Origin of the sequence: Acinetobacter sp. ANC 4805, from assembly GCF_022549495.1 — a bacterium.
Taxonomy (GTDB): Bacteria; Pseudomonadota; Gammaproteobacteria; order Pseudomonadales; family Moraxellaceae; genus Acinetobacter.
On record NZ_JAKZGD010000010.1, the window covers coordinates 57,672 to 115,342 of the forward strand.

Annotated in this window: 52 protein-coding genes (1 of these 52 only partly in view); 13 read left to right on the forward strand and 39 right to left on the reverse strand. The window is 38.3% G+C overall.

The features are described from left to right. Positions 1-636 carry the 5' portion of an alanine racemase gene (gene alr, locus MMP60_RS13425; protein WP_241336877.1) on the reverse strand. 468 nt of this gene lie to the left of the window's left edge, so 636 of the gene's 1,104 nt are visible here — the first part of the coding sequence; its start codon is at positions 634-636; the stop codon falls past the left edge of the window. Positions 637-660: 24 nt separating this feature from the next. After that, the gene (locus MMP60_RS13430; protein WP_241336878.1) at positions 661-1,917 is read right to left on the reverse strand and encodes a D-amino acid dehydrogenase; all 1,257 of its coding nucleotides are present in this window, start codon (positions 1,915-1,917) and stop codon (positions 661-663) included. Between the two features lie 138 nt (positions 1,918-2,055). On the opposite strand from MMP60_RS13430, the gene MMP60_RS13435 reads away from it, so the two are divergent. Then, positions 2,056-2,523, forward strand: a complete 468-nt coding sequence (locus tag MMP60_RS13435) for an Lrp/AsnC ligand binding domain-containing protein (protein WP_018678394.1) — start codon at positions 2,056-2,058, stop codon at positions 2,521-2,523. Positions 2,524-2,568: 45 nt separating this feature from the next. Here MMP60_RS13435 and MMP60_RS13440 read toward each other — a convergent pair whose 3' ends face one another. Continuing rightward, the gene (locus tag MMP60_RS13440) at positions 2,569-3,717 is read right to left on the reverse strand and encodes a heparan-alpha-glucosaminide N-acetyltransferase domain-containing protein (RefSeq protein ID WP_241336879.1); all 1,149 of its coding nucleotides are present in this window, start codon (positions 3,715-3,717) and stop codon (positions 2,569-2,571) included. Positions 3,718-3,792: 75 nt separating this feature from the next. Here MMP60_RS13440 and MMP60_RS13445 point away from each other — a divergent pair, with 75 nt between their 5' ends. Continuing rightward, complete coding sequence (locus MMP60_RS13445) at positions 3,793-5,883, forward strand: TonB-dependent siderophore receptor (RefSeq protein ID WP_241336880.1); 2,091 nt, start codon at positions 3,793-3,795, stop codon at positions 5,881-5,883. Positions 5,884-5,934: 51 nt separating this feature from the next. Here MMP60_RS13445 and MMP60_RS13450 read toward each other — a convergent pair whose 3' ends face one another. From MMP60_RS13450 to MMP60_RS13475, 6 genes are all read right to left on the reverse strand, one after another. Beyond that, positions 5,935-6,303 (reverse strand): ribonuclease E inhibitor RraB, encoded by a 369-nt coding sequence (locus tag MMP60_RS13450; RefSeq protein WP_018678391.1) that lies wholly within the window; start codon positions 6,301-6,303, stop codon positions 5,935-5,937. Positions 6,304-6,388: 85 nt separating this feature from the next. Next, positions 6,389-7,138 carry a hypothetical protein gene (locus MMP60_RS13455; RefSeq protein WP_018678390.1) on the reverse strand — a complete coding sequence of 250 codons (750 nt, stop codon included), beginning with the start codon at positions 7,136-7,138 and terminating at the stop codon, positions 6,389-6,391. Positions 7,139-7,217: 79 nt separating this feature from the next. Next, positions 7,218-7,883: an RluA family pseudouridine synthase gene (locus tag MMP60_RS13460; protein WP_241336881.1), complete on the reverse strand. Its 666-nt coding sequence runs from the start codon at positions 7,881-7,883 to the stop codon at positions 7,218-7,220. A gap of 244 nt (positions 7,884-8,127) precedes the next feature. Next, positions 8,128-8,580 (reverse strand): hypothetical protein, encoded by a 453-nt coding sequence (locus MMP60_RS13465; RefSeq protein ID WP_241336882.1) that lies wholly within the window; start codon positions 8,578-8,580, stop codon positions 8,128-8,130. A gap of 570 nt (positions 8,581-9,150) precedes the next feature. Next, on the reverse strand, positions 9,151-10,038 hold the full coding sequence (locus tag MMP60_RS13470) for a DMT family transporter (RefSeq protein WP_241336883.1): 888 nt from the start codon (positions 10,036-10,038) through the stop codon (positions 9,151-9,153). Between the two features lie 119 nt (positions 10,039-10,157). Further along, positions 10,158-10,958: an AraC family transcriptional regulator gene (locus MMP60_RS13475; protein WP_241336884.1), complete on the reverse strand. Its 801-nt coding sequence runs from the start codon at positions 10,956-10,958 to the stop codon at positions 10,158-10,160. Positions 10,959-11,026: 68 nt separating this feature from the next. Here MMP60_RS13475 and MMP60_RS13480 point away from each other — a divergent pair, with 68 nt between their 5' ends. Continuing rightward, entirely contained in the window at positions 11,027-11,386 is a 360-nt protein-coding gene (locus MMP60_RS13480) for a DUF962 domain-containing protein (RefSeq protein WP_241336885.1), read from the forward strand. A gap of 65 nt (positions 11,387-11,451) precedes the next feature. Here MMP60_RS13480 and MMP60_RS13485 read toward each other — a convergent pair whose 3' ends face one another. After that, positions 11,452-12,030, reverse strand: coding sequence for a DUF4126 domain-containing protein (locus MMP60_RS13485; protein WP_241336886.1), 579 nt, complete (start codon positions 12,028-12,030; stop codon positions 11,452-11,454). A 126-nt stretch (positions 12,031-12,156) separates the two neighbouring features. Next, entirely contained in the window at positions 12,157-12,300 is a 144-nt protein-coding gene (locus tag MMP60_RS13490) for a hypothetical protein (protein WP_018678382.1), read from the reverse strand. Between the two features lie 499 nt (positions 12,301-12,799). Between MMP60_RS13490 and MMP60_RS13495 the strand changes: the two genes are divergently transcribed. Continuing rightward, positions 12,800-14,590 carry a retron Ec67 family RNA-directed DNA polymerase/endonuclease gene (locus MMP60_RS13495; RefSeq protein WP_241336887.1) on the forward strand — a complete coding sequence of 597 codons (1,791 nt, stop codon included), beginning with the start codon at positions 12,800-12,802 and terminating at the stop codon, positions 14,588-14,590. Positions 14,591-14,650: 60 nt separating this feature from the next. Here MMP60_RS13495 and acnD read toward each other — a convergent pair whose 3' ends face one another. From acnD to MMP60_RS13515, 4 genes are all read right to left on the reverse strand, one after another. After that, positions 14,651-17,272 (reverse strand): Fe/S-dependent 2-methylisocitrate dehydratase AcnD, encoded by a 2,622-nt coding sequence (gene acnD / locus MMP60_RS13500; RefSeq protein ID WP_241336888.1) that lies wholly within the window; start codon positions 17,270-17,272, stop codon positions 14,651-14,653. 1 nt (position 17,273) lies between these two features. Next, a complete protein-coding gene (gene prpC / locus MMP60_RS13505) occupies positions 17,274-18,431 on the reverse strand; it encodes a 2-methylcitrate synthase (RefSeq protein WP_241336889.1) in 1,158 nt (385 codons plus the stop codon). Between the two features lie 156 nt (positions 18,432-18,587). Beyond that, positions 18,588-19,469: a methylisocitrate lyase gene (gene prpB / locus MMP60_RS13510; protein WP_241336890.1), complete on the reverse strand. Its 882-nt coding sequence runs from the start codon at positions 19,467-19,469 to the stop codon at positions 18,588-18,590. Beyond that, positions 19,462-20,172 (reverse strand): GntR family transcriptional regulator, encoded by a 711-nt coding sequence (locus MMP60_RS13515; RefSeq protein ID WP_018678376.1) that lies wholly within the window; start codon positions 20,170-20,172, stop codon positions 19,462-19,464. The genes prpB and MMP60_RS13515 overlap by 8 nt, the downstream gene beginning before the upstream one ends. Before the next feature lie 426 nt (positions 20,173-20,598). Between MMP60_RS13515 and MMP60_RS13520 the strand changes: the two genes are divergently transcribed. Then, positions 20,599-21,804 carry an amino acid aminotransferase gene (locus MMP60_RS13520; RefSeq protein WP_241336891.1) on the forward strand — a complete coding sequence of 402 codons (1,206 nt, stop codon included), beginning with the start codon at positions 20,599-20,601 and terminating at the stop codon, positions 21,802-21,804. A gap of 236 nt (positions 21,805-22,040) precedes the next feature. Further along, positions 22,041-23,411 carry a phosphomannomutase CpsG gene (locus MMP60_RS13525; RefSeq protein ID WP_241336943.1) on the forward strand — a complete coding sequence of 457 codons (1,371 nt, stop codon included), beginning with the start codon at positions 22,041-22,043 and terminating at the stop codon, positions 23,409-23,411. Between the two features lie 55 nt (positions 23,412-23,466). On the opposite strand, the gene pgi is transcribed toward MMP60_RS13525, so the two are convergent. From pgi to tviB, 18 genes are all read right to left on the reverse strand, one after another. Beyond that, complete coding sequence (gene pgi, locus MMP60_RS13530) at positions 23,467-25,140, reverse strand: glucose-6-phosphate isomerase (RefSeq protein WP_241336892.1); 1,674 nt, start codon at positions 25,138-25,140, stop codon at positions 23,467-23,469. 2 nt (positions 25,141-25,142) lie between these two features. After that, the gene (locus tag MMP60_RS13535) at positions 25,143-26,399 is read right to left on the reverse strand and encodes a nucleotide sugar dehydrogenase (protein ID WP_241336893.1); all 1,257 of its coding nucleotides are present in this window, start codon (positions 26,397-26,399) and stop codon (positions 25,143-25,145) included. Positions 26,400-26,415: 16 nt separating this feature from the next. Continuing rightward, a complete protein-coding gene (galU, locus tag MMP60_RS13540; protein ID WP_241336894.1) occupies positions 26,416-27,291 on the reverse strand; it encodes a UTP--glucose-1-phosphate uridylyltransferase GalU in 876 nt (291 codons plus the stop codon). A 9-nt stretch (positions 27,292-27,300) separates the two neighbouring features. After that, complete coding sequence (locus MMP60_RS13545; RefSeq protein WP_241336895.1) at positions 27,301-29,175, reverse strand: nucleoside-diphosphate sugar epimerase/dehydratase; 1,875 nt, start codon at positions 29,173-29,175, stop codon at positions 27,301-27,303. Positions 29,176-29,324: 149 nt separating this feature from the next. Then, entirely contained in the window at positions 29,325-30,500 is a 1,176-nt protein-coding gene (locus tag MMP60_RS13550) for a DegT/DnrJ/EryC1/StrS aminotransferase family protein (RefSeq protein ID WP_241336896.1), read from the reverse strand. A gap of 31 nt (positions 30,501-30,531) precedes the next feature. Then, the gene (locus MMP60_RS13555) at positions 30,532-31,191 is read right to left on the reverse strand and encodes an acetyltransferase (RefSeq protein ID WP_241336897.1); all 660 of its coding nucleotides are present in this window, start codon (positions 31,189-31,191) and stop codon (positions 30,532-30,534) included. Then, a complete protein-coding gene (locus MMP60_RS13560) occupies positions 31,188-31,796 on the reverse strand; it encodes a sugar transferase (RefSeq protein ID WP_241336898.1) in 609 nt (202 codons plus the stop codon). Before MMP60_RS13560 ends, MMP60_RS13555 begins: the two co-directional genes overlap by 4 nt. Further along, positions 31,789-33,006 carry a glycosyltransferase family 4 protein gene (locus tag MMP60_RS13565; protein ID WP_241336899.1) on the reverse strand — a complete coding sequence of 406 codons (1,218 nt, stop codon included), beginning with the start codon at positions 33,004-33,006 and terminating at the stop codon, positions 31,789-31,791. The genes MMP60_RS13560 and MMP60_RS13565 overlap by 8 nt, the downstream gene beginning before the upstream one ends. A gap of 3 nt (positions 33,007-33,009) precedes the next feature. Beyond that, positions 33,010-34,140 (reverse strand): UDP-N-acetylglucosamine 2-epimerase (non-hydrolyzing), encoded by a 1,131-nt coding sequence (gene wecB / locus MMP60_RS13570; protein ID WP_241336900.1) that lies wholly within the window; start codon positions 34,138-34,140, stop codon positions 33,010-33,012. A gap of 13 nt (positions 34,141-34,153) precedes the next feature. Then, the gene (locus MMP60_RS13575; protein WP_241336901.1) at positions 34,154-35,266 is read right to left on the reverse strand and encodes an NAD-dependent epimerase/dehydratase family protein; all 1,113 of its coding nucleotides are present in this window, start codon (positions 35,264-35,266) and stop codon (positions 34,154-34,156) included. A gap of 9 nt (positions 35,267-35,275) precedes the next feature. Beyond that, a complete protein-coding gene (locus tag MMP60_RS13580; RefSeq protein ID WP_241336902.1) occupies positions 35,276-36,334 on the reverse strand; it encodes an acyltransferase in 1,059 nt (352 codons plus the stop codon). A gap of 4 nt (positions 36,335-36,338) precedes the next feature. Continuing rightward, complete coding sequence (locus MMP60_RS13585; protein ID WP_241336944.1) at positions 36,339-37,373, reverse strand: polysaccharide biosynthesis protein; 1,035 nt, start codon at positions 37,371-37,373, stop codon at positions 36,339-36,341. After that, the gene (locus MMP60_RS13590) at positions 37,373-38,470 is read right to left on the reverse strand and encodes a glycosyltransferase family 4 protein (protein WP_241336903.1); all 1,098 of its coding nucleotides are present in this window, start codon (positions 38,468-38,470) and stop codon (positions 37,373-37,375) included. The genes MMP60_RS13585 and MMP60_RS13590 overlap by 1 nt, the downstream gene beginning before the upstream one ends. Before the next feature lie 5 nt (positions 38,471-38,475). Continuing rightward, on the reverse strand, positions 38,476-39,624 hold the full coding sequence (locus MMP60_RS13595) for a glycosyltransferase (RefSeq protein ID WP_241336904.1): 1,149 nt from the start codon (positions 39,622-39,624) through the stop codon (positions 38,476-38,478). A 66-nt stretch (positions 39,625-39,690) separates the two neighbouring features. Continuing rightward, entirely contained in the window at positions 39,691-40,830 is a 1,140-nt protein-coding gene (locus tag MMP60_RS13600) for an O-antigen ligase family protein (RefSeq protein ID WP_241336905.1), read from the reverse strand. Next, entirely contained in the window at positions 40,823-42,013 is a 1,191-nt protein-coding gene (locus MMP60_RS13605) for an oligosaccharide flippase family protein (protein ID WP_241336906.1), read from the reverse strand. The genes MMP60_RS13600 and MMP60_RS13605 overlap by 8 nt, the downstream gene beginning before the upstream one ends. Then, the gene (locus tag MMP60_RS13610) at positions 42,006-43,034 is read right to left on the reverse strand and encodes an NAD-dependent epimerase/dehydratase family protein (RefSeq protein ID WP_241336907.1); all 1,029 of its coding nucleotides are present in this window, start codon (positions 43,032-43,034) and stop codon (positions 42,006-42,008) included. The genes MMP60_RS13605 and MMP60_RS13610 overlap by 8 nt, the downstream gene beginning before the upstream one ends. Before the next feature lie 18 nt (positions 43,035-43,052). Further along, positions 43,053-44,327 carry a Vi polysaccharide biosynthesis UDP-N-acetylglucosamine C-6 dehydrogenase TviB gene (gene tviB / locus MMP60_RS13615; RefSeq protein ID WP_241336908.1) on the reverse strand — a complete coding sequence of 425 codons (1,275 nt, stop codon included), beginning with the start codon at positions 44,325-44,327 and terminating at the stop codon, positions 43,053-43,055. Positions 44,328-44,676: 349 nt separating this feature from the next. Here tviB and MMP60_RS13620 point away from each other — a divergent pair, with 349 nt between their 5' ends. The 5 genes from MMP60_RS13620 (at position 44,677) to MMP60_RS13640 (ending at position 50,033) form a co-directional block, all read left to right on the forward strand. Further along, a complete protein-coding gene (locus tag MMP60_RS13620) occupies positions 44,677-45,777 on the forward strand; it encodes a polysaccharide biosynthesis/export family protein (protein ID WP_241336909.1) in 1,101 nt (366 codons plus the stop codon). A gap of 2 nt (positions 45,778-45,779) precedes the next feature. After that, positions 45,780-46,208, forward strand: coding sequence for a low molecular weight phosphotyrosine protein phosphatase (locus MMP60_RS13625; RefSeq protein ID WP_241336910.1), 429 nt, complete (start codon positions 45,780-45,782; stop codon positions 46,206-46,208). A gap of 16 nt (positions 46,209-46,224) precedes the next feature. Further along, complete coding sequence (locus MMP60_RS13630; protein WP_241336911.1) at positions 46,225-48,408, forward strand: polysaccharide biosynthesis tyrosine autokinase; 2,184 nt, start codon at positions 46,225-46,227, stop codon at positions 48,406-48,408. Positions 48,409-48,596: 188 nt separating this feature from the next. Continuing rightward, positions 48,597-49,304 carry an FKBP-type peptidyl-prolyl cis-trans isomerase gene (locus MMP60_RS13635; protein WP_241336912.1) on the forward strand — a complete coding sequence of 236 codons (708 nt, stop codon included), beginning with the start codon at positions 48,597-48,599 and terminating at the stop codon, positions 49,302-49,304. A gap of 45 nt (positions 49,305-49,349) precedes the next feature. Then, entirely contained in the window at positions 49,350-50,033 is a 684-nt protein-coding gene (locus tag MMP60_RS13640) for an FKBP-type peptidyl-prolyl cis-trans isomerase (RefSeq protein ID WP_241336913.1), read from the forward strand. Between the two features lie 240 nt (positions 50,034-50,273). Here MMP60_RS13640 and murJ read toward each other — a convergent pair whose 3' ends face one another. Together murJ and ampD are read right to left on the reverse strand one after the other, a co-directional pair. Then, the gene (gene murJ / locus MMP60_RS13645) at positions 50,274-51,824 is read right to left on the reverse strand and encodes a murein biosynthesis integral membrane protein MurJ (protein WP_241336914.1); all 1,551 of its coding nucleotides are present in this window, start codon (positions 51,822-51,824) and stop codon (positions 50,274-50,276) included. Positions 51,825-51,885: 61 nt separating this feature from the next. Beyond that, entirely contained in the window at positions 51,886-52,464 is a 579-nt protein-coding gene (gene ampD / locus MMP60_RS13650) for a 1,6-anhydro-N-acetylmuramyl-L-alanine amidase AmpD (RefSeq protein WP_241336915.1), read from the reverse strand. A gap of 146 nt (positions 52,465-52,610) precedes the next feature. Here ampD and nadC point away from each other — a divergent pair, with 146 nt between their 5' ends. Beyond that, complete coding sequence (gene nadC / locus MMP60_RS13655; protein WP_241336916.1) at positions 52,611-53,456, forward strand: carboxylating nicotinate-nucleotide diphosphorylase; 846 nt, start codon at positions 52,611-52,613, stop codon at positions 53,454-53,456. Here nadC and MMP60_RS13660 read toward each other — a convergent pair. Further along, on the reverse strand, positions 53,453-53,641 hold the full coding sequence (locus MMP60_RS13660) for a hypothetical protein (RefSeq protein WP_241336917.1): 189 nt from the start codon (positions 53,639-53,641) through the stop codon (positions 53,453-53,455). The two genes, nadC and MMP60_RS13660, sit on opposite strands and share 4 nt — an antisense overlap. 192 nt (positions 53,642-53,833) lie before the next feature. Between MMP60_RS13660 and MMP60_RS13665 the strand changes: the two genes are divergently transcribed. Continuing rightward, positions 53,834-54,262, forward strand: a complete 429-nt coding sequence (locus tag MMP60_RS13665; protein ID WP_241336918.1) for a bifunctional diaminohydroxyphosphoribosylaminopyrimidine deaminase/5-amino-6-(5-phosphoribosylamino)uracil reductase RibD — start codon at positions 53,834-53,836, stop codon at positions 54,260-54,262. 139 nt (positions 54,263-54,401) lie between these two features. Here MMP60_RS13665 and rph read toward each other — a convergent pair whose 3' ends face one another. From rph to MMP60_RS13680, 3 genes are all read right to left on the reverse strand, one after another. Beyond that, positions 54,402-55,118 (reverse strand): ribonuclease PH, encoded by a 717-nt coding sequence (rph, locus tag MMP60_RS13670; protein ID WP_004665354.1) that lies wholly within the window; start codon positions 55,116-55,118, stop codon positions 54,402-54,404. Positions 55,119-55,215: 97 nt separating this feature from the next. Then, positions 55,216-56,358 carry an acyl-CoA desaturase gene (locus tag MMP60_RS13675; RefSeq protein ID WP_241336945.1) on the reverse strand — a complete coding sequence of 381 codons (1,143 nt, stop codon included), beginning with the start codon at positions 56,356-56,358 and terminating at the stop codon, positions 55,216-55,218. A gap of 30 nt (positions 56,359-56,388) precedes the next feature. Continuing rightward, the gene (locus MMP60_RS13680; RefSeq protein WP_241336919.1) at positions 56,389-57,414 is read right to left on the reverse strand and encodes a ferredoxin reductase; all 1,026 of its coding nucleotides are present in this window, start codon (positions 57,412-57,414) and stop codon (positions 56,389-56,391) included. Positions 57,415-57,671 lie beyond the last annotated feature (257 nt).

The window sequence follows — 57,671 nt, forward strand, 5'->3', positions numbered from 1 at the left end:
TCGAACGACATCAGACTGGACATGGGCTTTGTAACGTAAAATAGCAGCACTATTACAAACAGATCTTTCACCTGCTAAGCCTTGAAGCATCACCTCAAATTCAGCGAGTTGATAATCAATACCTGTCTGCCCTAATCGGTCTCCATCCGCATCAGAGAAATGCATCATATGCGTTATTTTAGCGACCGAATTTAGACGGTTGAGATGTTGCCAAGTCTTAAAATACTGTTGTGGTTTGAAACCTAAGCGATTCATTCCACTATTCATTTTTAGAAAAATATCAAACTGTGCAGGGTAAATATGCTGCTGTACCCATTCCACTTGCTGTTCGTTATGAACGGTGAAACTGAGTTGGTACTGAACACAATCAAATAAATCTTGAGGAGAAAAAATCCCTTCAAGCAATAGAATTGGTCCAGTCCAACCTAACGCACGCAGTCGTTTTGCTTCTTCAATATCGAGTAACGCAAATCCATCTGCACTTTTAAATGATTCATACACACGTTCAATACCATGCCCATAGGCATTGGCTTTGACCACAGCAAAGACCTGACTTGTAGGCACTGATTTTCTCACCACCTCCAAGTTTTGGCGCAATGCCTGAGTATGAATAACGGCGGTAATAGGGCGAGGCATAATAAACTTCCTTGTACGCTGTAATTATGCTGCGTGTGAATAACGCTGAATGGACAAACCATCGGTACTAATATCTGGGCGATGATTCAGCACAAGATCGCTGATCAACTTTCCTGAACCACATGCCATCGTCCAACCTAAAGTGCCATGCCCAGTATTTAAAAATAGGTTCTTATACTGCGTTGCACCGATAATTGGAGTGCTGTCTGGTGTCATTGGGCGTAAACCTGTCCAGAACAAAGCCTGTTGTAAATCGCCACCAGGGAATAAGCCTTGTGTCACCATTTCTAAAGTGGCACGGCGGTCTTCATTCAAACCCAGATTAAAACCACTCAACTCCGCCATACCACCGACACGAATACGCTGATCAAAACGTGTAATCGCAACTTTGTAGGTTTCATCTAATACGGTGGATTGTGGTGCGAGCGCTGGATCAACAATTGGGATTGTTAATGAATAGCCTTTGACTGGATATACAGGTAAATTCAGTGCTAATGGTTTGAGAAAATCACGAGAATAACTACCAAAAGCCAGTACAAAACGGTCAGCGGTCAATACAGCACCATTGACCATGACCCCTTTGATTTCATCGCCTTCAACAATTAAGTTTTCAACATGCTGATCAAACTTAAACTCCACACCTAAATCTTGTGCGAGTTTTGCCAAAGCATTGGTGAATAGATAACAGTCGCCTGTCTCATCATTGGGTAAATGCAGACCACCAACCAACTGATCGGTGTGAGCTAAAGCAGGCTCTACACGCGCCAACTCTTGTGCATTGAGTAAATCGAAATCCACACCACATTCTTTAAGTACTTGAATATCTCGTTGCACCGCGTCAAGTTGGGCTTCATTACGGAAGACTTGCAGCGTACCGCTTGAACGATTTTCGTAGTTAATTCCTGTTTTTGTTCTTAAATCACGTAGACAGTCACGGCTATATTCCGCGACGCGCATCATACGTTCTTTATTTACAGCATAGCTTTGTGGATTACAGTTTTTCAGCATTTGAGCCATCCACTGTAACTGCCACATACTGCCGTCAATATTAATGGCGAGTGGTGCGTGATGTTGGAACATCCATTTGACCGCTTTAAAAGGAATGCCGGGTGCTGCCCATGGTGTCGAATACCCCGGAGAAATTTGCCCTGCATTGCCAAAGCTGGTTTCTTTAGCAGGCCCTGACTGACGATCAAGCACAGTCACTTGAGCCCCTTGTTGCGCAAGGTAATAAGCACTTGCCACACCAATCACACCACTTCCTAAGACGATGACGCGCATAATAGTCCCTCACGCACACACTAGTTTATTTAACTAGTATATTTTTGCATCAATAGTTTTTTTCACTATTTTTAGGCTTATAATCTAGGTAATTTCATGTTTTTGTCGTGAAAAAAGTGAAATAAAAGGAAATAATCTATGCGTAAATTAGACCGTATTGATCGCCTGATTTTAGACATTTTGCAGCGTGAGGGTCGCATCGCGATTAGCGAACTGGCTTTACGTGTCAATTTGTCCACCACGCCATGTTCAGAGCGCGTCAAACGCTTAGAGCGTGAAGGCATCATCATGGGTTATTACGCGCGCCTCAATCCTGCCTATGTTGATCGTAGCCTTTTAGTATTTTTAGAAATTAAGCTTTCAGCCAAATCTGGCGATGTTTTTGATCAGGTTGCACGTGATCTGGTTGATATTCCTGAAGTGCTAGAATGCCATCTGATCTCAGGTGAGTTTGATTATTTAGTCAAAGCCAGACTGAAAGAAATGAGTGCTTATCGACGTTTATTGGGTGATCTACTTAAAAAGCTGCCTGCTTCAGCCTCGTCACATAGCTATGTGGTGATGGAGGAAGTCAAAGAAGGCTTATACCTTGATGTCAGCAAATAAAGTACGCACGGTTCAGAGCGTACTTTAGAACTAAAGTCAGAAGAGCTAAAAATATTTTAAGATCGAAATCTGTTTATTTTGATGCTTAAAATTTGAGAACCATTGCACCGCAGGATAAAGTGCAAAAGACAGTGCAATACTCATCAGCCACATCATCCACACATGGTCGACAGAAAAATAGTGCCCATGATTGAGACCCCAGATATTCACTGCAAGCACATACAGCAGTTTCAAGACATATAAATGCAAGAGATAAAAGAACATTGGCACAGAACCAAATACAACCAGTGGTCTAAACCATCGTTGTTGCTGCCAACGCTCAAACAGCACCAAAATAATCAGCCCAACACCAACATTCCATAAAATAAAAAGCAATGACGGTGGGTATTTGGTCAAATTAAAAAAGCTCATGAGGCTTAGTGAAAATGCGTCAAAGTGCTGCCAAGGCTGATTGCCATAGATATTGATCAAACGTAGTACAATAAACAAACCGATACTGAACATAGCAATTGACACCAAGTAGGTATTTCTTTGTTTTACCGTATATTTTTGACTGAAAAAATGTCCCAAAGCAAAACCTAACAAAATCACGCCGATCCACGGTAAAACAGGATAAGAACTTCGCAATTTGATCCCAGCAAACTCCATCCAACCACGTTCATGTAAGATCAGCCAAAGTGTCTGCATCCAACTTCCTTCGGCAAAATGAACCGAGTCCAGTAAGTTATGCCCAAAAATAATTGCACATGCACTCAGCACAATTGTCGGTAAAGGCAGACTAATACATGCTGCCAAAGCCAACATGCTCACGCCAATTGCCCAAATGACTTGCAGATAGATGACCTCAGGTGGAAAAGTTGCAGTCCAAGCAAAATTAACCAACGTCAGCTCAAGCCCAATCAGAAATAAACCACGTTTGAATAAAAAAGTTCGTGTTTGCTGCACGCTTTGCGTCTTTGAATAAAACAAAAATGCTGAAATACCCGTTAGCAGCACAAAAACCGGCGCACAAAGATGTGCCAATAATCGACTTCCAAACAATGCAGGTTCGGTCATGACGATGTCCATCGGGTCACTGACCTGCTTATGCAGATAAAAGGTTTCCCTCACATGATCGAGCAACATAATCAGAATAACCAAACCACGTAATGCATCTATCGACTGTAAACGTTGCGTATTTTTTTCGACTCGCATAGTAAAAATAAACAAATTAATGTAATGTTATACTATTACATTAAATCTATTTTGTCTTTATTTGGCTGATCATTTATGCAATACAAATTCGGATTATGCTCATGTTTGGGGCTTGGTTTTATTTCCACTGCGGCGTGGGCAGAAGATAAAACCGCTGTACTCGCTACCATCCATATTCAAGCAGATGCGACACAACCCAGTCATGAAACAAGTCCTGCAACCACGAAGTTCTCTCATGATGTAGTCGACGTCCCCTTTAGCCGTTCATTCCTGTCAAAACAGCAACTCGAACAACAGGATGTACAACGGATTGATGATGCATTAACACTGGTCAGTGGGGTCTTTCACCAAAATAGCTTAGGTGGAGGTTTTTGGGATAACTACTCAATACGAGGATTTAGCACAGATCCCAATTGGGGAGCAGCCATGATCCGCAATGGTTTAAGTGTCAATCGTGGTATTAGCGCACCTAAAGATATGGTCAATATCGAATCCCTCGATTTCTTAAAAGGCCCAATGGCAGCTTTATACGGTCGTGGAGAAACAGGGGGATTACTCAATCTGAATAGTAAAAAACCACAATGGCAAAGCGAAAATGAAGTGAATTTACGTGCAAACAGCCTTGAAAAATACCGTGTCAGTGTCGAACACACCGCTCCCATCAATGATGAACTTGCTTACCGTTTGGCCATCGCCCATGAGGACAACCAAAGCTTCCGAGAAAATGTGAGTAGTGAACGCTGGTTTTTTTCACCCCAACTGACATGGAAAATTTCAGATCAAACTCAACTTGATTTTGATAGTGAATTTACTCAACAACTAGGTACTTTTGATCGTGGTGTCAGTACCTTTCAGAAAAAATTTGTGATGAACCCCAAAACATTCACAGGTGAACCAAATGATGGTGACATGCGAGTGAAAGATCATTTCTATCAATTTCGTCTAAGTCACACGTTCGATGATACGTGGGCACTAAACAGCGCACTCAGTTATAAAGATGCGCAACTGGTTGGCTTCTCTACCGAACCACGTCGTATGCAAGCCGATGGACAAACGTTAGAGCGTCAGCGTCGTTATCGTAATTATCAAAGTGAAGACCTACTGTTGCAAACTGAACTACTGGGCAAATTAGAACATTCATGGGCAAGGCATGAACTTTTAGTGTCCAGTGAAATTGGGCAACTGGATTATCGCCAGTACCAACAACGTCGCAATCACAGCACAAGCAATCCAAATACCATCAACATTTATCATCCGATTTATGCGCAATATCTTCCAAGTCTCGCCCCCTTTACGGATACAGATGAACGCCAACGCTATTTCGCCCTCAATCTGCAAGATCAGATCTTTTTCAATGATCAATGGAGTGTGTTGCTCGGTTCACGTTTCGATCAGGTTGAGCAGAATTTTGAAAATCATCGAACCCAAGCTCAGCATAGTCAAACCTTGCACCAAGCCAGTCCACGTGTTGGGATTAATTTCAAAGTATCAGATCAATGGGCATTTTATACAAACTATGGTCATTCATTTGCCATGAATAGTGGCATGAACCGTAATGGAGAAAATTTTGCCCCTGAAAAAGGACGAAGCTATGAGATCGGGAGTAAATATCAAATCGATGACCAGAGCTTAGCCAGTGTTGCATTATTTAAAATGCAAAAACAGAATGTCCTGACCACAGACCCAATTGATGCAAATTTTCAAACGGCTGCGGGAGAAGTGAGTAGCCAAGGCATCGAATTTGATTTTAATCGTCAGTTCAATGATCAATGGTCATTCAATGCCAATTATAGCTATACCGATGCCAAGATTGAAAAAGACCAAGACTTAGCCAAGGGTTCTCGACTCAGTAATATTCCTCAGCACCAAGCTTCAATGACGAGCAATTATGAATTTTTACAACAAGGCTCAACGAAAGCTGGTGTAGGCGCAAACATCAGCTATGTTGGACAACGCAGCGGACATAATTTAGATAATGGTTTTAATTTGCCGAGCTATACCTTGGTCAATTTAAATGCGTATTACGCCCCTTCAGATCGCTTACGCTATCAGTTCAATCTCAATAATCTATTGGATAAAACCTATTATCTTTCTAGTTATAGTGATCTATGGATTCAACCTGGCGAACCGATCAATGCTTCAGTTTCAGCACAATTTAAATTCTAACTCAACAGCCTTCAGCCTACTTGGTACAGGCTGAAGGTTTCAATATTAAAATTATTCAGCTTCATCATCATAGATATAGCTCATACAACCCCAACCATCGTATTCACCATCAAATTCTTGTGCAATACGCGTCATCCACTCTTCCAAATCGGCAATATCTTCATACTCAAGCATCATATTGATATGGATATTGAGTACCCACATGTCTGACCCATCAGAATGTAGTTCTTCTTGATACAGCGAAATCTTTTGCTCTTGATGTAACAGGTGCAAGGCACATTTTTCAACTTGTTCTTGTTTCTCAAACACAATTGAAAATTCGACCTCGTGTGGCTCACTCAGGTCATTGCCATCTTCAACCATCTGCCATAAGACATTGCCATTATCATTTTCTGGAAATTGCTCGTAGTCGCGAGTCATATAAATATCCTTTGTTATGTTTTGAGTTCATGATTGGCTATAGATTAACCTATTTTTATGTCAGTTTTTAGACCTTAACTCTAGATTAAATTTTATTTCCTGTAACACAATTTTTTAATTGGTCACGTGCTTTCAAACCATCTTGCCATTCTGCTTCTACAATTTTTTTGCCATCTTTTTCAATGATAAAGTGCTCTTTTTCCAACATATTATCAAACAAGGCTTGTGCACTTGGTATCGCAAAACTGATCGCAGCATATTGATAGTTTGGTAGCTTATAATTAAATACCCGAACTGTCTGCGCTTCACCTGTACTCTGTTTTAACGTGACTTGAATTGTTTCTGTTTTCTTTGGCTGTGGGATGTTTTCGCCCCAAAACGTGAGTATCGCACCTTGGTACTCGCCCCCTGGCCCTGAAACTTTAATTAAACTCTCTTTCTTCCAAAAGAAAGCTGCACAATATTCCCCTTTTTTAGGATTTTGGTTGTCTTGAAAAAAATCCCAACCACCATTGATATAACGGTCATAGCGAGGATCTTGTGTCAATGTCACTGCTTGCTGGTTTTTTTGTGCAGTTAAATCAAGCATTCCTGTTGCAACTTGAAGTCTAGTTTGCATGGGATCATCACTAGAATAATCAGGGTATGATGCTTGTGCTTCATATTGTTCTTGTTGCTGCCAATAATATGCTTCAGCCGCTTCACGACCATAATCTTGCATTTGTTGATGGTGCTGTGCATTCATTTCACAAATATTCGGCAAATCAGAGCATGCCCATGCTGATAATGAGAAACTGCCCAAAACCCCAACCACGATTGCTTGAAGCAGATGCATCTTTATTCTCTTGTGGTATCCGTATTGCAGATATTTTAAGCAGCTTATTCGCTAAAATATAGCATCCTAGCTTAAAATATTAGAAGGGAATCTTCGACTGTATCTCTAAGTGCTTATCTTGAAGTGGGTGCTGAAATGCAAGATAAGCTGCATGTAATGCCATACGTTTTAAATCAAATTGGGCTGGTTCAGGATGATATAACTTATCTCCCATAATCGGATGACCAATATGCATCATATGCACACGAAGCTGATGAGATCGACCCGTTACAGGTTCTAAACGCACTCGGCTTTGATCGGTTTCAGCATCATATTGCATCCGTTGGAATAAGGTTTTAGCATGCTTACCTAATTCAAAATGCACCATCTGACGTGGTCGATTTTCCCAGTCCGTAATCAATGGGACATCCACACTCCCTTCCGCCTGAATCTGCCCCTGTACCAAAGCAACATAGTACTTCTTTACAGTTCGTGCTTGGAACATTTTACTCACTGCCACCTCTGCATCACGATGCTTGGCAAACATAAGCAAACCCGATGTTGCCATATCTAAACGATGCGTCACTTTCGCAGTTGGATGTTGGTCTAACACACGCAAATAAGCACTATCTTGATGTTCTGGCAAACGCCCCATCACCGACAATAAACCAGCAGGCTTATTCACCACCACCAAGTCTTCATCTTCATACATGATCTCAAGCGGATCTTGTGGTGGCATATAGATAAAATTGTCATTTAAGGGCATGGGAAATAAATAAATTAAATAAAGCACAGCAATTATAGCGTGTTACAGCATAAAATCGTATCAGCAAATGATCGATCCAATACTTCAACCATTTTGACTATTCTTTAAATAAAATAGCAACCTACTTATTATTTTAGATCCGTCTGAGTTAATGTGTATTTATTTTTAAGTTTTATTACAACACTATTAACTCAAACTATATATTATTATTTAAACTCAGTTTATCTACTTAAAATTTAGGTATTTATGATACTGAGTTCATTTCCTTAGATAAACTATCTTTATAAAGCTCTTCGAGTACCACAACTTCTCTATTTAGAAAGACGGTTAGATATTCTTTTACACGTGTTAAAGTTAATTGTTTAAATGAAACAGCATCTGTGATATTTCGAGTGACTAATCCAAATACATCCTTTCTTGGGATCAGTACGGGAATATCACTTTCTATTTTAAATTCAAGCTGCTGCGTCTGGGCAAATGCATCTAAAGTAATACGCAACGTTTGTTCCGTATACGCATCTGTGACAATAAAGCTGGTACTTGCACCATCAAGCTGCAACTGACGAACCAGTTGTTGCCGCCAGCCAACTTCATCAAATTTCATGAGAATTGTCTCGGAATCAAAAGCGCCTAAATGCTCTACATCGTTCCGATTTGTGTGGTGTGGATACCGTATTTTGAGTTCGAATTCATTCATTATTTTTCTGACCTATTCCAATTATGGTCATGTTTTGATTTTAACTATTTTTTTGCAGTATATCATTTTGTTTTTCTAGACTAAAATATAAATGTATTTTTGGAAATAGATTTTTTGCAAAATATTTCACATTTAAATTTCATTTTATTGATCTAGTTTTTATTATTTAAATCTATTTTGTCATATTTTGTTTATATTATTTTCAGGGTATCAAGGGAAAACATGTTGTTTACTTCAACACCTATGACTTTGTAAGCCATAACCTTCGCCTATAAACTTTTGATCTATAGCGTCCTAAGCCGAATCGAGACCTTTTGGGTACGTACACACTTGCTTGATAAGCATCGGTGCATGCTGCTCTTTTCGATCCCTTTCACACCCTTGAGACATAGTTTAGGCAGGTCAGTGTGGGATTGTTTTCCTAAAAATCGACATTTTTCGCCACTAATGAAATAATTTTGCATACCATGTTTTATAATTAGAATTATTTCCCACTTCAATAAAAAATAGCTGATTTAAATTTCAATATATTCAAATTTACATGTGTATTTTTCCATTTAGACTCTAAATTTAAGCCCAGATCACCATAATTGCTGCCACAATCACCAGCCATAAACCTAAATGATCTGTTTTAGCGAGCTTTTCTTTAAAGAAAAATGCCGAGATCAGTAAACTAAATAAAATCTCAACCTGACCCAGTGTTTTGACAATCGCCACCGTTTGCATACTCATGGCGCTAAACCATCCCACAGATGCTAAAAAGCTGCAAACACTTACCCGAAACGTCAGCCCAAGACGTTGCCACATTTTATACAGCGTTTGACGACTAAAAATACCCAAATACAGCAATAATGCGATGCACTGAAAACTAATCAAACTACACAACACCCATCCTGCACGATGCAAAAAGGGCAACATGCTCAGCTCTAAGCTGGCTTCACGCACCAGAAGTGAAGTAATGGCAAAACATAAACCACTGCCTAAACCAATCATTAAGGTATTGAATGAAAGTTGCGTACTATGCCGACCTTTACTCAGTAAAAAAACGGCAACCGCACCAATCATTACCCCCACCCAACCCCAAGTAGTCAAACGTTCTTGCAGAAAAACCACTGCAATCAAAGCAGCCAAGATCGCTTCGCTTTTAGCCAACCCGATACCAATCGCATAATTCTTTTGTTGAAATAGTTTCACCATCAACGCTGTCGCAAAAATTTGGCTGATCCCTGCGACCACCACATACAACCAAAATGTATTGGAAAAATGGACTTGAGCAGTGACAGGTTGATGTAAATAGAGAAATGCTAAATAGCTAAAGGCAAAAATCGGAGCAAAGATAAATCGAGCCAATGTCGTACCATAAGCATCGACTGTGGTACTAAGCTGTTTTTGAAATGCGTTGCGCCACGCCTGCATAAATGCAGCCATGATCGTAAATAGAATCCAAGTAAAAGCCATAAACGCCAACGCACCATCAAAATGTGTGTGTAATTTACTCGCTTCATTGTGATTTTTCGAGTATTGCTTAGGAAAAAATAGATTCTTTTCAACGTGAAAAGTGCTTTCTACTTAAATCATCAAGCACTCATAAATACGGTATTGGCTTTCAGCATCGATGGGGCAAAATCCACCATACGGCGTAAAGTTCGGGTGAAATGTGCTTGATCTGAAAAGCCTGATTCAACCGCTATCTCAATCAAAGTTTTGCCTTGCATCCACAACTTGATGGCATAGCGGATACGCAACCACAAGATATATTGCCGCATAGATAGCCCGAGTTGCTGACTAAATAGATGCATCAAACGTGACTCTGATAGCCCAACCTGTAGTGCAACATCTGCGATGGTTGGAATTTGACTAGGCACACAGCGTTTGATGTATTCACAAGCGAGTTGAATTCGTTGATCCCACGGCAAAGCCTCCAATGGCTGAGGATTGAGTGCAAGTAACACATCCATCAGCAATTGCTTTACTTGTTCTAAACTGAGTTGAGCGGTCATCAATTGCTGAAACTGTTTTTGAAAAGATTTAAGTCGATCAGCAGATAATGAATTAAATGTCTGTCCATTCAATAAAGGATGGAGATAAGCATAAAGCGTATGATCAGGATCGATCAAAATCGCAATATAAGGCTGATTTTGTGAATCGGTACTGTGGCTTATATTGGGTGCCATCACCACAACTTCATGATAGCGAGCAGGCTGATCCTCAACAACTAATGCGAAAGCCGTTCCTAAACTGATTTGTAGCAGCGCTGGAAAATGTGCGTGCGCCTTATTCAAATGATCTTGAGTCACATAAACAATCACGCCATCCCACGCATAGACCAAGCTTTTATGTGGTGTGGTCGAGTCTAATTCCGTGTGTTGAGATAGCATATTCGTTCAAGACCATTTCGGGTGAAGTGTTCAAAATGAAGACGACTTTAAACGAAAGGAATAGTCGTATGTCTCACAATACTCAAGAACTGATGAAAAACAATACCGTGCAGATGGAAGCCAGTGATATCCGTTATAAAACCATTGCAGAATTTTATCCTTTTTATCTTTCGCAACATGAAAATGCGACTTGTCGTCGTCTGCATTTCATGGGAACAAGCTGCGTGATTGGTATCGCTGCTGCATCTGTTGTAACTGGAAATGCCAAATTACTTTGGGCTTTACCTGTGGTCGGGTATGGCTTTGCTTGGGTCGGTCATTTCTTTTATGAACATAATAAACCTGCAACCTTTAAGCAGCCATTCTTTAGTCTCGCCTGCGATTTTATTATGTATAAAGATATCTTATTAAAACGTGTGAAGTGGTAATACACATAGGAAACTTAGATTATAAAATTATGTCTAAGTTTCCTGATTCCACTAAATTTAAAAACTTACGATGTTGAATGACTGATCTTTTCTTGCTTTTTCTGACTCACCCAACGTGCAACCACAATCACGAAGATAATCACCAATACCGTAATCACCACAGGCATCACAAATGCCAAAATCGACAAGACAATTGAGCCAATCAACTCACCTGTTGCCACCACAAAATTGCCCAGTCCACCTGTAGTTGCGGTCGAGACACCACGTGCAGCCACGGTACTCATTTGCACGATGCCTGCCGTGCCACCACCTACGATGAGCGCGGCTGCCCACGTCGCAAACTGTGACATTTCCCCACTACTGACTGCCATGGTACTGAGTGTACCTGCAACGACGGCGGCAGGTGTGGCAATCGTATCCAATAAGTTATCCACCCACGGCACATAGTAAGCTGCGATTTCACAGATCGTCGCAAAACCGAGTGCAGCACATACAGATGGAATAGCTAACCATTCAAAGCCTTTGGCAGGTTCATACCAACCCAACAAAGTTGCAATACTCATCACCAATAAAGGCACAAAGACACGGAAACCACAGGCTGCGCTTAACCCTACGCCGATACAAAGTCCTAATATTGTTTCCATGTTGGTTTTCCTTATTTTTGCTTGATGAATCTATGTTGTTATTTCATATTTTAAACGAACAAAAAAGCCCTATCGAGTGATAGGGCTTTTATTCAAAACAGTGGGTAACTGTTTGCTGTTTGCGGCTTAGGCATTCTTACTGTTGAATTGATTGCCAAGGCATTTGGTACACGGAGGTAAACGATCAGTACCAATTTCTAAATAAGCGCGATGTCCGCACTGAATACAAAAATAGAAGCCAGTTCCAGGTCTTTCGCCAGCAGTAACCATCTTTGTTCTCCATAGATTTTAGAAATGGTACATATACTATAACGTGATAATACTGATTGTTTATTGACCTTTCCAACGAGTGATGATGGCGGAAAAGATAAAAGTGCTTCTTAGGAAAATCTCAAATTTTTTAATTTTACACCTTCTTTTCCCAACTTATTTTCTATAATCATTTTAAGGTAATACAAATATAACTCGCCTAAAAAAGCACCATTCAATAAGAAAATTATTTTTTCATTAATACAAGACTCTAATTAAATAATTATTTCCAAGTAAATAAATGCAAGTAATCATTGTTAATATTCTAAATTATTTTATAAGTTGTTTCAGACGAAAATTAAAGTTATATTATAGCGCTCCTTGGGAAGATTTTTAGATTGCGTATCGCAATCTGTTTTGAAAATGTTAATGGCTTATTGTCAAATTTGCCGATATGTATTGGTTACGCCGCTAAGTATACTCTTGTGCGATGACCATATGAGTTCCCAAGGGGTACCTTTTGAATTTTTTAAATCAGCTCAAAACTTGTCAAACACAAAAAGATTTTGCTGCTTTATTGGGCTATTCTGAGAAAAATTTCTCTCGTATCTTATTTAGTCAAAATATTACCACCAGATATATAAGCTTTGAAATTCCTAAAAAAAATGGTAATAAAAGACAAATTCTTGCACCTACCTCTGAACTTAAAATATTACAAACTCGGTTAGCTAATCTTTTAAGCAATTGCTACGAGGAATTAGAAGTAAAAAGATTATCATCGTCTTCATATGTAAATTGTACTAGCTCACATGGTTTCAGAAGAAATATCACAATAAACATTCCAACATCAAAACAAAATAGAACACCTATTGGATCTAAAAAAATTAATTTTGGTATATATAGTAATGCTGAAAAGCACATAGGCAAAAGGCTGGTACTAAATATTGATCTAAAAGACTTTTTTGAAAATATTACTTTCTCTAGGATAGTTGGATTCTTTACAAAAAATAAATTCTTTCTTTTGCCTCTAGATGTCGCTATTTTAATTGCTCAGATCGCTACATACCGGACATCTACTTCACAAGAAGGTTTTTTACCTCAAGGTAGTCCTTGTTCACCAATAATTAGTAATTTAATTGGTAATATCCTTGATGTTAAAATGGTAAAATTAGCAAAAGAATACAAATTTACTTATACAAGATATGTTGATGATTTGACACTATCAACCAATTTACCGCAATTCTCTGATGATATTGTCAAACTTAATAATGAAAAATGGGTTGTAGGTTCTATTTTAAATCACACCATCAATAGTAGTAGATTTACAATTAATCCAACAAAGACTAGAGTAACTAATAAATATAACAAACAAGAAGTAACGGGATTAATAGTTAATAAAAAAGTTAACATTGATAAAACATATTACCGCTATACAAGGTCAATGGTTCAAAAATTCTGTTCTGAAGGTGAATTCTTTAAATCTAAAGTTCACATGGACAAACAAAAAATAAGCCGAGAAGCATTAAATGGGATTTTAAGTCATATCTACCAAATAAAAAATAAGCAAGATATTAAATTTCAAAATAGTACGAGAAAATTTAATGAATTAAATAGTCTTGAAAAGCTCTATGCTAAGTTTCTTTTCCACCATTATTTTGTTTATCCACAAAGAATGCTAATAATCGGAGAGGGCTATACAGATCCATTACATTTCAAATTAGCTTGCCATAAACTGTATAAAAATTCATTACATTTCCTTAAATTCTCTTCTCTAGAGGGAACTAAGCGTTTTTCTAAAATAACAGGTTATGGAGGTGGTACAGGATTGCTTAAAATATTTCTTCAAAACTATAAACAGTTTTATAAGGCTAAAAATATTTTTTTAAAACCATGCTTAATTATAGTTGATGGTGATTCTGATGGGCAAGCTGTTATTTCAACAGCACGATCTGAATTTAAAAGTACTTTCAAGCAAATAAATCATTCTTCTATGACCACAACTGGGCTATTAGATTGGTATCATATCTTTAATAATTTATATATTCTCCAATTACCTAAAAACGAAGTGATTGAAGACTTTTACGATCCATCAGTTTTAATGTATTCGATAGGTTCTAAAGTTTTTCATTCAGATGACAAGAAAAAAAATACTAAATTTGATCCTAATATACATTATGGGAAAAAAGTATTATTGGAAAAAATTATTTATGAGAAGCAGGATATTATTGACTTTACTAAATTCGATTTAATATTTAACTCTATTTTTCATATACAATTATATCATTATATTTATAGTAATTTGCATAATTAAAAACCCCATCATCAAGATAGGGCTTTTACTCAACAGAATCAATTGCTTTTAGCTACAATCTCAAGCCACCTGACCTTCTAAAAAGTCTTGAGCAAAACGCTGTAATACCCCACCCGCTTCATACACAGAAACTTCTTCTTCTGTATCTAGGCGACACGTCACAGGCACTTCAAGAATTTCTTCTTTACCATCCGCTGTGGCACGCTCAATCACTAAAGTCAAAGTCGAACGCGGTGAGATATTACCAATCACGCTATATAGCTCAGTACCATCTAACTTCAACGTCTTACGGTTCACACCTGGTTTAAACTCAAGCGGTAACACGCCCATACCTACAAGGTTAGTCCGGTGAATACGCTCAAAACCTTCAGCAACAATCGCTTCAACACCTGCAAGACGAACACCTTTCGCTGCCCAGTCACGGCTTGAACCTTGACCATAATCCGCACCCGCAACAATGATCAACGGTTGCTTACGGTTCATGTAAGTTTCGATCGCTTCCCACATACGCATCACTTCGCCTTCAGGCTCTACACGCGCTTTTGAACCTTGTTTAATCGTGCCGTCAGAACGAACAACCATTTCATTAAACAATTTCGGGTTGGCAAAGGTTGCACGTTGCGTAGTGAGATGGTCGCCACGGTGAGTTGCGTATGAGTTAAAGTCTTCCTCAGGCACGCCCATTTTCGCCAAGTACTCACCTGAAGCACTGTCTAACACAATCGCATTCGATGGAGACAAGTGATCGGTGGTGATGTTGTCACCCAAGATCGCAAGCGGACGCATATTGGCTAAAGTACGTGGTGCAGCCAACGCGCCTTCCCAATATGGAGGACGGCGGATATAGGTACTCATTGGACGCCAATCATACAACGGGCTTGCCGCTTCTTCATTAACACCCAAATCAAACATCGGAATGTAGATTTTACGGAACTGCTCAGGCTTCACTGCTTCTTTCACTAAAGCATCAATTTCAACATCTGAAGGCCAAATGTCTTTCAGGTAAATTGGATTACCGTCTTTGTCATTTCCGAGTGAATCTGTTTCGATGTCAAAACGAATCGTTCCTGCAATCGCATAGGCAACCACTAACGGTGGCGATGCCAAGAACGCTTGTTTTGCGTATGGATGGATACGACCATCGAAGTTACGGTTACCCGAAAGTACAGCAGTGGCATATAGGTCACGATCAATGATTTCTTGTTGAATCACTGGATCAAGTGCACCTGACATACCGTTACACGTGGTACATGCATACGCTACGATACCAAAACCAAGCTTCTCAAGATCACCCAAGACACCCGCTTCTTCAAGATACAGCGCAGCCGCTTTAGAGCCTGGTGCAAATGAAGATTTAACCCAAGGTTTACGCACTAAACCAAGTTCATTCGCTTTACGTGCCAATAGACCTGCCGCCACTGTATTACGTGGGTTAGAAGTATTGGTACATGAGGTAATCGCCGCAATAATCACAGCACCATCAGGAATCAAACCTTCTGCTTCTTGTGCTTTCGCAACATCCAAATTCCCTGCAATGCCTTTTGCTTTCAAATCAGCCGTAGACACACGTGCATGCGGATTTGATGGGCCTGCAATATTACGAGTCACGGTTGAAAGATCGAAACGAAGTACACGTGGATACTGCGCTTTGGTCATATCCGATGCCCAAAGACCGATTTCTTTGGCATATTGCTCAACCAATACCACTTGCGCATCTTCACGACCTGTCAGGCGTAAATAGTCAATGGTGTTCTGGTCGATGTAGAACATCGCAGCAGTTGCACCGTATTCAGGTGTCATGTTCGAAATCGTAGCACGGTCGCCTACAGACATGCTGTCAGCGCCTTCACCGAAGAACTCTAGATAAGCACCTACCACACGTTCTTTACGCAAGAATTCAGTCAATGCCAACACGATATCCGTTGCGGTAATACCTGCTTGACGCTGACCGACAAACTCAACCCCAATAATGTCAGGTAGACGCATCCACGAAGCACGACCCAACATGACATTTTCAGCTTCTAAACCACCCACGCCAATTGAAATTACGCCAAGCGCATCGGTATGTGGGGTATGTGAATCTGTACCCACACAAGTATCAGGGAATGCTAAGCCATCACGGTTTTGAATCACTGGAGACATTTTCTCCAAGTTGATCTGATGCATGATGCCGTTGCCCGCAGGGATCACGTCGACATTTTTAAAGGCAGTCTTCGTCCACTCAATGAAGTGGAAACGGTCTTCATTACGACGATCTTCAATCGCACGGTTTTTCTCAAACGCGTCAGGATCAAAACCACCGAATTCCACCGCCAACGAGTGATCGACGATCAACTGAGTTGGAACTACTGGATTGACTTTTGATGGATCACCACCTTTTTCAGCAATCGCATCACGCAAACCCGCAAGGTCAACCAATGCCGTTTGACCTAAGATGTCATGACAGACCACACGCGCAGGATACCAAGGAAAATCCAAGTCCTGACGGCGTTCGATCAATTGCGTTAAATAGTCAGTTAAATTTTCTGCATCAGCTTTACGTACAAGCTGTTCAGCTAACACTTTCGAGGTGTATGGCAAGGTTGCGTATGCGCCTGGCTGAATGTCTTCAACGGCTTGACGCACGTCATAGTATTCAAGCTGGGTATCTGCCAGTGCTTTGCGGTATTGAGTATTGCTCATCTTAGCCACGCTCCGCCAAAGGTTTAAATTCTAAGTTTTCAGGACCCGTATAGTTCGCGCTTGGACGAATAATTTTGCCGTCTTGACGTTGTTCAATCACATGTGCTGACCAACCTGCGGTACGTGCAATCACAAATAATGGTGTGAACATCGCTGTTGGAACACCCATCAAGTGATAGCTCACCGCACTGAACCAATCCAAATTCGGGAACATGTTTTTCACTTCTTTCATCACCGCTTCTAAACGCTCAGCGATGAGATACATCTTGTTATTCTCTTGCGCTTCAGCAAGGTCATACGCCACTTTCTTGATCACTTCGTTACGTGGATCAGAGATGGTATAAACAGGATGACCAAAGCCGATAATGACTTCTTTTTTCTCTACACGACTACGAATGTCTGCTTCTGCTTCATCAGCATTGTCATAACGTTGTTGAATCACAAATGCAACTTCGTTCGCACCACCATGTTTAGGGCCACGCAGCGCACCGATACCGCCAGTAATTGCTGAGTACATATCAGAACCTGTACCTGCAACAACACGTGACGTAAAGGTCGATGCGTTGAATTCATGCTCTGCATACAGAATCAAAGACGTATGCATTGCTTGAATCCATTCTTCCGATGGCGCTTCGCCATGAAGTAAATGGAGGAAATGTGCAGCGATTGAGTCATCATTCGTTTCAACTTCGATACGGCGACCGTTGTTGCTGAAGTGATACCAATACAACAACATTGAACCTAAGCTTGCCATCAATTTATCAGCGATGTCTTTCGCACCAGCTTCATTGTGATCTTCATGTTCAGGCGTTAAACAACCTAAAACTGACACACCTGTACGCATTACGTCCATTGGGTGTGCAGATGGTGGTAACTGTTCAAGTGCAGTTTTCAATGCTGCTGGTAAGCCACGCAGTGCTTTAAGTTTTGCTTTATAGGCTTTCAACTCAGCTTTGTTTGGCAGTTTGCCATGTACCAGTAAGTGAGCAACTTCTTCAAATTGGCTACCCACTGCAAGGTCAAGAATGTCATAACCACGGTAGTGCAAGTCATTACCACTGCGACCTACAGTACACAGTGCAGTGTTGCCTGCAACTTGACCACTTAACGCAACTGATTTTTTTGGCTTGAAGCCGACTGGTGTTTCATTACTGCTCATAAGATTGTCCTTTTTATGGTGTTTATTTGTTTACTTTTAAGACCCCTCCTAGCCTCCCCTAAAAGGGGGAGGAATAACACAAATTCAATCAATTATGATTCGTGTTATTCCCTCTCCTCTGAGGAGAGGGCTAGGGAGAGGTGAAGAACGGGAAAATTATTTATTCTTTGCAAAAGTACCATCAAGATACTGTTCAAACGCATGGTAGTTAATGCGCTCATACAATTCTTGACGGGTTTGCATGGTGTCAACAACGTTCTTCTGTGTGCCTTCTTTACGCAGAGTCTCATACACATTTTCTGCGGCTTTGTTCATCGCGCGGAATGCAGAAAGTGGATACAACGCAATGCTCACATCCGCAGAAGCAAGTTCTTCCGTGGTGAACAATGGTGTAGAACCAAATTCGGTAATGTTTGCCAAGACTGGAACTTTGGTCAGATCAGCAAACTGCTTGTACATTGCCAATTCAGTAATTGCTTCAGGGAATAACATATCCGCACCTGCTTCAATGTATGCTCCTGCACGGTCAATCGCTGCTTGTAAACCTTCAACTGCAAGTGCATCGGTACGTGCCATGATCACAAAGTTTTCATCAGTACGTGCATCCACTGCCGCTTTGATACGATCCACCATTTCTTGTTGCGTCACGATCGCTTTGTTAGGACGGTGACCACAACGCTTTGCGCCCACTTGATCTTCGATGTGCATCGCTGCTGCACCGAACTTAATCATTGATTTAGTGGTACGTGCAATATTAAAAGCTGAAGCACCAAAACCTGTATCCACATCAACCAATAATGGTAGGTCGCACACATCCGTAATACGGCGCACATCAGTTAATACATCATCCAGGTTACTAATACCCAAATCAGGTAAACCTAATGAACCTGCTGCAACACCACCACCTGACAAATAAATGGCTTTATAGCCTGCGCGTTTTGCCAATAATGCATGATTGGCGTTAATTGCACCCACCACTTGTAATGGATTTTCATTTGCGACCGCGTCGCGGAATAACTGACCAGCAGATTTAGCCATGTTGATGTTCTCCTTGGGTTTGCAGCAATGTTTGCTCAACAATTTTGTAGGATGCATTGATGTGACGGTGCATCAGCATTTCGGCAAGTTGACCGTCACCTTCTGCGATCGCATCTAAAATGCGGATATGTTCATCCAAAGCTTTGCTTGGACGATCAGGGGTATTTGAAAATTGGATCCGATACATACGGATGAGGTGATACAACTCATCACATAACATTTTTTCTAAGGTTTTATTGCCACTGCTTTTAATAATGCAGTAATGGAAATCGTCTTGTCCTTCTTGCAGGTAATAGCCTTTCCCCGCTTTAAAATTTTCATCTTCAGCATGCATCCGCAATACATCACGCAATGCTAAAATCTGTTTTTTATCAATATGCTGAGCAGCAAGTTTACAGGCTAAACCTTCGAGAGAGGCTCGAATCTGATACAGCTCTTGAAACTGTTGTAATGATAAGGAAACGACACGTGCGCCCACATGTGCGGTACGTTCAACCAACTTCTGCCCTTCCAGACGATGGATCGCTTCACGTAAAGGACCACGACTAATGCCGTAAATACGTGCCAGTTCAGGTTCAGAAATTTTACTGCCCGCAGGAATCTGTCCTAAAACGATTGCTGACTGAATTTGCTTAAATACATGTTCCGTCAGGGTAATACTCTGACTTGTGCTGATGGCTTGAGGAACAAGGGTATCTTGCATATTGTCGACAATCTCTACGGTTTTGATGATTTTATAACGATATAAGACAAAAATTGCAATAGGATTGTCGACAATAAATTAGACTCCCCCAGTCAATTAGCTTAGATGAATAGATTCAAGGTATTGCTTGGAAACAAAAGCATAATTTATATTAAACTGGTATAAAACAAATGTTTAAATACACATTAAGCCTTATATGGATTCAGTCTTCTACGCGATTACCCCTTTATTTTTCTTATCCTAAGACAATGGTATAACAGCTTGATTGTAGACAATCCTTATAATCGGCACTTTTAGAATCAATTTTGTAATTAAATACTGCGACAATAATGCAAAGAATAGGGTGCTTCATACTCGCTTTATTGGTACATTATTGGGCATTCCAAAACACATCCATGCACCTTGTTGAATAAAAGGACATTGTTAATGTTTCAACATATCCCACCTTATGCAGGCGATCCAATTCTTTCACTTATGGAACAGTTCAACACTGATCCACGCACTGAAAAGGTTAATTTGAGTATTGGTTTGTACTATAACGAAGACAGTATCGTTCCTCAGCTTGATACCATTATCGAAGCGCAAAAACGTATTGCACCTAAGAATGATAAAACCAAACTTTATCTCCCAATGGAAGGTTTCAAACCTTACCGTGAAGCGATTCAGGCACTTTTGTTTGGTGCGAATAGTCCAGCAATCCAACAAGGTCGCGTTGCAACCATTCAAACATTGGGTGGTTCAGGTGCATTAAAAGTTGGTGCGGATTTCTTAAAAACCTATTTCCCAAATTCAGAAGTTTGGGTCAGCCAACCGACTTGGGATAACCATGTTGCGATCTTCAATGGCGCGGGAATTAAGAGCAATTTCTATCCATACTTTGATGCTGAAACACGTGGCGTTGATTTTGATGGCATGTTGTCGACACTGAATACTTTGGCAGAACACAGCATTGTGTTATTACACCCTTGCTGCCACAACCCAACAGGTGCAGACTTAAATCCAGCACAATGGGATCAAGTGATTGCCGTATTAAAAGAGCGTAATCTCATCCCATTCCTCGACATTGCTTATCAAGGCTTTGGCGACGGTATGGAACAAGATGCCTATGCAATTCGCGCTTTAGACCAAGCAGGTCTTAACTTCATCGTGAGCAATTCATTCTCTAAGATTTTCTCACTTTATGGTGAGCGTGTCGGTGGTCTAACTTTTGTTTGTGATGATGCTGAAGCAGCACAATGTACATTTGGTCAGCTCAAAGCAACAGTACGTCGTAACTATTCAAGCCCACCAACAACAGGTGCGTGGTTAGTCGATCAAGTGTTAAATGACACTGATCTTAACCAACAATGGCAAGTTGAAGTGCAAGAGATGCGTGAGCGTATTATCAAAATGCGTAGCATCTTAAAAGATGAATTGACAAAAGCATTGCCAGACCGTGATTTCAGCTATCTTGTCAATCAAAAAGGTATGTTCAGCTATACAGGGTTAACAGGCGAGCAAGTCGATACCCTACGTGAAGAATATGCAATCTATTTGGTGCGCAGTGGTCGTATCTGTGTTGCTGGTCTAAATATGAATAATATTTATAAAGTGGCAAAAGCGGTCGCAGAAGTTTTAGCGAAATCAGCTTAACATCCCTCTAAATCTCCCTTCTAAAAGGGAGACTTTATGGATCAAAAAAGGGTTGTTTCACGTGGAACAACCTTTTTTGTTTTTACATGATGAGAGTCTTTTAAATTTAAGATTGGGCATCTAGCTAAAACCAAGAAAAATCACTAAATGATTAAATCTGTATCTATGAATGTTCAAGCCTAGCGAGTCTTTGTATACTGCAACACATGAATAAACAACAAACAGCACTTTTGAACATGACTCAACTGACTTGCTTTAAAGCCTACGATATTCGCGGAAAACTAGGTACTGAACTCAACGAAGAAATCGCCTATAAAATTGGTCGTGCATACGGACAAATCTACCAACCTAAAAAAGTTGTGATTGGTTGTGATATCCGCCTTAGCAGTGAAGGCTTAAAACAAGCCACCATTCGTGGTCTCAATGATGCGGGTGTCAATGTGCTTGATTTAGGCATGACGGGCACTGAAGAAGTCTATTTCGGTGCTTTCCATCTCGATGTGCAAGGTGGGATCGAAGTCACGGCAAGCCATAACCCTATGGACTACAATGGTATGAAATTGGTGCGTGAAAATGCGCGCCCAATCAGTGCTGATACGGGCTTAAAGGACATCCAAGCACTTGCAGAATCAGGCTCATTTATCGAAGTTGAGCAGAAAGGTTCAACTGAACGTTATAATATCTTGCCTGAGTTCATCGAACATCTTCTCACTTATATTGACCCACTCAAAATTAAGCCACTGAAACTTGTGGTCAATTCAGGCAATGGTGCAGCAGGTCATGTGATTGATGCGATTGAGCAAAAGTTTCAAGAACTCAGTATTCCTGTTGAATTTATCAAAATCCATCACGAAGCCGATGGCAATTTTCCAAATGGTATTCCGAACCCACTCTTGATTGAGAACCGAGATAGCACACGCGATGCCGTTCTTCAACATCATGCAGATATGGGCATTGCTTGGGATGGTGACTTTGACCGTTGTTTCTTATTTGATGAGAAAGGCGAATTCATTGAAGGATATTACATTGTCGGTTTATTGGCACAAGCTTTCCTGATCAAGCAATCAGGTGAAAAAATCGTACATGACCCACGTTTAATCTGGAATACCTTAGATATTGTTAATCAATATCAAGGAACTGCAATCCAATCAAAATGTGGACATGCCTTTATTAAAGATGTCATGCGTGAACACAATGCTGTTTACGGTGGTGAAATGAGCGCACACCACTATTTCCGTGATTTTGCTTATTGTGATAGCGGTATGATTCCTTGGTTACTCACCATTGCCCTACTCTCTGAAACAGGTCAAGCGCTTTCAACACTGGTTGAAAATATGATTACCAAGTTCCCGTGTAGTGGTGAAATCAACTTTAAAGTGGCAAATACTCAAGCAACCGTACAAAAGATCTTTGATCATTATGCTGATCAGCATCCACAAATTGATCGTACCGATGGTGTGAGTCTTGATTTTGGTGCATGGCGTTTAAATGTTCGGGCATCTAATACTGAGCCTTTGCTTCGCTTAAATATTGAAAGTCGTGCAGAACAAAATCCACAACCAATGCAAGCTTATGTAGATGAGTTGACTGCTTTGATTGAAGATTAATCAATCATGGAAGGAGTTTTTGAACTGAAAGCTCCTTCCAATTTATAAATATAAATTAATTGCCTGTCTTACCTAATAAGATTTTAAGTAACCCTTTCGTTGATGCATCGAAACCAGACAAGTCATCTTGTTCACGATTTAAAATCGGTAACAGTTGATTGGCAATCTCTTTACCTTTTTCCACCCCCCATTGATCAAAGGGGTTAATATTCCATAAAACAGATTGCACAAAAACCTTATGCTCATAAGTTGCAATCAACATCCCCAAATTATAAGGGTTGAGTTCTTTCAACAAGATTGTTGAGCTTGGTTGATTGCCTTGATATTGCTTATAAGCGGGTAAGTCCCCTAACTCATCAACTGAAAGCGCCTGATTTCCAAATGCTAGTAAGCGAGACTGGGCTAAACAATTTGAGAGTGCTAAATGATGTTGTTCAACTAAGGCATCCGCATTCTCAGCATACGTAAATTGATTTGAGTTATAGCGTTGCACTGGTGCAATAAAATCACAACTTACTGCATGCGTTCCTTGGTGTAGCAGTTGATAAAAAGCATGTTGGGCGTTGGGCCCCACCTCGCCCCAAACGATTGGACATGTCGCAGAATCAACTTTTTCGCCATTCCGCTGAATAGACTTCCCGTTTGACTCCATTTCGAGTTGTTGCAAGTATGAAGCGAAATATTTCAATCGCCCATCATACGGGAGTACAGCATGGGTCTGAATATCAAGAAAATTATTATTCCAAGCACCTAATATCCCCATCAAAATCGGGATATTCTGAGCAAATGATGCCGTTTGAAAATGCTGATCTATCGCATAAGCACCTGCTAATAACTGCTTAAAGCCCTCTACGCCAATGGTGAGTGCGATCGGTAAACCAATACATGACCAAAGTGAATAACGACCACCCACCCAATCCCACAACAGAAGCTGTTTATCAGGTGCGATTCCCCATTCTGTCATTTTCTCAGGTTTGGTCGAAATCCCAATAAAGTGGTTTTTCAATACTCGCGTATCCGTACCCAAGGTTTTTTCTAACCATTGGCGTACAGTTTGTGCATTAGAAAGCGTATCAATCGTGCCAAAAGACTTCGATGAAATAATAAAAAGGGTTGTTTCAGGACGAAGTTGATGCAATAAATCCGAGAGCTGACTACCATCCATCGTGGAAACAAAATGAATACCTAAAGGTTTCGCTGTTGCCACTTTAAAATCAGAAAGTGCATGTGTCACCATCAATGGCCCTAAATCAGAGCCACCCACACCGATGTTAACCACATCCTGAATCACTTCACCTGTCGCGCCACGGTACTGCCCAGCATGAATTTTTTCAACTAGAGCATACATACGTTCTAGCTGTTGGTGAACATCCCGATTGATCTCAGAAAAATACTGTTCAGACTCAGGCAAACGCAATGCCCAATGCATTGCTGCCCGTTGTTCCGTATAATTAATTTGCTCTAAGGAAAATAATCTTTTTATCCATTCAGTAAGATTTTGATTTTGAGCAAACTCAACCAATTCATTCAATATATTCTGATCAATTCGTTGCTTACTAAAATCTAAAACAATTTGATCATATTCAACTGAAAAATGTTGAAACCGTGCCGAATCTTCTGCAAACAATTGATTAAGATGGATCTCTTTGAATTTTTTCTGTAATAAGGCTAAGTTTTTCGATTTAGCATTTTGAGCTTTAAACAGTGATGATTGAAGATGATCTAGCATGCTTAACGCCCCACGCCCATATAAGCAAAACCTTGAGCCTTAACAAAATGAGGGTCATAAATATTACGCCCATCTAAAATCAACGGATGTGTCATGCTTTGTGCGAGTTGCTTAAAGGCTGGACTCCAATATTGCTTCCAAGCCGTTAAGATACATAAGCCGTGTACATTTTGCGCCGCTTCATATTGATCATCACACAGAATAAGATCCGCTCGCTGCCCATACATCATCTTGATTTCATCTAAAGCTTGAGGGTCATGTAATCGTACAATGACTCCTTGTGCCCACAATGCAGCTAACATTTGATGAATCGGTGACTGTTGAATACTAGAGGTATTTTCTTTAAAAGAAGCGCCCCAAATGGCAATCGTCTTGCCTTGTAAATCACCATGATAATAATTCCATAACTTACGGAATAGAATTTCTTTCTGTTGCTCATTAATGTCCCAAACTTGAGCCAATAATTGACTTTTAACACCCGTATTCGCAACAGTATTAGACAAGGTTAAGATATCGTGCGAGAAATTTTCCCCACCAAAACCTGCGCCTGGTGATAAATAAGCGGTCCCTATGCGACTATCCGCAGCCATCCCCTGACGGACTGAAGCGATATCAATGCCTAACTTTTCAGCAACAACCGCCAGATCATTAATATAACTAATTCGTGTTGCCAACATGCCTGAAATACTAAGTTTGGTAAACTCAGCATCCAAAATAGGCATAAACAAGTATTGCTGTTCGAGCGGAAAGAAAGGCCTTAGCAGTTCTTTTAGTTTGATCTGTGCTTCACAATGTGTACATCCAACAATCAACTGTTTCGCTTGGGTGAGACTGTGTAACGCATTCCCTTCTTGAATGGTATCAGGCAAATACACCCAATCATCTTCAGATAAGATCTGCTGTAATTTTTCGGTGCCGTGTAAACCAAAAGTAGAGGCATTGATCATCAATTTCGGATGAATAATTGGTTGTTGTTTTAAATCAAGTAAGAGCTGAAAAACTTGTGATTCTTGTGTCTGATTAAAACTAAAGAAATAAGCATCTGTATCTAGTGGAACACTTTGACTGTCACAATAATTAAGAAAACCACTTTTCAGTTGTTTACTTAATAAATGACTCACGTTTTCATCGTGGAAAGAATGATGTGATCCACTATCATCTGCAATATTCGAACACCAAAAAACAAAATGTCCTGATTCAGACAACAATGCAGACATCACGCCTGCATATAAAGTATTGCCGAATATTGCAACTTTCATAACCATTTACCCTAAATTATAGGGCCAATTCTTGAATCAGACCCTTAAAATCTTCACCCAATTTTGGATGTTCAATACCATAATGTAAGACTGCTTTTAGATAGCCAAGCTTACTACCACAATCAAAAGTTTGCCCTTTCATCCGATAGGCTTCAACATTTTGTGATTGCTGCAATGTTGCAATCGCATCTGTTAGTTGAATTTCGTTGCCAGCACCGCGTGGGGTATTCTCTAATAACGTCATAATCTGAGCAGGTAAAATATAACGTCCTACCACAGATAAATTGGATGGCGCAGTACCTATTGCAGGTTTCTCAACAATTCCCTGCATGATAGCACTCTCCCCTTCATTCGGAGAAACAGCAACATCTACAATACCATATTGATCAACCAAATGGTCAGGAACTGCCTCTACCATAATCTGAGCAGCTTGAGATTGCTCAAAACGTTGAATCATAAGAGCTAAATCATTTTGAGATGCATTATCTTTGACTAATACATCAGGTAATAACACAGCAAAGGCTTCATCACCCACAATATCTTTCGCACAAAGTACGGCGTGACCCAATCCTAACGGTTGTGGCTGGCGTACACTTACGACACTAATATGCTTGGGCAATATCTCTGTAATTTCTTTGAGTAAATCAAATTTCTTCTTTTGCTCTAAAGTAGTTTCAAGTTCGAAATTACGATCAAAATAATTTTCAATTGATGCTTTAGAGGAATGCGTTACTAGAATAATTTGTTCAATACCCGCCGCAACTGCTTCACGTACCACATATTCAATTGCAGGGCGATCCACAACGGTAACCATTTCTTTAGGAATAGATTTACTTGCAGGTAAAAAACGTGTACCTAAACCAGCGACTGGTAAAATTGCTTTTTTGATCATATTACTCTCTCAATTAACGCGTACTTCGCCACTACGTTTATAGCCATCGACATAATGTTCCAACTGACTTAAAGCCCAATCCACATCATCAGCAACAGCTGTCATTTGGTTAATTCGGCTAAATACCGATTGGATTTCTTGCAGAGGATAATGTTTCTCAAAAGAACGTAGGATACGCGTATGTTCTGTATACCCAGTATTCTCTTGATCAATTAGCAATTCTTCATAAAGTTTTTCACCTGGGCGTAAACCACTATAGGCAATCTCAATATCACCTTCAATTGTGTTTGGCTCACGAACCTTCAAACCACTTAGTGTAATCATCTGACGAGCCAAGTCCTGAATTCGAACAGGCTCACCCATATCTAACAAGAAAACATCACCACCTGAACCTAATGCACCCGCTTGGATCACTAACTGAGAAGCTTCAGGGATCGTCATAAAATAACGGGTTACATCAGGATGAGTCACCGTAATTGGTCCACCTTTTGCAATCTGCTGCCTAAATAACGGAACAACTGAACCAGAAGAGCCTAATACATTACCAAAACGTACAATACTGATCTGTGTCTTTGGTTTAGTCTCAGCTACAGCTTGGCAATACAATTCTGCCATCCGTTTTGATGCACCCATAACATTGGTTGGTCTAACCGCTTTATCTGTTGAAATGAGTACAAATGTTTCCACCCCTTTTTTAACAGCCGCATTTAGACTATTTGCAGTCCCAATCGAGTTATTTTTCAATCCAGCAATCGGATTACATTCGACCAAAGGAACATGCTTATAAGCCGCAGCATGGTAGACCGTCTGTACATGATATTGTTCGATGATACGTTCTAATTTTTGTTGATCTTGGACTGTTCCTAAAATAGGGATGATTTCACACGTTGCCGTGAGCCTAAGTTCTTTTTCTACATCATAGAGTGCGAATTCAGTTAATTCATAGAGGATCAACATCTTGGGATGGTTTTTAATAATTTGTCGGCACAACTCAGAGCCAATCGAACCACCAGCTCCTGTCACCATAACGATTTTATTTTGGATATTTTTAGCCAATAGATGAGAAATAGGTGGAACGGGGTCTCGCCCTAAAAGGTCAATAATATCGACCTCACGAATATCAGCAACTTGAATATCACCATCGACAAGTTGAGTCAGCCCTGGCAACTCTGTAACTTTGACTCGTGCTGATTCTAACTGTTGAATTATTTCACTTTTTCTCGTTCTTCCTACAGAGGGTAAAGCAAGTAAGATCTCATCTATTTTATGTTTTTTAAGATGACGCAAAGCCTTATCACGTGAATAAACTTTTAATCCACCCACAATTTGATCATGTAATGAAGTTTGATCATCAATAAAGAAAACAGGCGTATGATCATCAGAACGATGTAATGCTGCTGCGATCTGCTGCCCTGCATCGCCTGCACCATAAATTGCAACCCGTTTACAGCCAACATGAGTATGCAAAGTGGCTTTCACAATAAAACGAATGAATGCGCGACTACACCATACCCATGCAAACATCATAAAGCCGAACATAAATGGAATCGACATTGGTACATAAGCGTGGCTAAATGCATTCAGTCCATAAAGCACCATCATCATACAACATACGGCTATTGCCAATTTGACAATAAAGACCTCATCGAATGTTCGCACAATAAAATGATAAACGCCTGTTAGTAGCAAACTCATTACAGAAAACAACGTAACCAGAATGACCCCATGACTAATCCCAGGTATAACTTCTGCCCCTAAATTGAATAAACGAATCACATAGCATAACCATAAAATAACAGGGAATGCGAGTACGTCTAAAAACACCAGTAGAGCTTGTTTTGTGACTCTTGGTGCTGATGCAAACTGATAAATAATCTTTTTCACAATAATCTTCTAATTATCCCACTAAGCATGCGCACGTTATACGCAATTCTTCCACAAGCTGAAATGACGACCTTGCATTAATGATACAGCGATAAAGCAAAAAGCTAATTTATGATTACCTGCTTTAAGCTTTATCCCCTATTCTCTCATCACTGATCTAAAACTTTCTTAAGTTTTTCAATCACATCAACGGTTTTCTTAATATTATCTTCGCTCAGTGTTGGATGTACTAAAAACATAAGACTAGTTTCACCAAGCTGCTGAGCATTTTTTAAACGTTCTTTCGGTCGCCAATTCGTATTATCAAAAGCATGCTCTAAATACACTTCAGAACACGAACCACTATAACATGGTACGCCTTCTGCATTGATAAATTGCATGATTCGGTCACGAGACCAATCACTTGGTAATGCATTTATATTGACTTGCACATAACATTTATATTGTGCATGTAGATAATCATCTGTTGGTCTGTTTACAGTAAAATAAATCGAATGATCAAATGCTTTTAATATTTTATCTGCATTTTCGATTCTTTTTTTCGTCCAATCTGCCATATAAGTTAGTTGAATGCGACCAATGACAGCTTGCATTTCCATCATACGCCAGTTTGTTCCAAAAGAATCGTGTAGCCAACGGAATCCTGGAGGATGTTGCTTATTGTAGACACTATCGTAGCTTTTGCCATGATCTTTATAAGACCACATTTTCTTCCACAAGTTTTCATCATTTGTGGTAACCATTCCACCTTCGCCACCCGTAGTCATAATTTTATCTTGGCAAAATGACCAAGCAGCGATGTGACCGATAGAACCCGCAGGCTTACCTTTATATTTAGCACCATGCGCTTGAGCACAATCTTCTATGACATATAAACCCTTTTCAGCTGCTAATTGCATAATTGGATCCATATCACACATCCAACCAGCCAAATGAACACAAATGATCGCCTTTGTATTTGGTGTTAATATAGCTTCTATTGTTCGTCTTGAAATATTTTGTGAATCTAACTCAACATCAGCAAAAATTGGATTCGCTCCAGCTGTAACAATCGAACTTGCTGAAGCCAAAAATGTCCGTGAAGTCACAATCACATCATCACCAGAACCAATTTGTAATGCTTTCAAAGCAACATCAAGTGCAACAGTTCCATTTGCTAAAGCAACTGCATATTGTGTACCAGAAAATGCTGCAAATTCCTTTTCAAATTCACGGCATTCTTGCCCCGTCCAATAATTTACTTTATTTGAAAGCAATATATTTTTAACTGCATCTGCTTCTTTCTCAGTAAAGCTTGGCCATGGTTCAAATGCTGTGTTTAACATACTCATATTCCTCAATATCGCTAATAAAAATCTATTTTTTCTCTAGAATACGTGCTGGATTTCCAACAACGGTAACACCTGGGGGAATACTTTTTGTAACTACTGCACCCATACCAACTACTGCATTTTTTCCAATGACCAAAGGTTTATCTGGTGTACCCTGTTTAATAACGGCCCCTGCACCAATGTAAACATGATCGTCGATATGGATATTGCCATTGCACTTTACTCCAGGTGCGAAAGTTACAAAATCACCAATTATGCAATCATGCTCAATATAACTATATAAATTTGCGTGGAAACACTTCCCAATTCTAATATTAGAAGTGATCGTGACAAAAGGACTTAATGCAGCCCCCTCGCCAATTTCAATATGATCCATCATCACAGTATTATCAGCTTGCACTGTCCATAATTGAATACCATCAATATCCAGCTGATTTGCAATTTTTTCACGAATCCGGCTATTTGCAATCGCAATTAATACATGTTTTTGATGTGAAACTAAATCTTTAAAAGACTGATAGTTTAAGGCAATATGCCCATTTACAATCTCCTGTTTTTGCAAACTATCATCAATGAAATAGAGTTCGGCTGAAATACCTAAACGCTGTAATTGTTGCCGCGCAACAGGCATCAAACTACGACCACAACCCGATGCCCCATAAATTGCATAGATTTGATTACTCATTCATTAGGTTCCGTTTTAGAACCCATAAACTTTGTCATCGTTGCTTCACCAGTCTCATTAATATCGTCTTTAGCGATTACTTTCTTCACCGTTTGCAACATGATTTTAAAATCTAACCAAATCGATCTATTTTCAACATACCACGTATCAAGTTTAAATTTTTGTTCCCAACTAATCGCATTGCGACCATTGACCTGAGCATGTCCTGTCATACCTGGACGTACATTATGGCGTTTAGCTTGCTCTTTATTATAAAGGGGGAGATACTCCATGAGTAAAGGACGTGGACCCACAACACTCATATCACCTTTAATAACATTCCAAAGTTCAGGCATTTCATCTAGGCTGGTTGAACGTAACATTTTACCAAAGTGAGTTAGTCGCTCACTATCAGGTAATGGATTACCTTGTTCATCAAAAGCATCTTTCATAGTACGAAACTTAATCATTTCAAATGGCAGACCATCCAATCCCGGTCTGACTTGACGAAAAAGCACAGGAGACCCTAGATTCTTTTTCACTTTATAAGCCACAAAGATATACAAAGGAGACAAAATCACCAATGCAATTGAAGCAATCACAACATCAAGTAAACGTTTAAGCATCTTCCACCCTTTTGAAAATCTCAATAAACTGTTGTGTACCACGACTTAAAGATAAATTTTCGTCATAAAACTGCTTAGCATTTAAACCTAGTTGACGTTGTTCATCTGTAGATAAATGATATATTTCTAAAATTGCCTTTTTTATACTTTCAGTATCTTCAGATAAAGCGATACACCCACATTTTGCCTTTTGAACAATATCTGCGGCGTCACCCGATACAGCCATTAGCAGTGGTTTTCCCATCGCCATATAAGCCTGTGTTTTCGATGGCACAGTAATTTCAAATAGTGGATCTCGTTTTAAATGAACTAACAACACATCAGCATGCTCTAAAACACCACCAACTTCAGACATTGGCACACGTGGAATGAAAACTACATTTTCAATATTTTCATCTAATACTCGTTGCTTTAGACGTTCCGTCTCCGTTCCACCACCAACGAATACGAATTGAATTTTACTCTCTGATCTTAATTCCATTGAAACATCTAGGATAGTATCCAAAGATTGGGCTTTTCCCATATTTCCAGCAAACAGAATATTGAATCGCCCTTGTAAAAGCTGCTGGTATTCACTTTTTATTGGTTGTGCTTGGGTCAAGCTATTTTCATCACACCAATTATAAATCACACTGACCTTATCATCTGAAATGCCTCTTTCATTTAATAGTTTTTTAAATCCAGGGCACAAAACCACAATATGATCAACAAAATAATAAACAAGTTGACAGACTCGACCCACAATATTCAATATTCTTTGGTTATTTAGCATTCCAGTTGCTTTGAGGGTATCAGGCCACATATCCTGAATATCATATACAACTGGAGTTCTTCTAAATAACTTAATAAATATAGCGGCTAAACCCACTGTTAGCGGAGGATGGTACGCATAGATAACATCCGCCTTTTTAGTTGCAAAAATACCAAAAAGCATCGCCATAAAAGCAAAGCTAATGTAATTCAAAATCCTTTTTAACGCAGAGCTATCATGATTCGGGTATAAAGCAACTCTTAAAACTGAAATTCCATCAATTTGTTCACGTTGATATAGTTTCAATTTATAACCATCATAGATTTTTCCTCCTGGGTAATTTGGAAACCCTGTTAGAACTTGTACCTGATGACCTTGTTGTTGTAATTCCCTAGCGAATGCTAAACCTTTAAAAGTAGGTTCGGGATCAAACCATTGCGTTAAAAGAAGGATTTTCATTATTTAGTATTTCTTCCAAATAATGCGATTAACATAATCGGTATAGCTCATGATGATACGAACGACCTTATCGCTCACATTTGGCATACTGTAGTCTGCCACCAAACGTAATAAACGCTCTTCTCCGCGTGCCTGAGACTCTAAAATCTCCAAACCTTGTAGAATTCGTTCTGCTGTTAATCCCACCATCATCACCGCTGCTTCTTCCATACCTTCTGGACGCTCATGTGCTTGACGTAAATTCAATGCAGGGAAATTCAAAATCGAAGATTCTTCATTGATGGTGCCACTATCAGACAACGCTGCCTTAGCTGAAAGCTGAAGTTTATTATAGTCACTAAAACCAAGTGGCTTTAACAATTGAACCAATGGATGGAACTCAATATTAAGTTGCTCAATACGTTTACGTGTTCTTGGATGTGTAGAAACAATGACAGGGAACTGATATTTTTCAGCGACTGCATTTAACATCGCGACAAGATCTAGGAAGTTTTGATCAGAGTTAATATTCTCTTCGCGATGCGCACTCACAATAAAGTACTGCTGTTCTTTCAATCCTAAACGCTCAAGCACATCTGATGCTTCAATCTTCGCCTTATAATGATTCAACACTTCAAACATCGGACTACCTGTTTTGATGACTAAATCAGCAGGCAACCCTTCAGCCAATAAGTAATCTCGAGCAATCGTACTATAAGTCAAGTTGATATCAGCAGTATGATCTACGATTCGACGATTGATTTCTTCTGGAACACGCATATCAAAACAGCGATTACCTGCTTCCATATGGAATGTTGGAATTTTACGGCGCTTGGCAGGTAGAACAGCCATACAACTATTGGTATCACCAAGTACTAATAATGCTTCTGGTTGTACTTCATCTAGAATCTTATCAACGGTAATAATCACATTACCAATCGTTTCCGCACCTGTACCACCTGCAGCATTTAAAAAATGATCAGGTTTACGAATCCCTAAATCTGTAAAAAAGATCTCATTCAATTCGTAATCATAGTTTTGCCCTGTATGTACCAAAATGTGATCAAAATATTGATCACATGCTGCCATCACTCGAGACAAACGGATAATTTCTGGACGCGTACCTACAACGGTCATTAACTTTAATTTTTTCACAACGATTCAACTCTTAATCTGTTATTGGCATTGCATAAGTATCTGGCTTACTACGATCAAAAATTTCATTTGCCCATAGCATCACGACCATTTCATCATCACCAATATTGGTAATATCATGTGTCCACCCAGGTACTGTCTCAACAATCCTTGGCTCATCGCCATGTGTCTCAAGTTGGTAGAACTCACCTGAAACCACATGCTTAAATTTAAATAAGGCTTTCCCTTTAATCACAAGGAATTTTTCAGTCTTGGTATGATGATAATGCCCACCTCGGGTGATGCCTGGGTGTGCAGTAAAATAGGAAAACTGACCAGCATCTGGTGTCTTTAACATCTCAACAAAGACACCACGCGCATCGCCATATTTAGGTACGCTGTAATCAAACTGTGCAGGTCTTAAGAAGCTTAAGTAGGTTGAATATAACGCTCGCGTTAAACCTGTTCCGACACGATCCGTAATTAGTGTATCTCTTGATTCTTTAAAACCGTTTAGAGTCTCAGCTAAATCACCGACTGTAATTTGATACTCAGGCTGAATTTGGAAGGTTTGATCAACACTAATTGAACCATTGATCATATTCCAAAAGGTCTCAACAACATCATCAACATACACTAATCGAATAAGGGCATTTGCATCATTGATTTGAAGTGGCAAATCATTTGCAACATTATGGCAAAAGGTTGCAACAGCAGAATTATAATTTGGACGAGACCACTTACCAAAAACATTAGCTAAACGACAGATGTAAACTGGATTTCCTTGCTCCGTATGCAACTTCTCAAGAGCTTGCTCACCACCAAGTTTACTTTTCCCATAAGCGTTATCACGATCAGCCTGAATAGAAGAAGACAGAATAACAGGCGTTTTTTTGTGCTCACCTTTGAGTATTTGAGCAATTTTCTCTGTTAGGGTAACGTTACCCTCAATGAATTCACTTTCATTTAATGGACGATTGATACCTGCCAAATGTACAATCCAATCGGCAGCCAAAATAAACTCTTTTAGCTCTTGTTCAGATGACCCCCGATGAACTTTTAAAATTTCAACTTCAGGTTTTTCTGATAAAAACTGAATAAGGTTTTTTGCAATAAAACCATTAGATCCTGTGACTAGAATTTTCATTAAGATGCCCTATAATTTAGAACGCATTGAGTTCTTTTTGAAAGCTAAAACAGGTTTTTCTAATAAAAACCAAGATAATATTGCACAAGCATATGTTAACAATAAAACTGCTATCAACAAATAACTCTCACTATTAAAACCATAATAAACAAAAATATTTACAATCAACATATGATAAATATAAACACCATATGAGATATCATTCCCTTTTAAAACTTTATCCGACAAATCAGGTTTACTATAAGCAACTTTTATAATTAGAAGAGATAAAACAAGAAAGGAAATCATATTAATATTATTTCCAGTAACTCCCAACCCAACCCAACCCAATCCAACATTAACTAGTAAAAATAAACCAATCAGAATAAACCAAGGAATGTTAACTATTTTTTTTAACCAGTGCTCAGACGTAGATAAATATGCTCCCCATAAAAACATACCAAACCAAGGTAAAAAAGAAATACTAAATAAATCAAATAATAAATTATTTGTCGGAAGCATATTCTTAAATACATTGATAAGAAAGAAAAGCGGAATTAAAAACAACCAGCTTTTCTTATATTTATTTACAACCCAAAATAAGATTGGTACAGCAACATAAAACTGGAGCTCAACAGCAATTGTCCATAAACTACCATTAACAACACCAACTCCAAATCCTCTAAGAAAATCAGGATTATAAAATTGAACAAAAGAAAGCTGCCCTAAACACCATATCCAAAAATGACTTTCACCCAAGATACTAAAAGATAAAAAATTAGTACCAAATAGAACAGCTAAACTTACAAAAAAACAAAGCCATAAAGCAGGATATATTCTTAAAAACCTCTTCTGAAAATAACCAAATATAGAGGCGGATTTTAAATATGATCGGTAGATTAAAAATCCACTGATAAAAAAGAATATAGGCACTCCAGGTAAAAAACCTAAATGCTTAATAAAATCTAATTCATGCAATTTCAAATGTGAAACTGCATGAACGAAGACAACTTGTGTAGCTGCAAAAAGTCTTATCAAATCTAGATTATTTTTGACAAAATTAAAACCCTCTATACGTTGGTCTTTCACAGGATCAGGCCTCTGGGTCTACATATTTTCCTTGTGTAAGCGCACGAATAAACTCAAGCTTGAGTAGCAGTTTTTTCATGCCTTCTACATCTAAACGCTCAGTATTATGCGAATTATAGTCTTCAAGTTCAGTAATCTTTAAATCACCATTCTCAACATACTTTTCATAATTAAGGTCACGCTGATCTGCTGGCACACGGAAATACTCACCTTGATCAATTGCCACGGCCATTTCCTCACGGCTCAACAACGCTTCAAATGCTTTCTCACCATGGCGAGTCCCCATGATTGAAATCGGATACTCTTCAACTTTTAGTAGTTCTCGTAAAGCCTTTGCTAAAACTTCAATAGTTGCTGCTGGCGCTTTTTGAACAAAGATATCGCCATTTTCGCCATGTTCAAAGGCATATAGCACCAAGTCAACAGCATCTTCCAATGTCATCATAAAACGAGTCATATTCGGATCAGTGATCGTTAATGGCTTATTTTGACGAATTTGATCAACAAATAATGGAATTACTGAACCACGTGATGCCATTACGTTACCATATCGAGTACAGCTAATAACGGTATCTAAACCTTCTAAGTTACGAGACTTCGCGACGATAACTTTTTCCATCATCGCTTTAGAAATACCCATTGCATTAATTGGATAAACAGCCTTATCGGTACTTAAACAAACAATTCTTTTAACGTGGTTTTGGATCGCCGCTTCAAGTACATTTTCTGTACCAATTACGTTTGTCTTCACAGCTTCCATTGGATGAAATTCACAAGAAGGAACTTGCTTCAATGCAGCAGCGTGATAAATATAGTCCACGCCACGTGTTGCATTTAAGATACTATTGTAATCTCTTACATCACCAATATAAAATTTTAACTTCGATGATTGATACTTTTTACGCATATCATCTTGTTTCTTCTCATCTCGGCTAAAAATGCGGATTTCTTTTATATCAGTCTCTAGAAAACGCTTTAAAACTGCATTCCCAAATGACCCTGTACCACCAGTAATTAATAAAACCTTATTCGCAAACATCATTTCCTCTCCAATGATTTCCAAATACCTAAATATTGATTAACAACTGTTTCAATTGAATATACTTCAGCACATCTTTTAAATGCTTTCTGACTTAAAAGATGTTGTAAAGAATCATTTTGCGATAAAGTTTTTAAAGCCTCATAAAGACTCTTTTCATCTGCAACATCTACTAGAATTCCGGCTTCATTCTCTAACATTTCAGGAATAGCACCAACTTTAGTCGCAACAATTGAATTTTGGGTTGCCATTGCCTCAAGCACTACATTCGGAAATCCCTCTGTATAGCTAGGCAAAGCAAATATTTTTGATTTTTTAAGCTCCAATAAAACTGCAGCATTATCCAAATTCCCTAGGAAATGAATATCTTTATTTTTTGATAAGCTATATTTTTCATCTAATTTTCCGAAAAATTTTTGATCAATAGGTCCAATAAGTCTTAGCTCCCAATTATCTAAATTAAGATCAACAAATGAACTTACAAGCTCCTCAACACCTTTTTCTCTTTTCACCCACCCTACAAAAGAGATTATATTTTCCTTGTTTGAACTTTCGATTATCTGCTTTTCAAAAGCATAATCTATGCAGTTCGGTATTAAACATACTTTCTTTGAAATAAGCTCTGAATAATTAGATAAAAAATTATAAGTTTTTTGATCAATACAAATAATTTTATCTGAAAATTTAAATATTAACCGTAACAAATAATATTCATAATTTTTAATTTCAAAAATTTCAGGAATTCTTCCAAAACGAATATGTATTATAAATTTTGCCCGAAATAATTTTGTAGTAAAAGAAAACATAAAATCTCTTACTAAGCCAAAACTTCCAGAAGAAGTTAAATGAATAATATTGCTACCTAAAACCAAAAAATATATAAATTTCAGATAATTATAAAATAACTGTATATTACCACCAAGTAATCTGAGCCACACTCCACTATGAACAGATCTCCATCTTACAGCAATATCTAAATGCCTATAATTAATGATTTTTTTTTCATTTAAGTATGCTGTCAGCTGTTCTGTCCAGCGCGCAATACCACCATAAGGAGGAGGTAATGGTGATACCAGTAAAAGCTTACTCTTCTTCATAGACTTCATTCATCAATAATATTAACAAAAAATTCAGATACATTTTTCCGTAACGCCACTGATTTTGAAGAAAAATTCTCCTGTGCCGTTTTAATTGCATTTTTTTTCATTATCTTTTTCTGCTCTAAAGAAAGTTTTAACATCTTGCGAATGGATACTTCTATAGCTTGTTTTGAGCCATCCTCAACAATAAAGCCATTATATTCATCTTTTAAATATTGCCCTAGATCAGAGGTTAAATTTGTTGCAACAGGTACACCTAATGATAAACTTTCTACAAACTTAGACGGGAAACCATATCTGTTACAGTGTATATCAGGTCGAGTAAAAATTGTAAAATCAGCCTTTGCTATAAAACTATTTATTTCCTCTTGCTTAACTTTTCCATGTATCCGAATGCTAGAAGGCAACTCCTGGATATTATACTTCAACTTTAGTTCTACTTCACTTGGACCAAATATATCTAATTTTATTTCATTATCTATAGAAAGTTGATCTACCACTTGAATAATTTCATATAAACTATCTTTATTACCGATATTACCAGCATAAATTAAAGACAGCATATTACTCTCGCTAATGAATGGCTCATTCATTTCTATCGCTACTAGCGGAGGTATCACAACAGTCTTTTTTTTATTAAATACATTTCCTAGACTAGAGCTAATTGTAATAATACCATCGGCCCTTGGATAAACATATTTGAATGCAAGTAGAAAGCTATTATAAAATAAACCGTACCTTCCCCCCATCATTTGTGAAGGCTCATACCATTCAACAAGATCAAAAATTACTTTTATGTTATTAGTCTGACAATACTTTAAAATTCTTTTAGAAAAATGATAATAGCCACCATAAACAACGACATATTCAGGTTTAACCTCTAACTCACTCAACCACTTAACAGTATTATTACCACCTCTAAATATAATATTAAATAATCTAACCAGCCCTCTTGAGTCAGAAAATAGCTCATTGAGCCCGTAGTGATTTATATTATTATAAACCCCTTCTTTTGCACCTCCTCCGTGGCCAACAATTACATTGTAGCCAAGATCTTGAAGCAACATAATATTACCCAAGACCCGTTTAGATGCAGCCTGACCAAAAGGAAATGAAAATGCTCCAACATATGCTATAATTTTATTTTTCATTATTTAACACCAAAAACATACTTTAATCCTCATATTTTTTAACCAAATAAATTTATCAGGTGCTAATTAAAATTTACGTTCAGAAATCTTTTCATTAAATAACACTCCATATGCCATTAATAAAGATAATACACTCCATAACACAGGAGAACTTTCCCAAACACCTGTAAAAAAAATAGGAATTTCTATCACAAACAAAATTAATCCAAGCAAAAAATTCCGCCTTAAGACAAAAAAAACAATTGATAAAAAACTAAAAAAATAAAATAAAATACCTAATACACCAGTTTCGACCAAAAGACTGAGAAATACATTATGAACATTTATTCCGAATCCACTTATTTCTGGAAAATTATTTAATCCTATTCCAAATATATAATGTTCTTCAAACAACTTCCATGCCGAACTCCAAGTTGCTTCACGACCAGAGGTCCAGTCCATATCGCTACCTGTAGAGCCCTGAACATCAAAACGGGCTTGCCAGTATGCAGGCAAAGAATCATAAAACCCAACAAACATTGTGAAGAATGAAGCTGCAAAAAGAGCAATAATTAAGCCAAATATTGGTTTTTTAAATGCCAAAATAATATAAAAAAAAGCTAATGCTATTAAAGCTCCCCGACTACCTGTTAAAAAAATAGCTATACTAAATAACCCCAATAAAATATAATAAAATTTATAATATTTGTTATTAAAAAAAATATAAAGAATTGGCAATAAAGTCACCAAACTATAAGCTAAATAATTAGCATTAATATCATTCAGATTTACTCGATCACCCTGCAATATTACATTCCAATTTACAATCATTAATATAGATGTAAGCCCACCCCCTAACAACAGCGAATTTGCCATAAGGCTCCATACTTGTTTATTAAAACAAAAGCGCCTTATCAAAAAAAATAGTAAAAAAGATATAAGATAATAATAATACTGAAGAGCAGATGATGAAAAATTATATGCATTAACTACTGGCACAAGCAACCAGAACATAAAAACCAGAACAAAAAATTCTTGCAAGTTTATAAAAAATATTTTCTCTTTCTTCAAGAAAAATAATAATAAACCACCAAGAATTATGGAAAAAAAATAAAATGGGACACCAACAACTACTATAAGCTTAGCTAAAAATATTAGAGAAAAAAGTCCCATTGAACCTAAAAACATTATTATATGGCGAATATTTAACAAACTATTACTAGTCATTCCAACCTCTATCTCTTATAATCTTACCTGACGCAAACATAATGAGGAAATTACCAAGAGTCCCAAATATCGTTAAAATATAAATATATGTATAGAAAGAATAATCAAATATAAAAATTGACATAAAAACGATTAAAAGCAATAAATCTATTGGAAGCTGAAAAATTTGTTTCTTTTCTGCTCTTAACAAAACCCTGTAGGGCAAAGCCATTATAAAAGATAAAACCCAAATAACTATATATTTAGACATCCAGACTGCGTCATACCAGTCACTTTTAAGAATAAACTCAAATACAAAACCTGTACTATAGAAAGCTATAGATGCTGTTATACAGAAAAAAACTATCGAATTTTTAATATTAAAAAAATATATTTCTTTAAAATCATCTCTTGCGACATATTGAAGAAAAATAGGGGAAACGACTTGTGTTAACAAAAATGCTGGCCCCCAGACCAACTTATGAACTACAGAAAACTCCCCTCCAACTGAATAAGAAAACTTATAAGTAATCAGTAACAATGGGGAAATAAACATACTAGTTGATATTAATTCTTGTATAGTACCAGTTATTAAAAATTTTTTATTTTCCCAAAAAACCGAAATAGAATCTTTTAAGTTTAAATAAAAACCTATATTATTTCTACAAAAAACAACACTAAACAAAACCAAAACAAACTCTGAAACAACAACTCCCAACACAAGCCCTAACGATTTATTGTAATATGATAATAGTATTTGGCTTACAACAACAACTATACTTCTAATCAAAATCCCAACTGAGTATAATTTATTCTTACCCTGCCTTAAAAGAACAGCCCTAAACAACACATTAAAACAATAAAAAACAACATATAGTATTGTTAAGATTAACAACTCCACTCTTTTATCTTGAAAAATAAAGTATGAGAAGAAAATAAGAAATAAAAAACAAAAAAACTCTAAAATAAAGGAAGAGACCAACCCAGTATTAAAAATACGATTTATATTATCTTTACTTATTAAAATTAAATTATTAAATTGAAAATTACAAATTAAAGAAATAAAAGTGATAATAGATACAATTATAGAAAGATAACCAAAACTTTCTTTGGCATACAAATAGGTTAGTAAAGGTTGCGAAATTAGCTGTAATAGCTGTGCTAAAGCCGTTACAGCCGCAACAGAAAAAATTAATTTAAACATCTAAAAAACGTATATACCATGGCATTGCTTCTTTAATCCCTTGAAGCACATTGTATTGCCCCTCGTAACTCAAGTTTTTATTTATTTTACTTACATCAGCTTGCGAGTGTCTTACATCACCAGCTCTAAAATCTTTGTATAATGCATCTTTATTATAAACAACATTATTTTCATTTAGCTCTTCACGAATAGCTTTAAATAAATCATTTAGTGTTGTTCTATCACCAACAGCGACATTATAGACTTGATTTTTAGCATCCGCATTTTCAGTTGTTGCAGCCAAAATATTAGCTTGTATTGCATTCTTTATATAACAAAAATCTCGACTAGTTTCACCATCGCCATTAATCGTAACATCTTGATTTTGGATCATCGCCGAGGTCCATTTAGGAATCACTGCAGCATAAGCACCATTTGGATTTTGACGTTTACCAAAGACATTAAAATAACGTAAGCCTATAGTTTGAAAACCATACGTCTTCGCAAAAACATCTGCGTAAAGCTCATTCACATACTTGGTAACTGCATACGGCGACAAAGGCTTACCAATGTTCTCCTCTACTTTAGGTAGCGCAGGATGATCTCCATAAGTCGAGCTACTTGCTGCATATGTAAAGCTTTTTACATTAGCATCTCGAGCAGCAACCAACATATTCAAGAAACCTGTAATATTAGCACTATTTGTCATAATAGGATCTGCAATTGATCGTGGTACAGACCCTAAAGCAGCTTGGTGTAATACATAGTCAACAGTAGCACATACTTTTTGACAATCTTCTAATAAACGAATATCACCCTCAAAAAAGGTAAAATTCTTCCACTGCTGTTCTGAGACTAAACTTTGGACTTCATCTAAATTATGTTGAAACCCAGTCGCAAAATTATCTAAACCAATTACTTTTTGATCGAGTAATAATAATGTTTCCAAAAGGTTTGAACCGATAAAACCAGCAACACCCGTAATCAACCAAGTTTTTTGGTTACTTTTTAATTCTTCGCAAACTTGTGCAAACTGAGTCATAGCGTTACCCCAATAAAATTATAAGCGAATATCAGATTCATGCTGAGCAAGTACATATTTCAAATCATATAAAACATGATCAGCTTTCCCTAACTTTCGAATTCCTTCAACACCCATCTGTTTAAATTGCTCATGAGCAACAGCTAAAATAATGGCATCATACTCAGCTGATTTAGGTGCATCTATAGGTAAAATATTATATTCATGCTGTGCTTCTGCTGAATCGACCCAAGGATCATACACATCAACATCCACATGATATTCTTCAAGTTCTTTTACAATATCAATAATCTTAGTATTTCTAATATCAGGGCAATTTTCTTTGAAACTTAATCCTAATAATAAAACTCTCGCCCCTTCAACTTGAATTTTCTTCTTAATCATTTTCTTGATCAGTTGGGTAACGACATATGCTCCCATACTATCATTCAATCGACGGCCAGCTAAAATAATCTCTGGATGATAACCAATAGACTGGGCTTTATGCGTCAAATAATATGGATCAACACCAATACAATGTCCACCCACTAAACCTGGGCGGAAAGGCAAAAAGTTCCACTTGGTTCCTGCTGCCTTTAGTACATCTTCAGTATCAATTCCCATCCGATTGAAAATTAAAGCTAGCTCATTAATCAACGCAATATTCACATCTCGCTGTGTGTTCTCAATCACTTTAGCCGCTTCTGCAACTTTGATACTTGAAGCTTTGTGTGTACCCGCTTCAATAATTAAATTATAAGTTTCATCTACAAATTCAGCCACTTCGGGGGTAGAGCCCGAGGTGATCTTGAGAATATTAGTTACGCGGTGTAGCTTATCACCTGGGTTAATTCGCTCTGGGCTATAACCTGCAAAAAAATCCGTATTAAACTTTAAGCCTGATACTTTTTCCAAAACTGGAATACAAACTTCTTCCGTTGCCCCTGGATATACAGTCGATTCATAAACAACAATATCGCCCACTTTTAAAATCTGCCCGATACTAGTCGATGCTTTGATTAATGGGGTTAGATCTGGTTGCTTATAATCATCAATCGGTGTCGGAACAGTGACAATAAAAAAGTTACAGTCTTTTAAATTTTCTAGATCTGAAGTAAATGTGAGTTGATTCGCTTGTTGTAGTTCGTGAGGGGAAACCTCTAAAGTATGGTCTTGTCCATTTCTAAGTTCATCAATACGTTTGGCTGATATGTCAAAACCAACAACTGATACCTTTTTCCCAAATTCAACAGCTAACGGTAAACCAACATATCCCAAACCAATAATTGCTATTTTTAATTCGGCAAGTTTCATAAAATTAGCCTTCATCCCTACAATGTATTTAAAATTCAAATGAACGAAATAGAAACCATCAATTTTTCTGCGCACAATATAGCAGAGTTTTTCTTCACGCTATAACGAAATTGTATGACGTATTTTTCGACACAAGCTATTTTAATTGATCAATTCAACTAAAATACAATATTATCAATAATTAACAAAGCAATCCCGACCCATCAGATATACTTAGCATACAAAGCAAAGGGATTTGTCGGTGATTTTTTAGGATTTTTAAGCTAGAATAAGCAAAATTCTAAGTTTACGCGCAGATAATTGTGCCGCAGCTGATATTAAATTACATATAAATATTCAAGGGTAAAGTGTGAAGCATTATCAACTATTTTCCATCCTTGCAATTAGCATAAGCGCTGTAGGGTGTGCTGTCACTTCTGGTCTACAAACCTATGATATTCCGAGTGAAGGGATCTATAAAACTGATCTTGGAACCACTGTAAGTGTAATAAAAATTACCCAAGATACCTTACAAACGATCAAACCGACTCAACTCAATCATCAACAGAATTATACGTCGTTGTTCAAACAACCTCAGCAAATCTATCGTCTGAGTCCAGGAGACGTTTTATCCATTCAGCTTTGGGCTTACCCTGAAATTACGCCTCCGATTAATAGCATTACAAATGATCAATCTGTACAAGCCAGTGGTTATCCGATTGACCAAACGGGTTATATACAGTTTCCCTTAATTGGACGGTATAAAGTCGCGGGGAAAACCTTAGCTCAAGTTAACCAAGAACTACGAAATCAACTTGCAAATTACTTAAAAAATCCTGATGTTGTGGTACGTATACTTTCATACCAAGGGCAACGCTTTTCTGTTCAAGGCAGTGTCACCCGAGGTGGGCAATTTTATTTAACAGATCAACCAACAAGTATTTATACAGCACTAGGATTAGCCGGTGGCATCAATGATAAAGGTGACAATACCTATATACAGTTAGTGCGACATGGTGTTACCTATGATCTAAATACCCTTGAATTAGAAAAGACAGGCTATTCTCTGCATAAACTGCTTATTCAGCCCAATGATACGATTTATGTAAGCACGAAAGAAAACCAGAAAATTTATATTATGGGGGAATCGGGTAAGAACCAAGCGCTGCCTATGCGTGATCAAGGAATGACCTTAAGTGATGCTTTAGGTGAAGGCTTAGGTTTAAATCCATTATCAGCAAGTGCAAGTCGAATTTATGTATTACGCACCAGTACAAATGAACATCGCACTGAACTTTACCATTTAAATTTAATGAGTTTGGGTGACTTTGGTCTAGCAAATCAATTTCGTTTACGTAGTAATGACATTATTTATATTGATGCAACTGGTCTAACGCGCTGGCAACGTGTTATGAATCAGATTGTTCCATTTTCGAGTGCACTTTATAGCTTTGATCAGCTAGGAAAATAATAATGCAGATTCGAACTATTTTGGTCGTTTGTATTGGGAATATTTGCCGTAGTCCTATGGCAGAATATCTACTTAAGCAAGACTATCCTCACTTGAGTATTGAATCTGCTGGCATTTCTGGTCTTACAGGTCACCCAGCCGATGCTAAAGCACAATTATGTATGCAGCACTTAAATATTGATATGAGTGCCCATATTGCAAAGAAACTAAATTCTGAGCATTTAAAGAGAGCTGATTTAATCCTGGTCATGAGTAAAAATCAACAGTCTCATATTGAACAAACTTGGCCCTTTGCTAAAGGAAAAATTTTTCGTTTAGGTCATTGGCAACATAAGAATGTGCCAGACCCGTATCAGCATGATCAAACTTTTTTTAATGATACATGTCAGCTTATCCAACAGTGTGTTACTGATTGGAAAAACTATATTTAACTTTTAGATTAAGATTATGAGCCAAAATACCAATACTGAAGATACAATTGACCTGAAAGAGCTGTTTTTTTCTCTTATTGCTCAATGGAAATTAATCGCTTTATTTATCATTCTTAGCCTTGTGTGTGCATTGTTATATCTACGTGTAACACCTGATACTTATTCAGTCGATGCATTGGTTCAAGTCGAAGACAGTAAAGGAGCTTCGGCAGCCTTGTTAGGCGACCTATCGCAAATGATTGACCAAAAGTCACCCGCACAATCTGAGATTGAGATCTTAAAATCTCGCTTGGTTTTAGGCTCAGTTATTCAGGCACTTCATCTTGATCTAAATATCGCAAGTAAAGAAAATACTTTGCGTAATCGCCTACTCAACAAGCCCAATTATACAACTGAATATGGTCCTGAATCTGTCATTTTTAAGGACAACAACAAAACATTTGCTGTTAAAGAATTTATGATTCCTAGTCAATTTATTGATAAGGGTCTTTTACTAAATTTCAAAAATAATCAATTTTACTTCACAAATCCTAAAAATGACCAAGTTGTATTCACAGGGAGCATTAATCAGCTGAATCACGTGACTAATCAACAAGGTTCTTGGAAAGTTGGGATTTTTACTCAAGATCAGTTAACAAGTACGTATACGATTTATAAACAGTCATTACCTGCTGCCGTGGCTGCAATCAGTTCGAATTATGCTGTTGCAGAGCGAGGAAAAATGACAGGAATCCTTGGCTTGAGTTACCAAGGACAAGATAAGGAACATATTACTAAAGTGCTGAATGCCATTTTATCAGCATACAGTGCTCAGAACGTTGCTCGTCGCTCTGCTGAAACAGCTCAAACACTGAAATTCCTAGACGAACAATTACCTGTACTGAAAAAACAACTTGATGATGCAGAACGTGAGTTCAATAAATTTCGTCAAAAATATAATACCGTGGATGTCACCAAAGAGTCGGAACTTTATTTAACTCAAAGCATCACTCTAGAAACTAAAAAAATAGAATTACAACAACAAGAAGCTGATCTAGCAGCGAAATACACAGCAGAACACCCTGCTATGCGAGAAATTAATGCACAAATCACTGCAATTAATAAACAGATTAGTGAGCTCAATAGTACCTTAAAACAATTACCCGACTTACAACGACAATATTTACAACTTTATCGCGAGGTTGAGGTGAAAACTCAACTCTATACGGCTTTGCTCAATTCATATCAACAGTTACGAATTGCAAAAGCCGGAGAAATTGGTAATGTGCGTATTGTCGATACTGCAGTGGAACCCGTAGAACCAATTAAACCGAAGAAACTGCACGTTTTGATTCTTGCTATTCTATTGGGTGGCTTTCTTGGTACATTCATCGCATTATTACGTAATGTGTTCCGTACGGGCATTAAGGACTCAACTCAAATTGAACATGAGTTTGATTTACCTGTTTATGCAACCGTACCTCGTTCACCGATTCAAGAAACGCGTATCAGTATCTTGAAAAAGAAGAAAACCATTCCTATTCTTGCCGTTAAACATAATGATGATATTGCGATTGAAAGCCTACGCAGTATCCGAACTGCTATTCATTTTGCACTTGCACATGCAAAGAATAATATTATTGTGATCGCAGGTCCCTCGCCCGAGGTTGGGAAATCTTTTATTTCTACCAACTTAGCAACCATCTTTGCACAAAGTAATAAGAAAGTTTTGCTGATCGATGCAGATATGCGTCGTGGTTATATGCATAAATATTTTAATTTAGATATAAAACCGGGTTTAGCTGAATTCTTAAGTAACCAAGCCTACCTAAATCAGGTAATTAACCCAACAGAAGTGGAGGGTTTAAGTGTTATTACCCGTGGTAAAAGTCCAGCAAATCCATCAGAGATGCTTGGCTCTGAACAATTTCAAGTGTTATTGGAACAACTGAGTCAAGAATATGACCATGTCATTATTGATACTCCACCGATACTTGCGGTTACGGATGGAATTATTATTTCTCAGTATGCTGGGGTTAATTTACTGGTTGCTCGTTATGCTAAATCACAAATGAAAGAACTAGAACTAAGTTTAAATCGTTTCGAACAAGCCAATGTGAAAGTCAATGGTTTTATCTTAAATGATATTCAACGTGCTGGTGCTGGGTATGGATATACATATAACTATTCATATGCTTATAAAGCACATAAAGATGATTAAAAACATTTCTATTTAGTTCCCATAGACAAACCAGATCTCAAGATCTGGTTTGTCTATGCCTACGTTGATAACAACATAAATGATATAAAAAATACTCGCATTTTTTAGCTGGGTTATTCAATGCCTAAGCTTAGACATGCTAAGATCAGCGGCATATTTTTTATTAAAATCTCACTTTTGGACATCTCATGAGTAAAGCTTTACCTATCATTGCTGCAGTTGTTTTAGGTGGTGCAGCCCTTGTTCCGATTTATTATGCAACTCAACATCCAGCGACTGAGCTTGGATCAAAAGCTGATAAGAATGCGGCACCTGTTGCAAAAATTAGTTATGCTCTAGGCTATGAAGTTGCAAAACAAACACCGCCTGAATTAGAAACAGCTGCATTTATTACAGGTTTCCGTGATGGGCATGCAAAAAAAGCTGCGGCATACACAGAAGAAGAATTACAAGCTGCTTATGTTGAATTCCAAAAACAACTTCAACAAAAGCAACTTAGTGAGACAAAGAAAGCTCAAACAACGAATAATAGCTTCTTAGCCGAAAATGCGAAAAAAGAAGGTATTAAAACAACGGCTTCAGGTTTACAGTATAAAATCACTCAGGAAGGTACTGGAAAACAACCTGCAGCGACTTCCGTCGTTAAAGTTCATTACAAAGGTCAGTTAACTGATGGTAAGGTCTTTGACAGCTCTTATGATCGTGGTGAACCAATCGAGTTTCCACTTAATCAAGTAATTCCAGGTTGGACTGAAGGTTTACAATTAATGAAAGAAGGCGGCAAAGCCACCCTATACATTCCAGCTAACCTTGCTTATGGTGAACAAGGTGTACCAGGTTCTATTCCACCAAATAGCACATTAATTTTCGATGTGGAATTAATCGCTGTAAAATAAATGATCTAAGGAGAGCATTTGCTCTCCTTTATTTTGGAAGAAATAATGAAAAAATTAAGCCTGATTTTAGTTACTACAATGATTGGGACAGCACATGCAGCACCGATTACTTTAAAAAGCCCAGAAAAAGATCAATTTGGATATAGTTACGGTTATTTAATTGGCAAAAGCTATGCTGAAACATTAAAGGACCTCAATATTGAAAGCATTTCTCAAGGTCTACAAGATGCGATGCAGGGCAAAACAGCATCCCTAACAGATGAAGAAATGATCAACTTATTAGGTCAATATAAAAAACGTCTTGAAGCAAAACAACTCATAGAATTTCAAGAACTTGCTCAAAAGAATGAGCAGATTGGGAAAACATTTTTAACTGAAAATGCAAAGAAAACTGGGATTGTAACCACTCAGTCAGGTTTACAGTATCAAGTTCTACAAGCAGGCAAGGGCAAATCGCCGAAAGCAAGCTCAACGGTTAAAGTCAATTATGAAGGACGTTTATTAGACGACACCGTATTTGATAGTTCAATTGCCCGTAACCACCCTGTTGAATTTAAGCTGAATCAAGTGATTGCAGGCTGGACTGAAGGTGTTCAAACCATGAAGGTTGGTGGTAAAAGTCGCTTCTTTATTCCAGCGAATTTAGCATATGGTGATGTGGGTTCAGGTGATGTGATTGGTCCAAACAGCACGCTGATTTTTGATATTGAATTACTTGACGTAAAATAAACCCTTCTGATCGGAGTAATACTGATCAGTTAAGCCTAATTTCATTATGACTGATTGATAAATCGCCCAAACCCCTCTTTGAAAAAGAGGGGAACACATTTGGATTCAATACCGTATTGAATTTCGGAATCCCCCCTTTTGCACAAAAGTGAGAAGCATCGCTTCACAAGGGGAGGATGAAAAATGCTTAACTGACTGGCATTACCTAATTGAAGTGTTTAATTTTTTCAGGCCCTTGTTTTAAGCTTTTAGATGTCGGGGACGGAAACCCATTGCAAATAGTCCAATGACATAAGCAATAACACCGATTACACACAACCCCACCACTTCTACAATACGCAACCATTGTGAAATATCGCCCTGATACCACGTTAAGCCATACCAAAGCGCGGCAATCATCGTGATATTGGCAACTGTATATTGCAATGCCAGTTTTTTCCAATGTGCGCCAAAACGATAAATATTGCGTTTATGCAAATAAAAATACAGCATCCCCGCATTCACCAGTGCTGAACCTGATGATGCCATCGCCAAAGCCATATGCTCTGCATGCCAATCAATCAATTTAAAGAAACCAATAAAGACGACGTTTAAAATCGCATTCGCAGCCACTGCCATCAAACCTACACGAACAGGGGTTTTGGTGTCTTGCTGAGCGTAAAAACCAGGTGCAAACACTTTAATCAACATAAATGAGATCACCCCTGCACTCATACATTGCAAGGCTAATGCGGTCATTCGTGTATCTTCTAAAGTAAACTCGCCACGTTGAAACAGAGCTTGAATAATCGGTGTCGACAGCATAAATAAGGCGATACTTGCAGGAATACCAACAAGCATGATGATTTTAGCAGCCCAGTCAATCATGCTTTTAAACTTAGCTTGATCTTGTTCCGCATGACGTGCTGAAAGTGAAGGTAAAATCACCGTGCCAATCGCCACCCCAATTAAACCGAGTGGAAGCTCTGTCATACGTTCAGCACTATATAACCAAGATACTGAACCATCCTGCATGAACGATGCCCAAATGGTATTCAGCAGCAAATTGATCTGAGTAACGGATACACCAAATAAAGCAGGCAGCATCAGTTTTAAGATGCGATCAACACCTTCATGCTTAAAATCAACTTTAGGTGGAATTAATAAGTTCTTATTCCATAACTCAGGAATCTGAATCGCGAGCTGCAAAATACCTGCAACCACAACAGCCCAACCCAATGCCATAATCGGCTCAGCCATATACGGTGTCAGCCCCCACGCCCCTGCAATCATTGCCACATTCAGCAATACAGGTGAAAAGGCTGGCGAAGCAAATGAACCATAACTATTTAAGATACTGCTCGCAAAAGCAGTTAATGACATGAACAGTAGATAGGGAATCGTGAGACGAAACATATCAACAGCAAGTTCAAATTTCGCTGGATCGTTATGGAAACCAGGCGCATAAATATAAATAATCGCGGGTGCTGCCACCATTGCCACAAAGGTGAGCAATGACATTGCTGTTAATAAGCACCCAAAGACCCGACTAATTAATATCTGAACTTCGGCATGCGTGCGACTGGTTTTATATTCTGTTAAAACAGGAATAAAGGCTTGAGAGAAAGCGCCCTCGGCAAATAACCGTCGAAAAAAGTTGGGAATACGAAATGCAACAACGAAGGTATCAAAATCTTTACCAGCACCAAATACATTGAGTAGCACGACATCACGTACCAATCCCAAAATTCGGGATAACATCGTCATTGCACTGACAATGACAGTCGATCGCCACAATGCCATCGCATTCACCTACGGCTTATCTTTAAAAAGCGTTATTGTAATGAAAGTCCAAATAGATTTCGTTGTGAAATCATAAATCCGACGAAGTTTTTTTAGAGAGTCGTTGACGGAACAACTGCCAATCAAAATACGGTCCTGGATCTGTTTTACGTTTTGGTGCAACATCCGAATGCCCTGCAATATGATTCTGGATTTTTGGGTAAGCTTGGCGCAATGTTGCCACAACATCAGTGAGTGCCTGATATTGTGCCATTTCAAAGGGCAAATCGTCGCTGCCTTCTAACTCGATCCCAATCGAATAATCATTACATTCTTGTTGAGCAAGATAGCTTGAACGCCCTGCATGCCAAGAGCGGTGATTAAAATTTACAAACTGAATCACTTCCCCAGTTCTTAAAATCAAGAGATGGGCTGAGACCTGCATGCCTTCAATAGTTTGGAAATAAGGGTGTATAGACCAATCCAATTTATTTTGAAAAAATTGCTGAATATAACCGCCGCCAAACTGTGATGGTGGCAAGCTAATGTTGTGAATAACAATCAGTTGAATATCTGTATCAGCAGGGCGTGCATTAAAATTAGGTGATGCGATCTGGGTCGCACCCGCTAATATTCCATCTTGCACTTGAGCAAATTTAGCTTGTTGCATTATGACTCGAATCAGCAATTTAAGATTTATCTTGCCCATTCTGACATGCTTTATCACGAATAATCGAGATGAAATACTTATTTTTTATGAGGAGGGTGTTAATATATTGCACAAGTTTTTTTAGTCAAAAATACACTGGAACGGGTATGAGTATTCCTCAATCTTTGCTTGAACAATCTATTCAAATCAATATTCAACAAGCATTACAAGAAGACATTGGGGACGGCGATATTACTGCGATGCTCACACCAGAAGATGAGCAAGCAACAGCAACCATTATTAGCCGTGAAGATATGGTATTAGCGGGTCAACCGTGGGTCAATGCCTTGATTCAAGCTTTTGACAGCTCAGTTCAAGTGATATGGTTAAAACAAGAAGGCGAGCATGTTGCCGCAAATGAAGCCTTTTTAAAACTTGCGGGTTCAGCACGTAGCCTTCTCACAGTAGAACGTCCTGCTTTAAATTTTATCCAAACACTTTCGGCTGTTGCGACTAAAACTGCGAGCTATGTCAAACAACTCGATGGTTTAAACACCAAACTGCTGGATACGCGTAAAACCTTACCGGGTTTACGTATCGCACAAAAATATGCGGTGGCGGTGGGTGGTGGGCAAAATCATCGTTTAGGTCTATTTGATGCCTTCTTAATTAAAGAAAACCATATCATGGCCGCAGGTGGCATTGCTCAGGCGATTAGCAAAGCACATGAAATCGCCCCAGGTAAACCCGTTGAAGTTGAAGTTGAAACTTGGGATGAGTTAGATCAAGCACTTGAAGCAGGTGCTGATATTGTCATGCTCGACAACTTCAGCCAACAACAAATGATTGATGCCGTCAAACATGTTGCAGGTCGTTGTAAGCTAGAGGCTTCAGGTAATATCACCATTGAAAACTTACGTGAAGTGGCAACGACAGGTGTCGATTACATTTCGATGGGTGTACTTACTAAAGATGTCCGAGCTGTAGATTTATCAATGCGTTTTAATGCTTAAATCTGTTCAGAATCTTGTGCAGTCGCTGTACCAATAGTCTTCGTTTGATTTGTCGTCGAAGCATTCTTCGCTTCAACGCTCTCACTCCATGCTGATTTGGCTTCGGTCAAATCAGTTGGTCGTGGGTCTGCAGCCATTAAAACAAAAGTGACAGCCGTTAATAAAACCAGAAAAACTTGTACCATGCTTCCCTTCCTTCTTTATTTTTCATTTTTCTAATCTATCAAAGCAAAATGAGTCAAATAAATGGGTTATGTGACAAACTGCAAAGATTATGTGATTTTATGTTGATAAGGTTTCTCTTTAGGTTTGTTCCATTCAGTCTCTATATTTTTGTATTTCAATAAGCTTGACATATTTTTTAGGAGTTTACGTTTATGGATAATGCAGAATTTATGTTACTTGCGTTGGAGACTTCCAAACAAGCACTACCTAATTGTTTACCCAATCCGCCTGTTGGGTGTGTCATTGTTCGCAATGGTCATGTCATTGCTACTGGTTTTACGCATGAAGTCGGTTCTCATCATGCTGAAATAGATGCTTTATCAAAAATCTCAGGAACACTTGAAGACTGTGATATGTACGTGACCTTAGAACCATGCTCATTCATAGGGCGCACTCCATCATGTGCGATGGAAATTGTTAAACGAAAAGTGAGACGATTATATGTTGCCATCATTGACCCTCACGTTAAAAACAATGGTAAAGGCATCGACATCATCAAGGAGGCACATATCCCTGTAGTGGTTGGGCTTTGCTCTCAACAAGTGGGTTCTTTTTTGACTCCATACCTTTGCTTATCGTAATACATTCATTAGAAATTATCAGGATTGGTATGAGCTACATTTTCCTATCAGCCTTTATTTTTTGTTTTCAAATAGCAAAAACTAGATAAAAAAAAAGGCGGTCTAAAAATACCAGACCGCCCGCACTATCAACTGGAAATTACCAACCGAGAGCCTGCTGTTGTTTCTGAATCAACTCTGCGATTCCTTTTTCTGCAAGCTCTAACATGGCATTAGACTGTTGACGAGTAAACGGTTTCTCTTCTGCCGTTCCTTGAATTTCAATAAACTCACCCGCCTGCGTCATCACCACGTTTAAATCCGTTTGGCAATTTGAATCTTCTTCGTAGCATAAATCGAGTAGGACTTCATCTTGATACATCCCGACTGAGATCGCTGCCACAAGACCTTTTAAAGGGTCTTGTTTAATTTTTTTGTTGCTCAGCAATACATTCATTGCATCAACTAAAGCCACTGCTGCACCTGTAATAGCTGCTGTACGTGTACCACCATCTGCTTGGATGACATCACAATCGATCGTGATTGTGTTTTCACCCAACTTCTTCAAATCAACCATGGCACGAAGGCTACGACCAATTAAACGTTGGATTTCTTGGGTACGCCCTGTTTGCTTACCACGTGCCGCTTCACGATCACTACGTGTATGGGTTGAACGCGGTAACATACCGTATTCAGCCGTCACCCAACCTTGTCCTTGTCCTTTCAGAAAACGAGGCACTGAGTTGTCAATGCTTGCTGTACACAACACTTTGGTATGACCGAACTCAACCAAAACTGAACCTTCTGCATAACGGGTATAGTTACGCGTGATTTTTACCTCACGTAATTGGTCTAATGCTCTTTGGTCAATACGCATAACGATTCCTTAAAACTATGGCACAAATATGATTGCGCCATAGTATAGCTCAATTACACGTCATTTCCGTTTTACTTATTCGTTACCATTCATTCATTTATGCAAACTTGAATTTTGCTTTTAGTTTGCTCAATGCTTGCGTTAAATTACCACTCACATCATTCGGTAATGAACATTTCGCCAAACGTACCCAAACTGTCCAGAACTGCTTCATGAAGTTTGCTTCGTTATAGTGAATTCCATATTCAGCACATAAAGCTCGAATTTGTGGCGCAACTTGCTCATAGCGATTAGCAGGCATATCTGGGAATAAATGGTGCTCAATTTGATGGCTCAAATTACCACTCATAAAGTGCATCCACTTGCCACCGGTGAAGTTACTTGAACCACGAATCTGACGTAGATACCATTCAGCCTTGGTTTCATTCTCGGTGTTATCCGCCTCAAAAGTCTCTGCATCTTCAGTAAAGTGACCATTAAAAATCACGGCTGACGACCACAAATTACGCATGATATTTGCCACTGCATTACCCGCCAATACAGGAATGAAGTTAATCGTCGCAATCGCAGGAAAAAACACATAATCTTTGAGGACTTGGCGAGTCGCTTTTTTACGAAACTCGGCTGCATCCGCCCACACTTGTTTCCATGTTTTGGTTTTATAAACTAACGCATCTTCCAAATGTAGGTTTTGTACGCCCACATACCATTGGAAAAAGAACATTAATTGCAACGCCAATGGAATATTCGCCAAGTGACGAACTTCCCATTTTTGATCTTCAGTCACACGCAAAATGCCGTAACCGACATCGTGGTCTTTACCCACAATATTGGTATAAGTATGGTGCATATAGTTATGGGTAAAACGCCAATCATTGCCTGAACAGGTATTATCCCAGTCATAGTCTTCACCACGTAGGCTCGGATCATTCAACCAGTCAAATTGACCATGCATAACGTTGTGCCCAAGCTCCATGTTTTCGACGATTTTAGATACACCTAACATTGCTGTACCCACTAACCATACAGGTGGAATCCAACCACCAAACATCAACATACCACGTGATGCGATTTCGGTATAACGCACGAAATTACGTACTTTATAGATATATTTTGAATCTTCTTCGCCTAAATTTTGCATCACAGCTAGACGAATTTCTTCGACACGGCGACCAAATGCTTCAACTTGTTCAGGCGTTAAATGTGCTGATTTTGATGCTGTTTTAAATTCTAATGCCATATTCATTTCAATTATCCTCAATATTTGTTTTTATAGGTCAATCGTGACTGGGCTAAGGGCTTGGCTCACGCATAACTTGATCGCACGATTTGGCTGATCATCAATTTCGCCCGTAATCACGTTCTGAGTTACACCACTGACTTTGGTACAGCTACAACGATTACATACCCCCATGCGACAGCCATGTTGTGGACGTAACCCTGCCTGTTCCGCACTACTTAATAAATTGGTCGTTGCAATAAAGTTCTGTTGCGCACGACGGAAGGTAATCGTTTGAGCTTCATTTGACTGCTCAATTTGAACAGGCTGGAAAAATTCTTGATGAAAATTTCCTACCGCATCGTGTTGAGCATAAATCTCTTGTGCTTGGCGCATCATGCTGTGATGACCACAAGCATAAGCTTGTAATTCTTTAAAATTCGGAACTAACTTTTCTAACAAAGCCGTATCTAAATGCTGTTTTTGCTGTGCTGTATTAAAAAAATGGTATTGCAATTGTGGGTATTGCTCTGCAAGCGCAAGCATCTCATGATGAAATACTTCTGCTCGGTTAAAATACACCACATGAATTTCTTTAAGATTCTGAGCCACCGCTTGCTTTAACAATGAATAAATTGCGGTAATCCCTGAACCCGATGCAATCAATAACGCTGACTGCTGACCTTGATGTAAAACAAAGTCACCTTGTGCTTGAGAGATCTCAAAACGATCCCCTACACGTAATTGTTGTGCTGCTTTTGACACCAAGCCTTGAACTTTAATGCCTAATTGAATCTCACCATTTTTAGTGACATCTACAATTGAATAACTACGTTGATGATAAACACCATTGATCATTAGCGTGATCAAAACACTTTTACCTGCTTCAACTTGAATTAAATCAAAGTTGTGATTCGGTTTTATTGTGAGTAAAACCATATCTGAGCTTAACGACTCTACAGCGATAACTTCTGCAAGAATGCGTTTCCAAGCAAACGTTGGCTTTATTTTTTGCAAAACAAAATCAACAAAATCTTCTCTGACCCAATGTGGCTGATAACTTAACTTTGCGTTCATACGTTCCTCGTTTTGTATCTGGCTATTTATTTTGAGTGAACAAATGTTCGTGTAGTGAACATGTGTACACTATATTTATTTGTGTTCACTGAGTCAACAGTTGTTCACCAGTTTTTTGAATATTTTTTATTCATTTTTATAAATAATTAAAAATATTGATAAAATAGTTGCTATTTACATTGATTCTGCTCAAACAAAATCCTCAGATTTCTCGACCAATTGAAAATGTGTCTGATTTAGCAATGGATTAGGACTAA

What these genes read in the sequence shown, in the direction of transcription:
- MMP60_RS13430 (WP_241336878.1), bottom strand. Translation starts at nt 1,917, where the DNA reads ATGCGCGTCATCGTCTTAGGAAGTGGTGTGATTGGTGTGGCAAGTGCT.
- MMP60_RS13435 (WP_018678394.1), top strand. Translation starts at nt 2,056, where the DNA reads ATGCGTAAATTAGACCGTATTGATCGCCTGATTTTAGACATTTTGCAG.
- MMP60_RS13440 (WP_241336879.1), bottom strand. Translation starts at nt 3,717, where the DNA reads ATGCGAGTCGAAAAAAATACGCAACGTTTACAGTCGATAGATGCATTA.
- MMP60_RS13445 (WP_241336880.1), top strand. Translation starts at nt 3,793, where the DNA reads ATGCAATACAAATTCGGATTATGCTCATGTTTGGGGCTTGGTTTTATT.
- MMP60_RS13450 (WP_018678391.1), bottom strand. Translation starts at nt 6,303, where the DNA reads ATGACTCGCGACTACGAGCAATTTCCAGAAAATGATAATGGCAATGTC.
- MMP60_RS13455 (WP_018678390.1), bottom strand. Translation starts at nt 7,138, where the DNA reads ATGCATCTGCTTCAAGCAATCGTGGTTGGGGTTTTGGGCAGTTTCTCA.
- MMP60_RS13460 (WP_241336881.1), bottom strand. Translation starts at nt 7,883, where the DNA reads ATGCCCTTAAATGACAATTTTATCTATATGCCACCACAAGATCCGCTT.
- MMP60_RS13465 (WP_241336882.1), bottom strand. Translation starts at nt 8,580, where the DNA reads ATGAATGAATTCGAACTCAAAATACGGTATCCACACCACACAAATCGG.
- MMP60_RS13470 (WP_241336883.1), bottom strand. Translation starts at nt 10,038, where the DNA reads ATGGCTTTTACTTGGATTCTATTTACGATCATGGCTGCATTTATGCAG.
- MMP60_RS13475 (WP_241336884.1), bottom strand. Translation starts at nt 10,958, where the DNA reads ATGCTATCTCAACACACGGAATTAGACTCGACCACACCACATAAAAGC.
- MMP60_RS13480 (WP_241336885.1), top strand. Translation starts at nt 11,027, where the DNA reads ATGTCTCACAATACTCAAGAACTGATGAAAAACAATACCGTGCAGATG.
- MMP60_RS13485 (WP_241336886.1), bottom strand. Translation starts at nt 12,030, where the DNA reads ATGGAAACAATATTAGGACTTTGTATCGGCGTAGGGTTAAGCGCAGCC.
- MMP60_RS13490 (WP_018678382.1), bottom strand. Translation starts at nt 12,300, where the DNA reads ATGGTTACTGCTGGCGAAAGACCTGGAACTGGCTTCTATTTTTGTATT.
- acnD (WP_241336888.1), bottom strand. Translation starts at nt 17,272, where the DNA reads ATGAGCAATACTCAATACCGCAAAGCACTGGCAGATACCCAGCTTGAA.
- prpC (WP_241336889.1), bottom strand. Translation starts at nt 18,431, where the DNA reads ATGAGCAGTAATGAAACACCAGTCGGCTTCAAGCCAAAAAAATCAGTT.
- prpB (WP_241336890.1), bottom strand. Translation starts at nt 19,469, where the DNA reads ATGGCTAAATCTGCTGGTCAGTTATTCCGCGACGCGGTCGCAAATGAA.
- MMP60_RS13515 (WP_018678376.1), bottom strand. Translation starts at nt 20,172, where the DNA reads ATGCAAGATACCCTTGTTCCTCAAGCCATCAGCACAAGTCAGAGTATT.
- MMP60_RS13520 (WP_241336891.1), top strand. Translation starts at nt 20,599, where the DNA reads ATGTTTCAACATATCCCACCTTATGCAGGCGATCCAATTCTTTCACTT.
- MMP60_RS13525 (WP_241336943.1), top strand. Translation starts at nt 22,041, where the DNA reads ATGACTCAACTGACTTGCTTTAAAGCCTACGATATTCGCGGAAAACTA.
- pgi (WP_241336892.1), bottom strand. Translation starts at nt 25,140, where the DNA reads ATGCTAGATCATCTTCAATCATCACTGTTTAAAGCTCAAAATGCTAAA.
- MMP60_RS13535 (WP_241336893.1), bottom strand. Translation starts at nt 26,399, where the DNA reads ATGAAAGTTGCAATATTCGGCAATACTTTATATGCAGGCGTGATGTCT.
- galU (WP_241336894.1), bottom strand. Translation starts at nt 27,291, where the DNA reads ATGATCAAAAAAGCAATTTTACCAGTCGCTGGTTTAGGTACACGTTTT.
- MMP60_RS13550 (WP_241336896.1), bottom strand. Translation starts at nt 30,500, where the DNA reads ATGTTAAACACAGCATTTGAACCATGGCCAAGCTTTACTGAGAAAGAA.
- MMP60_RS13555 (WP_241336897.1), bottom strand. Translation starts at nt 31,191, where the DNA reads ATGAGTAATCAAATCTATGCAATTTATGGGGCATCGGGTTGTGGTCGT.
- MMP60_RS13560 (WP_241336898.1), bottom strand. Translation starts at nt 31,796, where the DNA reads ATGCTTAAACGTTTACTTGATGTTGTGATTGCTTCAATTGCATTGGTG.
- MMP60_RS13565 (WP_241336899.1), bottom strand. Translation starts at nt 33,006, where the DNA reads ATGAAAATCCTTCTTTTAACGCAATGGTTTGATCCCGAACCTACTTTT.
- MMP60_RS13575 (WP_241336901.1), bottom strand. Translation starts at nt 35,266, where the DNA reads ATGAAAATTCTAGTCACAGGATCTAATGGTTTTATTGCAAAAAACCTT.
- MMP60_RS13585 (WP_241336944.1), bottom strand. Translation starts at nt 37,373, where the DNA reads ATGTTTGCGAATAAGGTTTTATTAATTACTGGTGGTACAGGGTCATTT.
- MMP60_RS13590 (WP_241336903.1), bottom strand. Translation starts at nt 38,470, where the DNA reads ATGAAGAAGAGTAAGCTTTTACTGGTATCACCATTACCTCCTCCTTAT.
- MMP60_RS13595 (WP_241336904.1), bottom strand. Translation starts at nt 39,624, where the DNA reads ATGAAAAATAAAATTATAGCATATGTTGGAGCATTTTCATTTCCTTTT.
- MMP60_RS13600 (WP_241336905.1), bottom strand. Translation starts at nt 40,830, where the DNA reads ATGACTAGTAATAGTTTGTTAAATATTCGCCATATAATAATGTTTTTA.
- MMP60_RS13605 (WP_241336906.1), bottom strand. Translation starts at nt 42,013, where the DNA reads ATGTTTAAATTAATTTTTTCTGTTGCGGCTGTAACGGCTTTAGCACAG.
- MMP60_RS13610 (WP_241336907.1), bottom strand. Translation starts at nt 43,034, where the DNA reads ATGACTCAGTTTGCACAAGTTTGCGAAGAATTAAAAAGTAACCAAAAA.
- tviB (WP_241336908.1), bottom strand. Translation starts at nt 44,327, where the DNA reads ATGAAACTTGCCGAATTAAAAATAGCAATTATTGGTTTGGGATATGTT.
- MMP60_RS13625 (WP_241336910.1), top strand. Translation starts at nt 45,780, where the DNA reads ATGCAGATTCGAACTATTTTGGTCGTTTGTATTGGGAATATTTGCCGT.
- MMP60_RS13630 (WP_241336911.1), top strand. Translation starts at nt 46,225, where the DNA reads ATGAGCCAAAATACCAATACTGAAGATACAATTGACCTGAAAGAGCTG.
- MMP60_RS13635 (WP_241336912.1), top strand. Translation starts at nt 48,597, where the DNA reads ATGAGTAAAGCTTTACCTATCATTGCTGCAGTTGTTTTAGGTGGTGCA.
- MMP60_RS13640 (WP_241336913.1), top strand. Translation starts at nt 49,350, where the DNA reads ATGAAAAAATTAAGCCTGATTTTAGTTACTACAATGATTGGGACAGCA.
- ampD (WP_241336915.1), bottom strand. Translation starts at nt 52,464, where the DNA reads ATGCAACAAGCTAAATTTGCTCAAGTGCAAGATGGAATATTAGCGGGT.
- nadC (WP_241336916.1), top strand. Translation starts at nt 52,611, where the DNA reads ATGAGTATTCCTCAATCTTTGCTTGAACAATCTATTCAAATCAATATT.
- MMP60_RS13660 (WP_241336917.1), bottom strand. Translation starts at nt 53,641, where the DNA reads ATGGTACAAGTTTTTCTGGTTTTATTAACGGCTGTCACTTTTGTTTTA.
- MMP60_RS13665 (WP_241336918.1), top strand. Translation starts at nt 53,834, where the DNA reads ATGGATAATGCAGAATTTATGTTACTTGCGTTGGAGACTTCCAAACAA.
- rph (WP_004665354.1), bottom strand. Translation starts at nt 55,118, where the DNA reads ATGCGTATTGACCAAAGAGCATTAGACCAATTACGTGAGGTAAAAATC.
- MMP60_RS13675 (WP_241336945.1), bottom strand. Translation starts at nt 56,358, where the DNA reads ATGGCATTAGAATTTAAAACAGCATCAAAATCAGCACATTTAACGCCT.
- MMP60_RS13680 (WP_241336919.1), bottom strand. Translation starts at nt 57,414, where the DNA reads ATGAACGCAAAGTTAAGTTATCAGCCACATTGGGTCAGAGAAGATTTT.